57 protein-coding genes, 4 pseudogenes and 2 riboswitches (2 of these 63 running past the window's edge) are annotated in these 57,671 nt (G+C 36.2%); of the genes and pseudogenes, 42 read left to right on the top strand and 19 right to left on the bottom strand.

Annotated features, from left to right (window positions below):
- The 7 genes from ACWNMZ_RS01425 to ACWNMZ_RS01395 all read left to right on the top strand — a co-directional run.
- Positions 1–9 carry the end of an iron-siderophore ABC transporter substrate-binding protein gene (locus tag ACWNMZ_RS01425; RefSeq protein WP_235251575.1) on the top strand. 1,041 nt of this gene lie to the left of the window's left edge, so 9 of the gene's 1,050 nt are visible here — the last part of the coding sequence; the start codon falls outside the window, past its left edge; its stop codon occupies positions 7–9.
- Positions 10–1,044 carry a FecCD family ABC transporter permease gene (locus ACWNMZ_RS01420; RefSeq protein WP_251627923.1) on the top strand — a complete coding sequence of 345 codons (1,035 nt, stop codon included), beginning with the start codon at positions 10–12 and terminating at the stop codon, positions 1,042–1,044.
- Entirely contained in the window at positions 1,041–2,072 is a 1,032-nt protein-coding gene (locus ACWNMZ_RS01415) for a FecCD family ABC transporter permease (protein WP_251627921.1), read from the top strand. The genes ACWNMZ_RS01420 and ACWNMZ_RS01415 overlap by 4 nt, the downstream gene beginning before the upstream one ends.
- Positions 2,072–2,875: an ABC transporter ATP-binding protein gene (locus ACWNMZ_RS01410; RefSeq protein ID WP_109769216.1), complete on the top strand. Its 804-nt coding sequence runs from the start codon at positions 2,072–2,074 to the stop codon at positions 2,873–2,875. Before ACWNMZ_RS01415 ends, ACWNMZ_RS01410 begins: the two co-directional genes overlap by 1 nt.
- Before the next feature lie 209 nt (positions 2,876–3,084).
- Entirely contained in the window at positions 3,085–3,570 is a 486-nt protein-coding gene (locus ACWNMZ_RS01405; RefSeq protein WP_449598259.1) for a hypothetical protein, read from the top strand.
- Complete coding sequence (locus tag ACWNMZ_RS01400) at positions 3,563–4,066, top strand: hypothetical protein (RefSeq protein ID WP_109769218.1); 504 nt, start codon at positions 3,563–3,565, stop codon at positions 4,064–4,066. Before ACWNMZ_RS01405 ends, ACWNMZ_RS01400 begins: the two co-directional genes overlap by 8 nt.
- Before the next feature lie 156 nt (positions 4,067–4,222).
- Positions 4,223–4,376, top strand: a riboswitch (cyclic di-AMP (ydaO/yuaA leader).
- Positions 4,377–4,540: 164 nt separating this feature from the next.
- On the top strand, positions 4,541–5,875 hold the full coding sequence (locus ACWNMZ_RS01395; protein WP_251627917.1) for a TrkH family potassium uptake protein: 1,335 nt from the start codon (positions 4,541–4,543) through the stop codon (positions 5,873–5,875).
- Between the two features lie 39 nt (positions 5,876–5,914).
- Here ACWNMZ_RS01395 and ACWNMZ_RS01390 read toward each other — a convergent pair whose 3' ends face one another.
- Positions 5,915–6,667, bottom strand: coding sequence for a MerR family transcriptional regulator (locus ACWNMZ_RS01390; protein WP_251627915.1), 753 nt, complete (start codon positions 6,665–6,667; stop codon positions 5,915–5,917).
- Between the two features lie 90 nt (positions 6,668–6,757).
- On the opposite strand from ACWNMZ_RS01390, the gene ACWNMZ_RS01385 reads away from it, so the two are divergent.
- The 3 genes from ACWNMZ_RS01385 (at position 6,758) to ACWNMZ_RS01375 (ending at position 10,184) form a co-directional block, all read left to right on the top strand.
- On the top strand, positions 6,758–7,447 hold the full coding sequence (locus ACWNMZ_RS01385; RefSeq protein WP_109769220.1) for a CPBP family intramembrane glutamic endopeptidase: 690 nt from the start codon (positions 6,758–6,760) through the stop codon (positions 7,445–7,447).
- A gap of 172 nt (positions 7,448–7,619) precedes the next feature.
- Positions 7,620–9,194 (top strand): MFS transporter, encoded by a 1,575-nt coding sequence (locus tag ACWNMZ_RS01380; protein ID WP_251627913.1) that lies wholly within the window; start codon positions 7,620–7,622, stop codon positions 9,192–9,194.
- 120 nt (positions 9,195–9,314) lie between these two features.
- Entirely contained in the window at positions 9,315–10,184 is an 870-nt protein-coding gene (locus ACWNMZ_RS01375; protein WP_251627910.1) for an aminoglycoside 6-adenylyltransferase, read from the top strand.
- 61 nt (positions 10,185–10,245) lie between these two features.
- On the opposite strand, the gene ACWNMZ_RS01370 is transcribed toward ACWNMZ_RS01375, so the two are convergent.
- Positions 10,246–10,722 carry a DsrE/DsrF/DrsH-like family protein gene (locus ACWNMZ_RS01370; RefSeq protein ID WP_109769223.1) on the bottom strand — a complete coding sequence of 159 codons (477 nt, stop codon included), beginning with the start codon at positions 10,720–10,722 and terminating at the stop codon, positions 10,246–10,248.
- Between the two features lie 133 nt (positions 10,723–10,855).
- Here ACWNMZ_RS01370 and ACWNMZ_RS01365 point away from each other — a divergent pair, with 133 nt between their 5' ends.
- Both ACWNMZ_RS01365 and brnQ read left to right on the top strand, forming a co-directional pair.
- Entirely contained in the window at positions 10,856–11,329 is a 474-nt protein-coding gene (locus tag ACWNMZ_RS01365) for a GNAT family N-acetyltransferase (protein WP_251627908.1), read from the top strand.
- 115 nt (positions 11,330–11,444) lie between these two features.
- Positions 11,445–12,773, top strand: coding sequence for a branched-chain amino acid transport system II carrier protein (gene brnQ / locus ACWNMZ_RS01360; protein ID WP_251627906.1), 1,329 nt, complete (start codon positions 11,445–11,447; stop codon positions 12,771–12,773).
- 89 nt (positions 12,774–12,862) lie between these two features.
- Here brnQ and ACWNMZ_RS01355 read toward each other — a convergent pair.
- Positions 12,863–13,096: pseudogene (locus ACWNMZ_RS01355) on the bottom strand (helix-turn-helix transcriptional regulator); the annotation flags it as partial.
- A 381-nt stretch (positions 13,097–13,477) separates the two neighbouring features.
- Between ACWNMZ_RS01355 and ACWNMZ_RS01350 the strand changes: the two are divergent.
- Positions 13,478–14,220: pseudogene (locus ACWNMZ_RS01350) on the top strand (SDR family oxidoreductase).
- Positions 14,221–14,272: 52 nt separating this feature from the next.
- On the opposite strand, the gene ACWNMZ_RS01345 reads toward ACWNMZ_RS01350, so the two are convergent.
- Complete coding sequence (locus ACWNMZ_RS01345; RefSeq protein WP_251627904.1) at positions 14,273–15,199, bottom strand: sigma-70 family RNA polymerase sigma factor; 927 nt, start codon at positions 15,197–15,199, stop codon at positions 14,273–14,275.
- Between the two features lie 196 nt (positions 15,200–15,395).
- Between ACWNMZ_RS01345 and ACWNMZ_RS01340 the strand changes: the two genes are divergently transcribed.
- Positions 15,396–15,953, top strand: a complete 558-nt coding sequence (locus ACWNMZ_RS01340) for a DNA-3-methyladenine glycosylase I (RefSeq protein WP_251627902.1) — start codon at positions 15,396–15,398, stop codon at positions 15,951–15,953.
- A gap of 90 nt (positions 15,954–16,043) precedes the next feature.
- On the opposite strand, the gene ACWNMZ_RS01335 is transcribed toward ACWNMZ_RS01340, so the two are convergent.
- Positions 16,044–16,619, bottom strand: coding sequence for an SDR family NAD(P)-dependent oxidoreductase (locus tag ACWNMZ_RS01335; RefSeq protein ID WP_449598258.1), 576 nt, complete (start codon positions 16,617–16,619; stop codon positions 16,044–16,046).
- Between the two features lie 117 nt (positions 16,620–16,736).
- Between ACWNMZ_RS01335 and tnpB the strand changes: the two genes are divergently transcribed.
- Positions 16,737–17,918: an IS200/IS605 family element RNA-guided endonuclease TnpB gene (gene tnpB / locus ACWNMZ_RS01330; RefSeq protein ID WP_251627900.1), complete on the top strand. Its 1,182-nt coding sequence runs from the start codon at positions 16,737–16,739 to the stop codon at positions 17,916–17,918.
- Between the two features lie 445 nt (positions 17,919–18,363).
- On the opposite strand, the gene ACWNMZ_RS01325 is transcribed toward tnpB, so the two are convergent.
- Complete coding sequence (locus ACWNMZ_RS01325) at positions 18,364–19,491, bottom strand: hypothetical protein (RefSeq protein ID WP_251627898.1); 1,128 nt, start codon at positions 19,489–19,491, stop codon at positions 18,364–18,366.
- On the bottom strand, positions 19,475–20,008 hold the full coding sequence (locus ACWNMZ_RS01320; protein WP_109768680.1) for a sigma-70 family RNA polymerase sigma factor: 534 nt from the start codon (positions 20,006–20,008) through the stop codon (positions 19,475–19,477). The genes ACWNMZ_RS01325 and ACWNMZ_RS01320 overlap by 17 nt, the downstream gene beginning before the upstream one ends.
- A 158-nt stretch (positions 20,009–20,166) precedes the next feature.
- On the opposite strand from ACWNMZ_RS01320, the gene ACWNMZ_RS01315 reads away from it, so the two are divergent.
- Positions 20,167–21,075, top strand: coding sequence for an NAD(P)/FAD-dependent oxidoreductase (locus tag ACWNMZ_RS01315; RefSeq protein WP_109768679.1), 909 nt, complete (start codon positions 20,167–20,169; stop codon positions 21,073–21,075).
- A 48-nt stretch (positions 21,076–21,123) separates the two neighbouring features.
- Here the strand turns inward: ACWNMZ_RS01315 and ACWNMZ_RS01310 are convergent, their stop codons facing one another.
- Positions 21,124–22,281: an SAM-dependent methyltransferase gene (locus ACWNMZ_RS01310; RefSeq protein ID WP_235252578.1), complete on the bottom strand. Its 1,158-nt coding sequence runs from the start codon at positions 22,279–22,281 to the stop codon at positions 21,124–21,126.
- Positions 22,282–22,459: 178 nt separating this feature from the next.
- On the opposite strand from ACWNMZ_RS01310, the gene ACWNMZ_RS01305 reads away from it, so the two are divergent.
- The 7 genes from ACWNMZ_RS01305 (at position 22,460) to ACWNMZ_RS01275 (ending at position 26,096) form a co-directional block, all read left to right on the top strand.
- The gene (locus ACWNMZ_RS01305) at positions 22,460–22,966 is read left to right on the top strand and encodes a GNAT family N-acetyltransferase (protein WP_251627895.1); all 507 of its coding nucleotides are present in this window, start codon (positions 22,460–22,462) and stop codon (positions 22,964–22,966) included.
- On the top strand, positions 22,963–23,448 hold the full coding sequence (locus ACWNMZ_RS01300) for a GNAT family N-acetyltransferase (protein ID WP_109768676.1): 486 nt from the start codon (positions 22,963–22,965) through the stop codon (positions 23,446–23,448). The genes ACWNMZ_RS01305 and ACWNMZ_RS01300 overlap by 4 nt, the downstream gene beginning before the upstream one ends.
- Before the next feature lie 19 nt (positions 23,449–23,467).
- Complete coding sequence (locus ACWNMZ_RS01295) at positions 23,468–23,941, top strand: GNAT family N-acetyltransferase (protein WP_109768689.1); 474 nt, start codon at positions 23,468–23,470, stop codon at positions 23,939–23,941.
- A 106-nt stretch (positions 23,942–24,047) separates the two neighbouring features.
- Positions 24,048–24,494, top strand: a complete 447-nt coding sequence (locus ACWNMZ_RS01290; protein WP_251627894.1) for a MarR family winged helix-turn-helix transcriptional regulator — start codon at positions 24,048–24,050, stop codon at positions 24,492–24,494.
- 90 nt (positions 24,495–24,584) lie between these two features.
- Complete coding sequence (locus tag ACWNMZ_RS01285; protein WP_109768674.1) at positions 24,585–25,451, top strand: permease; 867 nt, start codon at positions 24,585–24,587, stop codon at positions 25,449–25,451.
- A 32-nt stretch (positions 25,452–25,483) separates the two neighbouring features.
- Complete coding sequence (locus ACWNMZ_RS01280; RefSeq protein WP_268817950.1) at positions 25,484–25,618, top strand: hypothetical protein; 135 nt, start codon at positions 25,484–25,486, stop codon at positions 25,616–25,618.
- Positions 25,602–26,096: a GNAT family N-acetyltransferase gene (locus tag ACWNMZ_RS01275; RefSeq protein WP_109768673.1), complete on the top strand. Its 495-nt coding sequence runs from the start codon at positions 25,602–25,604 to the stop codon at positions 26,094–26,096. The genes ACWNMZ_RS01280 and ACWNMZ_RS01275 overlap by 17 nt, the downstream gene beginning before the upstream one ends.
- A 47-nt stretch (positions 26,097–26,143) precedes the next feature.
- Here the strand turns inward: ACWNMZ_RS01275 and ACWNMZ_RS01270 are convergent, their stop codons facing one another.
- The gene (locus ACWNMZ_RS01270) at positions 26,144–26,614 is read right to left on the bottom strand and encodes a GNAT family N-acetyltransferase (protein ID WP_109768672.1); all 471 of its coding nucleotides are present in this window, start codon (positions 26,612–26,614) and stop codon (positions 26,144–26,146) included.
- A 194-nt stretch (positions 26,615–26,808) separates the two neighbouring features.
- Here ACWNMZ_RS01270 and ACWNMZ_RS01265 point away from each other — a divergent pair, with 194 nt between their 5' ends.
- From ACWNMZ_RS01265 to ACWNMZ_RS01245, 5 genes are all read left to right on the top strand, one after another.
- The gene (locus ACWNMZ_RS01265; RefSeq protein WP_251627891.1) at positions 26,809–27,450 is read left to right on the top strand and encodes an FMN-dependent NADH-azoreductase; all 642 of its coding nucleotides are present in this window, start codon (positions 26,809–26,811) and stop codon (positions 27,448–27,450) included.
- A 177-nt stretch (positions 27,451–27,627) separates the two neighbouring features.
- Positions 27,628–28,053 carry a DMT family transporter gene (locus ACWNMZ_RS01260; protein WP_109768670.1) on the top strand — a complete coding sequence of 142 codons (426 nt, stop codon included), beginning with the start codon at positions 27,628–27,630 and terminating at the stop codon, positions 28,051–28,053.
- A gap of 12 nt (positions 28,054–28,065) precedes the next feature.
- Positions 28,066–28,779, top strand: coding sequence for a Crp/Fnr family transcriptional regulator (locus ACWNMZ_RS01255; protein ID WP_109768669.1), 714 nt, complete (start codon positions 28,066–28,068; stop codon positions 28,777–28,779).
- Positions 28,780–28,782: 3 nt separating this feature from the next.
- Positions 28,783–29,259 (top strand): DMT family transporter, encoded by a 477-nt coding sequence (locus ACWNMZ_RS01250; RefSeq protein ID WP_109768668.1) that lies wholly within the window; start codon positions 28,783–28,785, stop codon positions 29,257–29,259.
- A 66-nt stretch (positions 29,260–29,325) separates the two neighbouring features.
- Positions 29,326–30,051, top strand: a complete 726-nt coding sequence (locus ACWNMZ_RS01245; RefSeq protein ID WP_251627927.1) for a YjjG family noncanonical pyrimidine nucleotidase — start codon at positions 29,326–29,328, stop codon at positions 30,049–30,051.
- Here ACWNMZ_RS01245 and ACWNMZ_RS01240 read toward each other — a convergent pair.
- The gene (locus ACWNMZ_RS01240) at positions 30,048–30,539 is read right to left on the bottom strand and encodes a CBO0543 family protein (RefSeq protein ID WP_419181477.1); all 492 of its coding nucleotides are present in this window, start codon (positions 30,537–30,539) and stop codon (positions 30,048–30,050) included. The genes ACWNMZ_RS01245 and ACWNMZ_RS01240 overlap by 4 nt on opposite strands.
- 122 nt (positions 30,540–30,661) lie before the next feature.
- Positions 30,662–31,074, bottom strand: a pseudogene (locus ACWNMZ_RS01235) (substrate-binding domain-containing protein); the annotation flags it as partial.
- On the opposite strand from ACWNMZ_RS01235, the gene ACWNMZ_RS01230 reads away from it, so the two are divergent.
- Complete coding sequence (locus ACWNMZ_RS01230; protein ID WP_311297098.1) at positions 31,022–31,861, top strand: beta-galactosidase trimerization domain-containing protein; 840 nt, start codon at positions 31,022–31,024, stop codon at positions 31,859–31,861. The pseudogene ACWNMZ_RS01235 and the gene ACWNMZ_RS01230 sit on opposite strands and share 53 nt — an antisense overlap.
- A 52-nt stretch (positions 31,862–31,913) precedes the next feature.
- Here ACWNMZ_RS01230 and ACWNMZ_RS01225 read toward each other — a convergent pair whose 3' ends face one another.
- The 4 genes from ACWNMZ_RS01225 to ACWNMZ_RS01210 all read right to left on the bottom strand — a co-directional run bounded on the left by ACWNMZ_RS01225 (position 31,914) and on the right by ACWNMZ_RS01210 (position 37,402).
- Positions 31,914–32,825: an SDR family oxidoreductase gene (locus ACWNMZ_RS01225; protein WP_251627887.1), complete on the bottom strand. Its 912-nt coding sequence runs from the start codon at positions 32,823–32,825 to the stop codon at positions 31,914–31,916.
- Between the two features lie 32 nt (positions 32,826–32,857).
- On the bottom strand, positions 32,858–33,478 hold the full coding sequence (locus ACWNMZ_RS01220; RefSeq protein ID WP_031535123.1) for a cupin domain-containing protein: 621 nt from the start codon (positions 33,476–33,478) through the stop codon (positions 32,858–32,860).
- A gap of 343 nt (positions 33,479–33,821) precedes the next feature.
- Complete coding sequence (cysI, locus tag ACWNMZ_RS01215) at positions 33,822–35,546, bottom strand: assimilatory sulfite reductase (NADPH) hemoprotein subunit (protein ID WP_251627885.1); 1,725 nt, start codon at positions 35,544–35,546, stop codon at positions 33,822–33,824.
- A 29-nt stretch (positions 35,547–35,575) separates the two neighbouring features.
- A complete protein-coding gene (locus ACWNMZ_RS01210) occupies positions 35,576–37,402 on the bottom strand; it encodes an assimilatory sulfite reductase (NADPH) flavoprotein subunit (RefSeq protein WP_031535120.1) in 1,827 nt (608 codons plus the stop codon).
- 438 nt (positions 37,403–37,840) lie between these two features.
- On the opposite strand from ACWNMZ_RS01210, the gene ACWNMZ_RS01205 reads away from it, so the two are divergent.
- The 13 genes from ACWNMZ_RS01205 to ACWNMZ_RS01145 all read left to right on the top strand — a co-directional run bounded on the left by ACWNMZ_RS01205 (position 37,841) and on the right by ACWNMZ_RS01145 (position 52,256).
- Complete coding sequence (locus tag ACWNMZ_RS01205; RefSeq protein WP_031535117.1) at positions 37,841–38,734, top strand: LysR family transcriptional regulator; 894 nt, start codon at positions 37,841–37,843, stop codon at positions 38,732–38,734.
- A gap of 300 nt (positions 38,735–39,034) precedes the next feature.
- Positions 39,035–39,622: an ECF transporter S component gene (locus ACWNMZ_RS01200; protein ID WP_031535115.1), complete on the top strand. Its 588-nt coding sequence runs from the start codon at positions 39,035–39,037 to the stop codon at positions 39,620–39,622.
- A 420-nt stretch (positions 39,623–40,042) separates the two neighbouring features.
- Positions 40,043–40,149, top strand: a riboswitch (SAM riboswitch).
- Positions 40,150–40,346: 197 nt separating this feature from the next.
- A complete protein-coding gene (locus tag ACWNMZ_RS01195) occupies positions 40,347–40,475 on the top strand; it encodes a YezD family protein (RefSeq protein ID WP_268817803.1) in 129 nt (42 codons plus the stop codon).
- Positions 40,476–40,662: 187 nt separating this feature from the next.
- The gene (locus ACWNMZ_RS01190) at positions 40,663–41,379 is read left to right on the top strand and encodes a phosphoadenylyl-sulfate reductase (RefSeq protein ID WP_031535113.1); all 717 of its coding nucleotides are present in this window, start codon (positions 40,663–40,665) and stop codon (positions 41,377–41,379) included.
- 19 nt (positions 41,380–41,398) lie between these two features.
- Entirely contained in the window at positions 41,399–42,475 is a 1,077-nt protein-coding gene (locus ACWNMZ_RS01185; protein WP_031535111.1) for an inorganic phosphate transporter, read from the top strand.
- 66 nt (positions 42,476–42,541) lie between these two features.
- On the top strand, positions 42,542–43,690 hold the full coding sequence (gene sat / locus ACWNMZ_RS01180) for a sulfate adenylyltransferase (RefSeq protein ID WP_031535110.1): 1,149 nt from the start codon (positions 42,542–42,544) through the stop codon (positions 43,688–43,690).
- Positions 43,691–43,705: 15 nt separating this feature from the next.
- Positions 43,706–44,311: an adenylyl-sulfate kinase gene (gene cysC, locus ACWNMZ_RS01175; protein WP_031535108.1), complete on the top strand. Its 606-nt coding sequence runs from the start codon at positions 43,706–43,708 to the stop codon at positions 44,309–44,311.
- Positions 44,312–44,424: 113 nt separating this feature from the next.
- On the top strand, positions 44,425–45,198 hold the full coding sequence (gene cobA, locus ACWNMZ_RS01170; RefSeq protein WP_031535105.1) for a uroporphyrinogen-III C-methyltransferase: 774 nt from the start codon (positions 44,425–44,427) through the stop codon (positions 45,196–45,198).
- Positions 45,198–45,965 carry a sirohydrochlorin chelatase gene (locus ACWNMZ_RS01165; RefSeq protein WP_031535104.1) on the top strand — a complete coding sequence of 256 codons (768 nt, stop codon included), beginning with the start codon at positions 45,198–45,200 and terminating at the stop codon, positions 45,963–45,965. Before cobA ends, ACWNMZ_RS01165 begins: the two co-directional genes overlap by 1 nt.
- Entirely contained in the window at positions 45,946–46,551 is a 606-nt protein-coding gene (locus ACWNMZ_RS01160; RefSeq protein WP_235248560.1) for a precorrin-2 dehydrogenase/sirohydrochlorin ferrochelatase family protein, read from the top strand. The genes ACWNMZ_RS01165 and ACWNMZ_RS01160 overlap by 20 nt, the downstream gene beginning before the upstream one ends.
- A gap of 279 nt (positions 46,552–46,830) precedes the next feature.
- The gene (locus ACWNMZ_RS01155; protein WP_251627884.1) at positions 46,831–49,536 is read left to right on the top strand and encodes a hybrid sensor histidine kinase/response regulator; all 2,706 of its coding nucleotides are present in this window, start codon (positions 46,831–46,833) and stop codon (positions 49,534–49,536) included.
- A 70-nt stretch (positions 49,537–49,606) separates the two neighbouring features.
- Positions 49,607–51,664 carry a response regulator gene (locus ACWNMZ_RS01150; RefSeq protein ID WP_251627882.1) on the top strand — a complete coding sequence of 686 codons (2,058 nt, stop codon included), beginning with the start codon at positions 49,607–49,609 and terminating at the stop codon, positions 51,662–51,664.
- Positions 51,665–51,824: 160 nt separating this feature from the next.
- The gene (locus ACWNMZ_RS01145) at positions 51,825–52,256 is read left to right on the top strand and encodes a VOC family protein (protein WP_031535096.1); all 432 of its coding nucleotides are present in this window, start codon (positions 51,825–51,827) and stop codon (positions 52,254–52,256) included.
- Between the two features lie 432 nt (positions 52,257–52,688).
- Here ACWNMZ_RS01145 and ACWNMZ_RS01140 read toward each other — a convergent pair whose 3' ends face one another.
- The 4 genes and pseudogenes from ACWNMZ_RS01140 to ileS all read right to left on the bottom strand — a co-directional run.
- The gene (locus ACWNMZ_RS01140) at positions 52,689–53,468 is read right to left on the bottom strand and encodes a hypothetical protein (RefSeq protein ID WP_192840958.1); all 780 of its coding nucleotides are present in this window, start codon (positions 53,466–53,468) and stop codon (positions 52,689–52,691) included.
- A 67-nt stretch (positions 53,469–53,535) separates the two neighbouring features.
- Complete coding sequence (gene ltrA, locus ACWNMZ_RS01135; RefSeq protein WP_031535091.1) at positions 53,536–55,335, bottom strand: group II intron reverse transcriptase/maturase; 1,800 nt, start codon at positions 55,333–55,335, stop codon at positions 53,536–53,538.
- 712 nt (positions 55,336–56,047) lie between these two features.
- Positions 56,048–56,479 (bottom strand): annotated as a pseudogene (locus tag ACWNMZ_RS01130) (oligoribonuclease); the annotation flags it as partial.
- Between the two features lie 145 nt (positions 56,480–56,624).
- Positions 56,625–57,671, bottom strand: partial view of an isoleucine--tRNA ligase gene (gene ileS, locus ACWNMZ_RS01125; protein ID WP_251627878.1) — the end only. Its footprint extends 2,046 nt past the window's final position; only the last 1,047 of its 3,093 coding nucleotides appear in the window; its start codon lies beyond the right edge, outside the window — the gene reads right to left on this strand; its stop codon occupies positions 56,625–56,627.

Raw genomic sequence — 57,671 nt, 5'->3', positions numbered from 1 at the left:
GTGAACTAAATGGATCATACATCCGTTTTAAAAAATAAGCAGTTAGTAATACCGAGAAAGTTTATGAGCGTATTATTATTTTCTATTATCTTACTCGGTATAAGTATATTGGCGTCTCTTGCTTTTGGCTCTCGTACAGTTGGCTGGAATGAAATAATGGATGGATTATTCCATCCTGACATACAGTCCCATGGGGCAAATGTTGTTCGTCAAAGAATTGCTAGAACTGTATTTAGTTTAATGTGTGGTGCTGCATTAGGAGTTTCTGGGGCTCTTATGCAATCTGTCACACGTAATCCGATTGCAGATCCTAGCATATTAGGAGTAAACACAGGTGCAGCACTATTCGTTGTTTGTGGAATATCCTTATTTCATATTGGCACTGCTGGTCAATACATTTGGTTTGCATTAGCAGGGGCAATCTTAACTGCCATTTTTGTATTCGGAATTGGTTCGATGGGGAGTGGCGGTGCCACCCCCCTTAAGCTCGTTTTAGCGGGGGCGGCGACAAGTGCTGCTTTATCCTCTCTAGTAATGGCCATTATGATTCCGCGATCCAATGTGATGGATCAATTTAGATTTTGGCAGGTGGGCAGTGTTGGGGCTGGAAATTGGGATTCTATCTCTATTTTCGTTCCTTTTCTTCTTGTTGGTATATTAATAGCCTTTTTTTCTGCTCCAGCCTTAAATGCTTTAGCATTAGGGGATGAAGTAGCTACAGGATTGGGTGTACGGACCGGCACACTTAGACTTGTTGCGGCATTTGGAGGAGTATTATTGTGTGGTGCAGCAACAGCGCTAGCAGGTCCAATTGGCTTCATCGGTCTGCTTGCAACACATGTGATTAGACTCCTTATTGGACCTGATTTGCGTTATATTATCCCCATGTCAGCTGTAGCTGGAGCGATTATACTAACCATTTCAGATGTATGTGGCCGACTTCTTGGTAGTCCTGGTGAGCTCGAAGTAGGAGTAGTCACGGCATTTATTGGTGCTCCAATTTTAATCTTAATAACTATGAAAGCGAAAATGCGTGCGTTATGATGAATGAATCAATGAATCTAATTATGGTAGGTAGAATAAAAAGACGTCGTCGTTTTATACTTGTAACTTGGCTTCTTGCAATCATTGCTTTTGCGCTATGCTGTACGATGCTTATGTTAGGAAACACGATTTATCCCGTTACAGATGTAATTAGTGTGTTACTAGGTGAACAGGTAAAAGGAGCCTCCTTTTCGGTCGGAACGATACGATTTCCACGAATGGTTGCCGGTGTTTTCGCAGGATTTGCTTTTGGTATTTCTGGACATGTATTTCAAACAATGCTTCGTAATCCTTTAGCAAACCCAAATGTTATTGGAATAACAGCGGGTTCAAGTGCTGCTGCGGTTTTTTGTATTATTGTTCTTCATGCAAGTAGTACGTTTGTTTCGATTGCTTCTATAATCGGTGGACTAGCTACCGTAATCGTCATTTTTCTATTATCAAAAGGAAGTTCTTTTTCGATTGGTAGGTTAATATTGATAGGAATTGGAATACAGGCAATGTTAAATGCGGTAATATCCTATTTATTGCTTATCGGACAGCATCATGATGTTCCTACAGCGATGAGATGGTTAAGTGGTAGTTTAAATGGAGCTAAAATGGAGAATCTTTATGCCCTTATGGTTACTGTCCTTATCTTTGCACCTATCATTATCTTGCTTGGAAAGCGATTAGATATGTTAGAGCTTGGGGAGCAAACAGCAACGTCTCTTGGAGTTAATACAGATAGAACAAGGGTTACTTTGATTATCAGTTCGGTACTAATCATTGCTTTAGCTACTGCTACAACAGGACCCATTGCATTTGTCGCATTCCTTTCTGGACCTATCGCAAAAAGGTTAGTAGGTATTGGTTTTTCTAGTGTTATACCAGCAGGTCTTGTGGGGATTATTTTAGTTTTAGCATCTGATCTTATTGGGCAATTTGCATTTGTTGCTAGATACCCAGTTGGAGTGATAACAGGTATACTAGGTGCTCCATACTTAATCATGCTATTAATTCGAATGAATCGAAAGGAGGAATTGTAATGGATAAGATACATGAATTTCGAGCGGAAAAGTTAACCTCGGGCTATGAAAATAAAATGATCTTAGAAGATATTGAGCTTGAGATTCCGAGTAATAAAATAAGTGTGATAATCGGAGCGAATGGCTGCGGGAAATCAACTCTTTTAAAAACACTATCTAATCTAATTAAATCTTCGTCTGGTAATATTACCCTTGATGGAAAGTCGATTAGTAAGTTCCCACCAAAGCAATTGGCTCGAATTCTTGGCATTTTACCGCAATCTCCTATTGTGCCTGAAGGAATAACGGTAGCAGATTTAGTTGGGCGAGGGAGATTTCCTCATCAATCTTTCTTGAGTGGTTGGTCAAAAAAGGATTATGAAGCGGTTGCCGATGCAATGGAAATTATGAAGATAACGGAATTTGCCAATCGTGATATTGATGAGCTATCCGGTGGGCAAAGACAGCGTGTTTGGATTGCGATGGCATTAGCCCAGCAAACAGATATTTTATTTCTTGATGAGCCGACAACTTTCTTAGATATCACTTATCAAGTAGAAATTTTAGATCTGTTAACCGATCTAAATCGGAAATACGGGACAACGATTGTAATGGTTCTACATGATATCAACCTTTCTGCACGTTATGCAGATTATATTTTTGCGCTGGAACAAGGGAGACTTGTAGGAGAAGGAAAACCAGCAGATATTATTACGAGTACATTAGTTGAAGATATTTTTGGCCTCAATTGTACAGTTATTAATGATCCAGTCTCTGGTACTCCTTTAGTTGTCCCTAAGGGCAGGTATCACGTCAAAATATAGAGGAAATCAATATAGGCATATTTTTATGGAAAAAAACCCTTCAAGTTTTAAAGCTTGAAGGGTTTTTTCGATTGCTTAAGATGTTATATATGGAGCAAAATGCACTTGTGGAAAGAAAGTCTTTAGAACCATTTCCTTAGAGAAATCTTTATTTTATAAATAACGTTATAATTTTTGGGAATATTATCTGTTATATGCCAATTTAAAGGATGATTATCATGTCCCTCGCTATTCTAGCATTGTTAGCTTGTTTCGTGTTGATTGTATTTGCGATTGTTCCTAAAGGGTTAACACTTACTGAAATGGTTTTTTTGTACTTTATAATCGGAATATCAACGATTACTTTGTTTACTATACTTGATGTTAATTTGCAATGGGTGCCACTTACTCGAAGTGTGGAAGGTTCTTTTGCCATGTATATATGTCGTTTTATTGTAATACCCTTTCAAATTCTTTTGTCTGTATGTGTACTTCAATCTAATTGGAAAGCAAAATGGCGATGGGGAGCTGCGGCAACCATTCTTTTATGCTTATCATTAGAAGACCGAATATATTTGAGAACTGATATCCTTACATTCCTTAAATGGAACGAATATTACTCTGTTCTTATGTATGGGGTGTTTATGCTATCAGTATGGTGGATAGCACGCTGGTTTATTGGTCTAGATAAAGGAGAAATGAAAAAAAATGAATGAAATACGCTACGATAATAGTTTTAATACGAATGAGTGGAGTATTATCATTTCACTCCTTGTTGGATTTTTGGTGGTGTTCATACTTCCAAAACGATTTCCCAAAAAGACAACCAGTGTGTATCTCATGTGTGGCGTTTTTTTTGGTTTCTTGTTTGATCATACTTTAAGTGTATTGCCAGTTCGTTATTATATAATCAATGATAGTTCTTCCTTTGAACTTATGGATTTTTTATCCCATGTGATGTATGCGCCAATCAGTTATCTTTTCTTTTATTTATACGATCTCTTTAACATCAAACCTAATTTTATTATATTGTATATTTTAGGTTGGGCACTTGTAAGTGTTGGAGTTGAGCGGCTTTGCGGTATCATTGGTATTTTCCACTACCAACATGGATATACCATCTATTATTCTTTTGTTATTTATTTATTAGTGATAAGCATTTGGGTGATCTTTTATAGAATGATTCAAGAATATGGAGAGGAACAATATTAGCTATCCTTGATAAGTATAAATAATAGCCTTGATTAGAAAAAGAAAGAATGCGAATGAGAAGAAGATATTACTTCTTGTTTTTGCCTGAATTTTAACCTAAATAGACCTTTACAAACCTCTATTAACAGGAGTAAGATACAAAAAAATAATAAATTTCAAGTAATGTCGCTGAATTCTCCATTGTAGGAGGAGCGGAGGACCCAATTCTTTTGTGAGTAATCACTAGGGGTGAGTCCTTTTTATGAAAGGTAGGGTTATTTCTTAGACCCGAATCCGACTGCTAACTTCGCAAGCGTTGTAAGAAGAGTGAATCGAACTTGTGCTCATTGCGTAATTCATGGACCACAGTAGGATACCTCTGTGGTTTTTTGGCGTGTGAATTTTAGAATGAAAAATGATGGAATCTAAAATTTCGCGCAAGCTATGAAAGAATCATTTTGTAGGACGTTATGTTGGATGGAAGAAGGGGAAAGAATGAGGATTCCTAAGAAAAAGGATATAATTGCATTAAGCCCACCTCAGATTCTTATTTTCGTATTTTTAGCTTTTACAATACTAGGTACAGTCCTTTTAAAAGTACCTTTGGCTACAAATGGAAACATTTCATGGATAGATGCGTTATTCACGTCTACTTCTGCCATGACAGTTACTGGTTTAGCCGTAATTGATACCGGAGCTTCGTTTACCTTATTCGGAGAAATTGTGATATTATGTTTAATCCAGCTTGGTGGATTAGGAATTATGACGTTTGCTGTATTAATTTTTATGACCTTAGGGAGAAAGATTGGATTTAAGGAACGTCTTCTTATCCAGCAAGCCTTAGGGCAAACGTCTATTGGCGGAATTATTAAATTAGCGAAGCAGTTATTTTTATTTTCCATTATTCTTGAGACTGTTGCGGCAGTTCTACTAGCTATCAGGTGGGTTCCAGAAATGGGATGGGGAAAAGGGAGTTATGCAGCAATTTTTCACTCTATTTCTTCCTTTAATAATGCTGGATTTTCTATCTGGCCAGACAATTTAACTAGATATGTAGCAGACCCCGTCGTTAATATCATTATTTCTTTTCTCTTTATTATTGGGGGAATAGGTTTCACTGTTGTGTTTGATTTGTGGAAGAAATCGGAGTTTAAAAAACTTACCCTGCATACAAAGATGATGGTAGTTGGAACATTTGTCATTAATATTATTGCCGTGTTTCTTGTATTCAGCTTTGAATATGATAATCCTCAAACATTAGGAGATTTATCCTTGTCTGGGAAAATCCAAGCTGCTTATTTTCAAGGTGTAGTGCCAAGAACGGCTGGTTTTAATACAATTGATATTGGAGCCTTAAATGAATCAACCTTGTTTTTAATGATTCTACTTATGTTTATAGGGGCAGGAAGTGGTTCTACTGGTGGAGGTATTAAACTAACAACCTTTCTTGCTATCGTATTATCCGTTCTCTCTTTCTTACGAAATAAAGACGAAATCGTTGTTTATAACCGATCTATTGATGATAGAACCGTTGTAAAATCATTGGCAATCACAATAATAAGTCTTTCTGTGATATGTGTAGCTATTTTTATTTTGGATGTAACCGAGAATAATGCAAGATTCTTTGAAATTGTGTTTGAAGTAGTCTCTGCTTTTGGCACCTCAGGCTTATCGATGGGATTAACAGGTGAATTAACGTCGATAGGGAAAATGGTGATTGTTTTTGTTATGTTCGTTGGAAAAATAGGACCGTTAACGTTAGCCTTTTCTTTAGCAAAACCAAATAAATCAAAAATTCGATATCCGAAAGAAGATATTTTAACTGGGTGAGGAGAGTTCATATCTATGGGAAGAGAACTCTCCCACTCCTTAATGCTTTTCTTTTTCAAATATAAGAATAGCTTCTTCTAAAAAATCGATAATTTCCTTTCTGATAGGATAGAGATTTAGACTGGATGAGATTTTTTCTGATTTACGAACCTCCCAGAATTTTTCTTCCAATTCTTTTTCCCCATTAAATGTTTCTGAAGATAATAACAGTATTTCTTCAGCTATCAGTTGTGCATCCCTTGAATGGGGTGCTTTTTGTTCCTCTAAACAATATTCTATTCGTTTAATGAGGTGAATCCATTTCGTTATATCTTTAGGATCATTTTCTAATTTAGGTAGCTTTTCATTAAGTAACCTCTGTTCTTCTTTATTAAATATAAACTTGATTATTTTTTCTTTCTTATTTAATTCTGTTTTTTCTTTTGTAAATAAAGGAATGAGCTCTTTCCATTCGAGTTCTTCTTCTAATTTAAGAATATTAAGTAATGTGTTCGTATAATTAAGGGATTGTTGAAGCTGTTTGAGATGATTCTCTAGTTGTTCTTTATGAATGGTGATTGTTTCGAAAATCGTGATATGGTTGATTATCTGCTTTATATCATGTAAAGAAATAGAGGCTGCCTTTAGTAAAATAATTTTTTCAAGTAAAAAAACATCATTATCGTTATATAATCTTTTTCCGTTATCTTCCTTCTTAGAAGGTACAACTAATCCAATTTCGTCATAGTATCGTAGAGTCCGTATTGAAATAGATAGTTTTTTGGAAACTTCTCCTGTTGTATAAAAATTCATAAAAATGCCCCCTAATAAGTGCTTGCAGGTTACGTAACGTGACCATTTAAGCTAAATGTAACATATCAACTGTATAGGAGGAATAATTAAATGAAGCAGGAAAAATTGATTTGGGGATATAAGGAACTGTTTGCGATACTTTTGCTCATTCTTGTGGCTGTTCCAATTATTATTGAAAATATAGGACAGCGTATATTTCAAGATATCTTCCAAAATAACTTGTATGCAGGAACATTGACCGGATTAATAATGGCGGTGGTGTTTATGTGTGGACTTTATCTAATTGTATTAAAACCAAAACAATTGAAGTGGGTAGCTATCGGGCTAAAGCCATTTCCGAGGAGTGATTGGAAAGTAATAGTAGGTGGATTTCTTCTCTTATTTGTAATGAGCATTATCATTTTATTTATAATGGATGTTATGAAAATAGGGATAGATAATAGTAAAACGGAAGCATTGAAGGATGAAAGTACTTGGTTTACTTTTAGTATAGCTTTTATCTCTGCAGCAATAATATCGCCTATATATGAAGAGATTTTATATCGTGGTTTCTTATACAAGTGGTTTCGGCTGAGGTGGGGAAAAGTCTTGGGCATATTATTAAGTTCCTTGATTTTTATGATTGTTCATATTCCAACCTATAACACGTTACCAGTAAACTTTGTTTCTGGAGTTATATTGGCTTGGACTTATGAAAAGAGTGGGTCTATTATGCCGGGGATTATTATTCATGGTTTGTTTAATGGCATTGCTGTGATTTTGACTACGATGTCTTTCTGATATTAAATGATCTATTCACTAATTAGGATAGAATTTTTTTGTATTTTATTGTATCAAATTGTGATATTACATTTTAATAGTAGAATAATAGCATATTTTGTCAGAAAATATGCTATTATTGTTATATTCGAAAAACAAAGAGAGTGCATTTGAAACAACATGGGGGAATAAGATGAAGACCTGGATGCGAATAAATCTATATTGGATGATACCAGGTGTGCTGATTTTATTAGGACTGTTTTTATTGTTTGTCCAAAACTTTTCCAAAGTGACAGCACAGCCGGAATCAGATTGGAGCAGAGGATTATTAGTTGGCCAATCTGAGGTAAATAAATTACCAGCAATAAAAGAAACAGAGGATGGCCATTACTTGTTCTCCTTTTTTCAGAAAAATAAATTAAATACGGCAGCAATGAATAAGGAGTTTCGTATAGAAAAAGAGAAGGAATATGATATTCCGGTAGATAAATGGACACAAATTTATCAAGGAAATGATCAGCTTATTTATTTTGACTATAAAAATATTTATGACCAAAATAAGACGGAATTAGTTGCTGATGTAGAGAAATTCTACCCGCTGGATTCGTCTATTCTATATGTAAAAGAAAATACGCTATTTCTATTAAATCCTGAAACAAAAAAATCTTCGAAACTGATGGAGATTAATCTAGATAAGGAAAAGATTTCTATTGAAGAGAATGATGAGGGCATACATATTCTCTTGTTTACCAAGGGAAAAAGTAATGTCGAGCTAACTTTATACCGTCTGCAGGATGGAAAAATAAATCATTTATATGAAACAAAGGTAAAGGTTGATCCTGGAAAGATAGTAAATGGGATTTCCTTCACTTTAGAGGAACAGAAACTAGCATTATTACTTCAAGAAGAGCTGGAGTTAACACAAGGTAAACCTGAGTATTTTAACTATTTTGTAGAAATTGATATTGCAAGCACCCAACCGCCTGTACAGTATGAGTTAGCATTTCAGGATCCTGCAATAGAGAACGGGAAATTAACGGAAATTTCGGATGTCGCCTTTACTTATAGGGATGGAAAACCGAGTCTTTTATTTAAAGCGAATGGTTTTACGGAAACGAAATATAATGAGAAGAGTGGATTCAATATTTATGAATCTGAAATAGGAGAAGAGGGAGATACCAAAACGGAACGGCGCAGTAATACAGCGGCGATTTCCACTATTCCTCAATGGTTAGATGAGAATACAATTGTTTGGATGGATCTTGATGGAGATGGCAATAAAGTTTATGTTTCTTCCAATGACCTGTCGGGGATAAACAAGCAAATTAAACATACATCGGAAGATTGGCTGCAGGCGCTTGGAAAAACATTTGGAATGCTTTCTACTTCCTTTTTTGCTTTTGCTCTTTCTTTCATTTGGTTAATATGGCCAATCCTATTTGTAATAGTTATGTATTTGTTTTTCAGTAGAAAAGTAGATTATGATCGACCATGGATTTTTTATACGGGAATCGGTATTTATTTAGTCGCCGCCGTACTATTTAAGGATCGTTTCTTTGTACCTAATATATTATCAAGTGCACCGGGATATTTAACCTTTTCAGGCAGTCCTTATGTCTATCTATTATTATTTGCCGTTATCGCATATCTTTTATCTATGTTAACGAAACATGTGAATGAATGGATAGGGGCACCAAGAATTATCTATTTTGTTGGTGTACATATTATTTTATTAACGATATTTTTTGGACCATATATTATTTATTAAATGAAGTGGGAAGAAGATGAATGATGGAGAGCACTTTATATAACGAGATTTTATTTGGATTCGGGCACCACCAATTATAAATAGAGGAATAGCCGATTTCATATAATTGGAGGGAATAGAATGCGGACAGAGAAGCAGATGCTAGATTTAGTGCTGAAAGTGGCTAATGGGAATCATAGAGTGAGAGCTGTTTGTATGAATGGATCAAGAACCAATCCCAATGTACCAAAAGATCCTTTTCAAGATTTTGATATTGTGTATATCGTGGATAATATGAAATCTTTTTTGAATGAGCCTGATTGGGTTGATATCTTTGGAGAACGGATCATTATGCAAACACCAGAAGATTCTTCTCTATTCCCATCAACGCTTGGTGGAAGATTCTCTTATCTTATGTTATTTGCAGATGGGAACCGGATTGATTTAACGCTTATTCCGATTGAGCAAAAGGAGAGCTACTTCCAAGAGGATGGGCTTACATTGGTTTTATTAGATAAGGATGGTAATTTTCCACATGTCCCGCCTAGTACAGATAAGGAATATTGGGTAAAAAAGCCGACAGCGGAACAATTCGCTGACTGTGTGAATGAATTCTGGTGGGTATCCACTTATGTGGTTAAGGGATTATGGAGGCAAGAAATCCTCTATGCGATTGATCATATGAATATAGTAAGAGCAATGCTTTTAAAAATGCTAGAATGGAAGGTTGGCATCAAAACAGAGTTCTCGCTTAGTGTGGGCAAAAATAGTAAGTACTTAAAGCAATATCTTGATGAGCATTCATGGGAGAAACTGCTGGAGACCTATCCTAATGGAGAGTATGACCAAGTCTGGAGAGCATTATTTTCAATGACGGCATTATTTGAGAGAGTGGCTTTAGAAGTTGGAAAACAGTTAGATTTTTGTTATCCATTGGAAGAGACGGATAAGGTAAAAAGCCATTTAAGGCATATTTATAAGTTACAGCCTGATGCAACGGAAATATATTAAAGTTTTTGGCGGTCATTTGCAAAGCAGATGGACCGCCTTTTTAGAAAAGTGTGTATTTTTTTTAAATAAAAAGCTGGATATCCGACTTTAAGGCATCTTCCAAATACACCTTTGCATCAACAATTTCTACTTCTGGATAAAATTCTTCTTGTTTGAATCCTAGAATATCTACAGATAGTTTACAGGCAAGAAACTTTATTTGTTTTTTTCGAGCCCCTTTTAAGAAAGCTATTAGTGGAGGTGCCTCTTTTTCATCAAGCATCTCTTGCATCATCCTTTTACCGATGCCAGCATAGTTCATTCTTGATAAAGGGAGCTTTTCCACGTCTTCTGGGGTAAGAACGCCAAACATTTTTTCATAAATAGACTTACCTTCCATATCGATTTTTTCTGGATCTCTAAGCAATAAAAGGCCCCAAAATGTGAAAAACATCGTAACTTCGATATTTAAATCACGGGCACTATTTGCAAGAATTAAGCCTGCCATCGCTTTATCATATTCGCCACTAAACATTAATAAATTTAATCTTTTTTCCACTGAATTATCCCTTCTTTGTTTTAGAATATTCTTAGCATCCTATCAAAGGGTGCTTGGTATACAGACTTCACTAGATTGTCATAATTAATGGAGGGAAAAGGGAAATAAAAGATACGGGAGGAGAAGAACTAATATGTTCTATCGAAAGTTTACAGTAAATGATTTTCCATTATATTATCAGCTAGTATCTGATAAAAGTGTGATGGCACTTATTACAGAGCGAGCAATACCAGAAGAAGAGGCCAAAATGAATTTTCAGAAATTACTATATCGCAATGAGACATATAATGTGTTTGGTTCTTATGCTTTTTTTCATCCAGAAGCGGAAGCGTTTATTGGACTTGGTCATTTGACTGTAAATGAACGGAAAAAGGAGGAGGCAGAACTTGGCTATATGCTTTTACCTGATGCATGGGGGAAAGGATATGGAAGTAAAATCGCGGGAATCATTCTATCATTAGCAGAACAAACAAATGTAAAGGTCGTAAAGGCAATTATTGATCCGACTAACATTGCATCGAAGAAAATCTTAATCAAGCTGGGGTTTACTTCTGAATGGATTGGAGACATGGATGGTTTGCCTGGAGAGGTTTTAAGAAAGGAATGAAGAGAATGACCAAAAAAAGGAACTATTATTAGAAAATCCTTTAGAAGTGGTTGAGAACTTTTATATGTTCACGTATTATCTAATTTATATGAATTATTTAAAGGAGTATTAGATCATGCAATCAAGAATTTCTTTTTCTACCTATGCTCTGATTGGTACGATGCTTTTTGGTATGTTTTTTGGAGCAGGCAATTTAATTTTTCCTATCCAGCTCGGACAGCTTGCTGGTACGAACTTTTGGCTAGCACTAGCGGGGTTTCTGGTTACGGCTATTGGACTGCCATTTCTCGGAATATTAGCAATTGGATTATCGGGAAGTAACGGTGTGCGCGAGCTTTCGGATCGTGTTCACCCAGCATTCGGATTTCTCTTTTCTCTCTTTCTTTACTTAACAATTGGACCATTTTTTGCGATTCCTCGTACAGCTACAGTTCCATTTGCAGTTGGGATTGAGCCATATATAGAGAATGGATATATTCCGCTTTTTTTGGCTATTTTTAGTTTTCTTTTCTTTTTGCTCGTTTACTATTTTTCATTAAATCCAGCAAAGATTATGGATGTGATTGGAAGATATTTAACGCCCGCTTTTTTATTGTTTTTATTTTTATTAATTATTGTAAGTCTTGTTCGTCCAATGGGGAGCTTTCAAGAGCCACAAGGAACCTATATAAATAGTGCTTTTATGACTGGATTTAAAGAGGGTTATAATACAATGGATGCCCTTGCATCACTTGCCTTTGGGATTGTTGTGATTAATGCAATCAAAGGGAAGGGGATTAGCGATGTAAAAAGTATTGCCAAAACAACTTGGAAATCAGGGATTTTTGCCATGTTGTTAATGATGCTTATTTATGGATTTATCACCTATATGGGATCCTCAAGTGTACAAGCTGTGGGATCTTTTGAAAATGGCGGGCTTATCTTTGCCGCTGTCGCAAAACATTATTTTGGTTCTTTCGGTGGAATACTGCTTGCAATTATTATTGTACTTGCCTGTTTAAAAACTAGTATCGGATTAATTACATCTTGCAGTGAGTTTTTTCATGAGGCGTTCCCGAAGATTAGCTATAAAGCCTTTGTGCTTATCCTATGTGTTGTTTCTTTCTTATTTGCAAATCTAGGCTTAAACAAAATTATTCAATTTGCTGTGCCTGTGCTTATGTTTTTATATCCTTTAGCGATTGTGCTTATCTTACTTGCACTTTTTTCGCCATTATTTAAAGGAAAGCAGAGTGTGTATTTAACGGCCATTGTCTTAACGTTGTTCGTAAGTATACTGGATGGTTATCAGGCACTTATAGATAGCATTCCAGAAGCTAAGCTCGGCTTTTTTGAGCAAATTGGGAATTTGTATGAAAATATTCTTCCCTTTTATGAAATAGGATTGGGCTGGGTTTTACCCGCATTTATTGGAGCTTTGATTGGGTATTTGGTTCGTAAATAGGACAAGGAAAGATAGTTCTCTTTCTTCCTTTTTAGGGAAGCAAAAGAACTGTCTTTTTATTTACTCTAAATCAGCTTCTAAATTTGAAATTTGTCCTTCGTCGTATAGATAGGGATACCTGATTCAGTAAGTGTTTCAATATCGCGGTAAATTGTTCGAACGGAAACTTCAAACTTCTCGGCTAATTCGTTTGCTGTTATCGATTTTCTTTCTAGTAAGATATAGACAATTTGAAACAATCTACTTATTTTCATATGTAAAAGCTCGCTCCTTATCCTAGATAATGAATCCTTTAAAAAAAGTTGAGGCTGTGACAAAAGCATTTCAACTAATAATAAACACGAACTTTTGTATAGTTAATATACATAAAAGTTCGTGTTTTTCAGTTTGAAAAAAAGTTTAAAAACGAAGTGAAATGGAGCGGAGGACGCTCGACTCCTGCGGGAAATAGAGGAAAGGCTGAGACCCCGCAGCGCATGCGAGGAGGCTTAGCTTCCTCCCCGGCGCATCGTGCGTCTGTAGCGCAATGGAACGACTTAGTTTTTACACTTAACTATATTTAAAAACTTAGATAACCATCATGAGAAAGTAGCTTTATTTAAGAGCTAAATTAGAGATTGTTCGTCTTTAAAGATTGGTTATTTAGTTTTGTCCCAGCCTCCTCCTTATATTAGAAATGTAAGTAAAATATAGGAGTGATAGGAATGGAACAAACAAAAGCGAAAGTTATAATCATAACAGGAGCTTCTAGCGGTATTGTGGAAGCTACAGCAAAATTGCTTGCAAAGAAGGGAGCAAAAATTGTTCTTGCGGCGAGAAGAGAAAATCGTCTCCAAAAGGTATGCAACGAAATAGAAAAAGAGGGAGGAGACTCAATTTTTCTTAAAGTGGATGTCACTTCTACTCAAGATATGCAAGAATTAATAAAGTTCTCTTTAGAACATTATGGGAGAATCGATGTACTAATAAATAATGCAGGAGTTATGCCGTTGTCACAATTGCAGGAATTAAAAGTTGATGAATGGGATCGAATGATTGATATTAATATAAAAGGTGTATTGTATGGTATTGCTGCTGTTTTACCAACCATGCGAAACCAAAAAGGAGGACATATAATCAATATCTCTTCTGTTGCTGGTTATCAAACAAGTCCCACTTCAGCGGTATACAGTGGGACAAAGTATGCTGTCCGAGCAATTACGGAAGGGTTGCGACAAGAGGAATCACCAGAATCAAACATCCGTACTACGATCGTATCACCTGGGATTGTGAAGACAGAATTAACAAATTCAATAAGTTCCAGAGAGGTTAAGGAAATGGTGTCAAAACAGAGGGGATTTCTATTTCACCCATATGTATAGCAAGGTCCATTGCCTTTGCGATTGATGAACCCGAAGATACATCCATCAATGAAATAATTATACGACCGACTGCCCAGTTATCGTAATGGTTTTTAGAGGGACGGTTCCCTTCCTTTTAGGTAGTGAACCGTCCCTCTGTTACCATTTTGGTTTATCTAATTGGGCTTGTATTCCTAGCTCGTGTGCTGCAGCTAAAATAAATTCTTTTCGAAAGAAGTAGCTTTGATGGCTCACGATTTTGCCATTCTCTATTTCTTGTGATTGAATATCATGAATTTTTAATCCGTCGTCGGTTGCGGCTAAAACGATAATAACTGGTTTTCCCCATAGTATTTTTTCTACTGCTGTATGACCAGGTAACCCATAGATTAGGGAGCCGTTACGCATTTCGTCTTTAGAATATTCTTGGAAGCCAAGGAATGCTTCGTATTGAGCTTGATCACTATATAGGCGTAACATCTTATCTAAATTTCCTTCATTGAAAGCTTGCAAGTATGCCTGAATCGTTTCTTTCTGTGCAGAATTAGTTCCAGCATAAATTTCGGATTTAGAAAAGTCTAAAGAAGCGATTTTTTTCCTAGCCCGTTGAACAGCAGAATATACCCCACCCGGAGTACTTTTTACAATTCCAGCAACTTCTTCAGCGCTAAAGTGGAAAACATCGATAAGAAGAAAGGCCGCTGTTTGTTTCGGCGTTAAATTTGATTCCAAGGAAAGTAGAATCTCTTCTAAGAGTAAATGATCAGAAAAAGCAATGGAGGGAGTTTGAATATCATCTAATATTCCAATCTCTCTTTTTCTTTTTCTGCATTGGTCAATCCAAGCGTTTGTTGCAATTCGAAAAAGGTAGTTCTTTTTATCTGTAATCTCATGCCACCTTTGCGGAGCCATTCCAAACGATTTAATGATGGTATCTTGATATAAGTCTTCTCCATCCCATGGAGACCCTGTAATATATTTACAATAGTTCCATAAGGCTTTGGAGTGGGATGCAATCATTTCTTCAAATTCATGTAATAGTTTTCTAGATTCATCGGTAAAAATTTTTGTAAAATGCTTATCCATTGTTTTTTCCCTCCTTAACTTCTTTCACATGTATAACGGTTAGGTAGTGCAGAATTATACGGGATATGTATATTATTTGGTTAATTTTATCATCGAAAGAAAGGAGAAGCGAGGTGATTGAATCTAAATATGACATGATGTTGTCTAGGTAAATGATTTATACTATTAGTAATATTAATGAAAAGAGGATGGTTATATGGAAACTAGATGTGCATGGGCAAATTCTAGTGAAATGATGCGAGATTATCATGATAAAGAATGGTGTGTGCCAAGTCATGATGATCAGTACTTGTTTGAAATGTTGGTGTTAGAAGGAGCACAGGCTGGATTGTCTTGGTCTATCGTGTTAAAAAAGCGAGATGCATATAGACAAGCTTTTCATCATTTTGATTTAGAATACTGTGCAAATTTAACAGAATTAGATATGGAAAAAATCAGAACCAATACGGAAGTTGTGAAACATCCGTTAAAGATTAAATCGGTTAAAAGCAATGCATTAGCAATCATGGAGATACAAAAAGAGTTTGGCAGTTTTGCGGAATTTTTATGGGCTTATGTAGATGGAAGTCCAATCGTATCCAACTGGCAATATGATAGCCAAATTCCTGCAGAAACCAATCTTTCAAAAAAAGTCAGTAAGGATTTGAAAAAAAGAGGCTTCAAATTCGTCGGCCCTGTAACCATTTATTCCTATCTACAAGCCATCGGGATAGTTAACGATCACATTAGTAGCTGTGCCTTTCATGGGAATTAAGAATGCGGGGGAACCAGATAGGCATTTTCCTGATCCCTCGCTTTTTTGTTCATAATATGATAAAGGGAAGCGGGACAACTGTCCTTGTAATTACTTAAATAATAGAGGAGTTTCTTCCCATAATGTATGAGCAGCTTCTTTATCAATAGCCCATGGTTTGACACCGATTCTATCGGTGTCGTCTGTAGCTATGGGAGCAATGTCTCCATTTTCGCAATAAACGCCACCATATCCTGCTAGTTGTTGGCTAACTGCACACCATACGATGGTTGCAGCACCTTCTTTGATGGTTTTGTGTTCATTATTGTAGCTATCGTAGCCTCGTTCTCCGTTCTTATTAATTGCTCCCATTTCCGACAATTCTTCATCTGTTAAATTATGAGAGAGGTTTGTAACAATACTTCCTGGATGTACCGCAAAGGATCGAATATTGTCTTTTTTATATAATTCATCAAGCGCAACACTCAATAAGGAAACTGCTGTTTTTGATTGCCCATAAGCCACCCACTTATCATAGGGGGTGTCGATAAAGTTAGGATCACCAAAATGAAAAGGAGAGAACCAATGAGCTCTTGAGGTTATCTGGACAACTTTTGCACCATTCGCTTTCTTTAGTTCTGGCAGCAATGCTTTCGTCATTTTCCGACAGAAGACTCCTTCTTCCATTGTGTGCAGGGCTTTAGCCTAACAAAAAGAGGGAGATGGATGTCGGTTTGCGATAGCCAAAACACATCCTCTTATAGTAAAATAAGAACATATATTCGTGTTAGGGGAGTGAGCGCATTGATCGTTAATAAAGCATATAAGTTTCGTATCTATCCCAATAAAAAACAAATGGAACTCATCAATAAAACGATTGGTTGTGTGAGGTTCACATACAATTTCTTTCTAGGTAAGCAGAAAGACAAAGACGCTTATTGGTATATTGTTGAAAAAATGGTTCAAAATAGTAAACTTTCAACGAATAATTGGAAAGAAAAATGTTTGAACAAATATGAAACAGTAAAGGCAATTCCAGAATTAAAGAAACACTATTCTTTTCTGAAAGAAGTGGATAGTATTGCTTTGCAGAAATCGGTTGAAAACTTGGCTGATTCTTTTAAACGATACTACAAAAAGCAAAATAAGTACCCACGCTTTAAATCGAAGAAGAATCCTGTGCAATCCTACACGACAAAGCATACAAACGGAAATATTGCGGTTGAAGGTAACTATATGAAGCTGCCTAAACTTGGCCTTGTTCGCTTTGCCAAAAGTCGTGAAGTCGAAGGCAAGATACGGAGTGCTACCATTAGACGCAATCCGTCAGGAAAATACTTCCTTTCCATCTGTGCAGAAGTGGAAGTGATAGAGTTACCTAAAACACATTCCGCTATTGGAGTAGATGTTGGGCTAAAAAATTTTGCTATTCTTTCAGATGGTACAACTTTCTCTAACCCTAAATTCTTTCGCACATTGGAAGAAAAGTTAGCTGAATTTCAACGAATCATGAGCAGACGAACCGTTGGTGGCTCAAACTGGTATAAAGTCAAACGAAAAGTGGCCCGCATTCACGAGAAAATGGCAAACGCAAGAAAGGATTACTTGCACAAAATCTCCACTGATATTGTCAAAAACCACGACATAATCGGGATGGAAGATTTGTCCGTATCAAATATGTTAAAAAATCACAACCTTGCTAAAGCCATTAGTGAAGTATCATGGTCAGCATTCAAAACCATGATGGAATACAAGGCAAAATGGTATGGAAAACAAGTGGTGACAGTGGCAAAGAACTTTCCATCCAGTCAGCTTTGCTCCTGTTGTGGCTACCAAAACAAAGTTGTTAAAAATCTTGGCTTACGTGAATGGGAATGTCCAAAATGCCATACCCATCATGAAAATCGAGATATTAACGCAGCAATCAATCTCAAAAAGGAAGCGTTAAGACTTCTAACCGCAGGAACTGCGGGGGTAGCCTACTAAGATAACTGAAGGATACTTTGGTGTTCGTAGGAATCTCCCCCTTCAATCAGACTGTAAGGTCAATAAGGGGTGAGTAGTTCAAGTAACTAATTTAATAGTACTTAAAGGCTCTGCCTGTGTGTAGAGTAATCGGAATTAGTATGCCTATTTTTAAATAAGCCTTTCATTAGCGGTTATAAATGGGATGGAAAGGGGGAGAATTGTCCTCTCTTTTGTATTTTCTATTTTCTTCCTTCCAGTTATTTCAAAACACAGGCTGCAAAGACCTGTGTTTTTTTATAAGCAGAATGGAGGAATATAAATGGAAGAAAGACAAAAAGCGATAGTAGTAGGAAGAAGACTATAATCGTTATAGGGAATATGTTGTTTAATAGAAAGAGAGCGACAGTTTTATTAATTCTTGGAAAGAGGGGATGGAAGGAACTGTTCCTTCCATCCCCTTGCTTCATTCTACATCCAGTACATACATGGAAAAATCTGCTGATTCTCCATTTACGATTAAGGTTCCATCGTTGGTGAAGCGTGGAACGACTAATCGTTCGTTAATGTTATTAAAAGTTGGTAGTTCTTTTAAGACATCGTCTTGTAATTGATATAATTTTACTGTATCAGAGTTGTTCTTCTTTACACTTAATGCAATGAATTCCTTATATATAGCAAAATTATTAAACGGAGGCGTTTTTATTTGATGAAAATTGCCATCAGAGAGATCAATGTAGCCTAAAATAGTTGGGCTCTCGTCCTCATTTGAAAATGCCGCATATATTTTATTGTTTACTAAGGTAACATATTCTGCTGATTTATAAGGAACTTTATATTTTCCAATCTGTTCAAGAGTTGTAATATCATAGACATAGAATGCTGTTTCATGGCTGTTATTTGTTTTGAATTGTTCAGGAATAACAAGGATGTTCTCATATAAATCAGCCTTGCTATTTCTTCCAATTCCTAAGTTTTCATGTATAATGCCTTCCTCCATGGTTGTTAAGTTTATCCAGTTATATCCATAAGCATCACTATAAATCATCCTATTCTCTTTAAGCTGTAAATCCCCAATAACATTGTTTAGTTGTTTGGGCTGCATTTGTGTTTTTCGATTTAAAATATAAATGTCATCATTTCCTTTTCCCCAAACAAGCCAATTTTCATTCGCGGCCATTTTATAAATATCAATATCTTCCGTAGACTTAACAAGTACTTGCTGTGAGTGAGATGTAAGTGAATAGGAATAGATTATTTTGTTATCGGCAAAAATTAATTCATTCGTACTTCTTATAAAAATAGAACGAATGAAAGAAGAGTAATCTACGTTCGGAATGGTTATCTTTTCTAATGGTGTGTCAAATGTTTCGTATGAAGAAAGCCGATTTAATAGAGAAGGTCCAATTAAAATAATAAGGAGACCTATGATGGCGAGTGTACTGAATATAGGACGGAATAATTTTCTTCTAGGAGGAGTTGATCTTTTCATGTGAGTATTGGCAGTTTGTAAAATTTTTTGTTTATTTTCTTTGGAAAGAGTTATATCACTAGGGATTGTTTCATCTAATAATTGTTTAATATTTTTTGACATGTTTCATCTCCTCCTCGCTAATTGTTAATTGCACTTTTTTTCGTCCTCTTGCTAATCTAGTTTTAACTGTGTTGCTGGAACAATTTAATATATCACTAATTTCTTTTACCGATAATTCTGCATAATAATATAGCCAAATTACTTCCTTATATTTTATTGGAAGTCTATTAAGTATGGCAGCAATATACGATTTGTTTTCTTGCTTTAAATAAGCATCTTCTGGTGATTCTTTATCAATAAGAAATATACTAGCAAGCTTGGAAACTTCTATTTTTCGAAAAGCCCAGCTTTTAAAATAATTTCTGCATTCATTTACAGTTATCCGGTATAAATATGTTTTAATGCTGGATCTACCTTCAAATTGATCGAGATTTAAGTAATAACGGATAAACACCTCCTGCACAATATCCTCGGCTTTTTGTTTGTCTTTCACGAGAGCAAAAGCAAGTCGGGTTAAATAATGACCATAGGTATCCATCGCGTTTGTAAGCAATTTATCTCTTTCTTGCTTCTCCAAATTCCCCTCCCCTTTCTATCTATTGATTTAGACAAAACAAATAGAAAAACGGTTTCTTTATTTAAGGATTTTTGAACCATTTTATATAAATTAATTCTAGCACTATATTTACTAACCTCTTCATATAATTAAAAGAGGAAGAAGAGGGGGTACTTTAGGTGAATATTTTTGATTGCGTTATTATCGGTGCAGGTCCAGCTGGAATGAGTGCTGCGCTCATATTAGGGAGAGCAAGGCGAAATATTGCCATATTCGATGATGGGACAAATAGAAATAGGGTTAGCCATGAATCCCACGGTTTTATTACAAGAGACGGGATAAGCCCTCAGATGTTTAAAGAGTTAGGAATGGATGATTTAATGAAATACACGAATATTTCTTGTTTCAAAGCTAGGGTAACCAACATTGAGAAGGCTAGAGGTGAAAGGGGACTACTGCTAGTTAAAACAAAACATCATGATGAATACTTAACGCAAAAGCTTATTATTGCAACTGGTGTTCAAGAGGTAATCCCAATTCCGAATGCAAGACTATATTATGGAAAAAGTCTGTTCAGTTGCCCTTACTGCGATGGATGGGAATTACGGGATCAAGCGCTAATTGTTATTGCCCATACCGAAGCACAAGTCTTACATATGGGGAAACTGGTTTATAATTGGTCAAAAGATTTAGTCATTGCGACAAATGGAGCGGCAGTTTCAGAGAAAATAACAGAGGATTTTCAGAAAAGAAATATCTCTATCATAACAGAACCGATTAAAAGGCTATTAGGGGAAAATGGCTATCTTCAGCAAGTCGAGTTTAAATCTGGACAAAGGATTACGAGAACAGGTGGTTTTATCGTTCCTTCCTATTATCGATCTAATCAATTTGTGGAGCAGCTTGGGTTAGAGGTTCATCCTAATGGAGTTGTAGCGACGGACGGATTTGGTCGTACCACTTGTAAAAATGTTTATGTGGCAGGAGAAGCAGAAAAAGCAGGCGCATCCACTGTCGTCCTTTCTGCTGCAGACGGTAGTAGGACCGGGGTGGCAGTAAATACAGACTTAGTAATGGAGCAGTTTTAAAAGAAGCGGAGGGAGTAGAATCCTCCTGCTTCCATTAGAAATGATTTCCTATCCTCTTGTCATTGGCAGCTGGTTGCTGCTATTTTTAACGAGTAAATATTGAATAACATCAATATTGCTTGCTTTAAAGGAAGCGGCACATGCTTGCAAATATAAGTCCCACATCCGGATAAAACGTTCATCTTTTATTTTCCGAACTTCCCCTAGATTAGCAATAAAGTTAGCATGCCAAATTTCTAATGTTTTTTGATAATGGCGGCGAAGACTTTCTAAATCAACTAATTGTAGACTTGCTGTCGTCATATGATTAACAAGCTCCGAGACACCAGGAATATATCCGCCAGGGAAAATATATTTATTGATCCAAGCGTTGGTTGCGCCACCTTGCTGTCGTGATATTCCGTGAATCAAGGCTACTCCATCTTCTTTTAGCAAATGGTGAACCTGCTGGAAATATGCTTGTAGATTCTCTTTGCCTACGTGTTCAAACATCCCCACACTAGTGATCCGATCAAATGTCTTATCCTTTAAATCACGATAATCCATTAAATAGACGGTTATGCTTTCTGATAATCCTTTTTCTTTTGCCATTTTCATCACATAGTCATACTGTTCTTGACTTAAGGTGATGCCGGTTGCCTTAACTTGATAGTCTTTTACAGCGGTAAAAATAAGATTTCCCCACCCACAGCCAATATCTAATAAATGTTGGCCAGGAGCTGGATTTAATTTTTTTAAAATATGATCAACCTTATTTTGCTGTGCAGTTTCTAATGTATCTTCAGGAGTTTGGAAATAGGCACAGGAATAAGTCATGGAACGATCTAGCCAAATTTTATAAAAATCATTGCCAATATCGTAATGATTTTGGACATCTTCTTTACTTTTTGTTTTAGTATGGGACTGTTTGGGAAGAAATTTTCTAAATTTATTACTTTGCATAAAGCTGGATGCATTTTCATAGGCAGAGGCAATTAAATCCTCTAAACTGCCTTTTATTTCTATTTTTCCATCCATATACGCTTCTCCTAAAGCTAATGAAGCATTATTGTAAATATCTTTCATACGAATAGGCTTTTTGAAAATAAGTTCTATTGCAGGATCGCCGTTACCATAGACAGCTGATTTACCATCCCAATAAGTAACCTTAACTGGAATGGTGAAGGAATTGCTTAAAATAGATTTATATATGGTTTTCTCGAACACACCATTCACCCCTTAATCCCCATTGTTTATGTATAATTTTACCTCTATTTCATGAAATATGTGGTCAATATGCTCAAATGGAATAATAGGTGGATATTTTGAGGAAAAAATCATTCCTTGCAAGAGGGAGAATGGTAAGATGGAAATAGGCAGTATAAACGAAAAAGAGGTGAATTAAATGGAATTTATAAAGGCAGAAGCCAATAGGTTAGCAGAAATTAATAGGATATATGTAAAGTGCAAAGAAAATCTAATCAAAAAAAATATCTTTCAATGGGACGAACACTATCCAAATGTGGACTATTTTCAAGAATGCATAGAAAATAAAATGCTATTCGTTTTATTAGAAGAAGATAAGATTGTAGGACATGTGGTATTAAATGAATGGCAAACAGAGGAGTGGAAGACCATTCGATGGATTGGAAATAATCCTTTGATTATTCACTCTCTCATGATTGACCCCAGTTACCAAGGTAAAGGAATAGGGGCAATAATGGTCAAGCGTATGGAAGAATACGCTCTTTTAAATGGATATGATAGCATCCGATTAGATACATTTTCCGGAAACCCTCAAGCTCTTAAGTTATATAAAAAGCATGGATATGTAGAAAAGGGGGAGGTTATCTTTGTCTCTAAGCCTGTTGGACATCAAAAATATCTTTGTATGGAGAAGGAATTAATATGAATATTACCGCTATTACCGAAACGAACCGTGAAAATGTACGATCATTTTTCCAATCTCATTGGGGAAGCGCGGAAATGGTACTTTCTACAGGTATTTATGATTGCAGTGCTTTAGATGGATTTATTGCCTGGAATATAGAAGGAGAAATGATTGGTTTAATAACCTATATATTAAGAGATACAGAGTGTGAAATTATCTCTTTAGACAGTATAGAGGAAGGAAAAGGCGTAGGGACAAATCTTTTACGCACGGTTGAACAATCAGCCAAACAAGTTCCATGCAATCAGGTCAAAATAATTACCACAAATGATAATGTACTAGCATTAAAGTTTTACCAAAAAAGAGGCTATTACTTATCGGAATTGTTAGTGGACGCAGTAAAGGAAGCTAGAAAGATCAAACCAGAAATACCTTTGCTTGGGAACCATGGTATTCCTATTAGAGATGAAGTGGTGCTTGTTAAGACGCTTTCTATAAAATAATGACGCTGAGGTGATTAATTTGGCTATAACATTGGAACTTTATCAAGAAAAATATAAGCAGGAACTAGAAGAATATTTTTTATCGGAGGAGCAGTTATACTATACTAGTATGCCGCTTGATGCTTTAGAAAAATGTATAACAGAAGAAAATCGTCATCCTATCGTCATTTTAAAGGATGGTGCGGTTGCTGGTTTCTTTGTCCTACATGGATGGGAGGGAGTAAAGGCATATAGTGAGAATAAAGAGGCTATTCTAATGCGGGCTTATTCTATCCAGCATTCTTTTCAGGGACAAGGGGTAGGAAGGAAATCTGTGGAGCTATTAATCCCTTTTGTGAAAAAATATTATCCAGCAAAAAAAGAAGTAATTTTGGCTGTTAATGTGAAAAACACCAGAGCGCAATATGTTTATCAGAAAGCAGGGTTTGAGGATACTAGAAGAAGAGTGATGGGAAGGAAAGGAGAACTAATTATTTTCAATCGGAAAGTATAGATAGGACTGTTCTTAAAGAACAGTAAAAAATAATAGTTGCAAAATGCAAATAATAACGTATAATGAAAGTAGCTTCAATATTTTAACAAAGGAAGGAGGAGCTAGGATGGAAAATCTCCGTGAGATTTTACAAATTACCATGAGAAGATTCGGTGTGCTTGATAAAAATTGTTGTTCTGTTGGAAAAACAGAAATATCGCTTGTCCAAAGTCATATTTTATATGAAATTGATAAGAGAAGTAATCCGTCAATGCAAGAAATAGCAGAGCTTCTTGGAATGGACATTACAACCTTTAGTAGGCAAATTCAATCTTTAGCAAAAATGGAATTAGTGAATAAGCAGCAATCCATGACAGATAAAAGAGTATATGTACTCCAATTAACAACACAAGGAAAAGCAATTGCGACTTCTATTGATACGCAAATGAATCAATATTTAGAGGAAGTTCTCTCTTTTATGTCAGACTTTGAAAAAGAAACCGTCATTCGTTCGCTAAAGTTATTGAATAGTTCCATGGCAAAAAGCAATATGTGCTGTCATCCAGTTAAGTAATGAGGAAAATAAAGTGGCTGTGTTAGATATATTTCCTAATATAGCCTGTGTATAATGCTTGTATTTTACAAGTAAAAGGAGGGATGTTAGATGTGGTACGAAGTGCTGAAAAACTTCGCATGGTTAGTAATGGAATTAACTGTTCTTTTTGTGGTTGTATCTTTTGTTGTTAACTTGCTACAAGGCTTTGTTCGCTATGACAAAGTGGAGATATGGATGAAAAAGACCCCACCCATTGTTAGTGCGCTTATTGCAGTTGTTTTTGCTTTTATCACCCCTTTTTGTTCCTGTTCTACCATACCGGTTGTGGTGAATTTATTGAAAAATAAAATCCGTTTTAGCACCGTTATGATTTTTCTATTCACTTCCCCAGTTCTAGATCCAACTATCCTTACCGTGATGGTTGTTCTAATGGGATGGGAAGTAGCTCTCTATTATACAGTAATCACGACGATTCTTTCGATTATCCTTGGCTTTGCACTAGAGAGATGGGGGTTCGAAAAAGAAGTGAAAAATGTCATTATAAAAAATGATCTTCAAGCAGAGAAGAGATTTAGCTTAAAAAACACGGTTTCAGAAATTTTAACCTTAATGAAAACTGTTTATCCCTTTTTGTTAATAGGGGCAGGTATTGGAGCGGTGATAGGAGGAATCGTGCCGACAGAGTTTGTTGCAACCTACTTAGGCGGAGAGAATTGGTGGCTGATTCCGATTGCTGCAATTATCGGTATTCCTTTATATATTCGGTTATCTTCAATGATTCCGATTTCTCAAATTCTGATTGCCAAAGGGATGGCACTTGGACCGGTAATGGCAATGATGATTAGCTCAGCAGGAGCAAGTCTCCCGGAGTTAAGCTTATTAAATAGCATTTTTAAGCGAAAATTAGTGTTTGCGTTTGTATTATCCGTTTTCTCGATGTCCACGATTTCAGGCTTTTTGTTTTATTTTATATAAGGGAAACCAATTCGTAGGAGGAATGATTTATCATGAACATTTTGAAAAAAATATTCAAAAAAGAGCAGAAAAATGATTGCTGTAACATTATGATAGAAGAAGTAGGAGAAAAGCAAGAGGGCTGCTGCGAGGGAAAGGAGGAGAGAAAGGATGAGCGTAAAGCTTGAGAAGATTTTGAAAGCGCATTGGACAGAGATAGCAGCTATCTATAGATTGGGTATTCAATCTAGACAAGCCACTTTTGAGACTGATGTTCCAGATTGGGAGAAATGGAGCAGTAGTAAAGATCTGTCTACCAGTTTTGTTTTAATAGATGAAGAGGCGAATAGAGTGATTGGTTGGGCTGCTATCAGTAAAGTATCGAATCGCTGTGTGTATCAAGGAGTTGGGGAGCATAGTGTTTATTTACATCCTGATTATCATCACAAAGGTTATGGGAAATTCTTATTAGATGAATTAATTGAACATTCTGAATCAAATGGCTACTGGACACTGCAATCAGGTATTTTTCCAGAAAATATTGCGAGTATCCAGCTTCATAAAAGCTGCGGATTCAGAAGTGTTGGGATTCGTGAGAAAATTGGAAAGCTAGACGGTGAGTGGAGAGATGTTGTATTGATGGAAAGAAGAAGTACGAAATATTGACTTTTTAAGCCGAGAAGGAGGAAGGTTACCTTCTCGACTCTTTCAGATTATACGGAAGGTTGCTCTAAATTCAACGTCATAAACACACTATTCGGATCTTCCTCATAATCCGAAAATGGCTCGCAATACTCAAATCCTAATCTTTCATATAGTCTTTTGGCAGGCAGGAAAGCATCCATGGAACCTGTCTCTAAACTTAATCGGCTATAGCCGCGATTTTTGGCTTCGGCGATAATATGGAGAAGTAGCTTTTTTGCTACGCCTTTACGCAAATGATGAGGAGATGTCTTCATAGACTTTATTTCGCCGTGCTTGTTATCTAGTTCTTTTAATGCACCGCAGCCGGTTAGCTCCCCGTCCTCCCATGCACTCCAAAAGGTTACTTCTGGTTTTCTCAATCCTTCCACATCTAATGCATGTATGCTTTCAGGAGGGGAGTGGAGGGTCATGCTATGTAAGTGATCTTCCAATAAAGCAATGACTTCTTTTGAGGTAACATGATCGATAATAATTTTCATCCCATCAATCCTTTCTAATTATTTATTCCTATTTTACTTTTTTCCTTATTCGAGTGGAATGGATTATGCATAATTTAACTGGAAATATTTAATGAAATATCTTTATTTAAAAATATTTGCCTTAGAGGTATTTTGTTTGTTATGATATTCACATTAGTTTTAAATTTGTAAGAGGGAAAGGAAAATGCAATAAAATGAATGTATTAGTAGTAAAAGCAAACAATCGCCCAGCTTCTGAAGCTGTATCAAGCAAAATGTATGAAACGTTTATGGAGTCTATTAAAGGTGCTGAAAACCTTAATGTAAATGTATATGATGTATATGCAGAAGATACTCCTTACTTTGGTCAAGAATTATTCGATGCTTTCGGTAAAGTACAAAGCGGAACAGAATTAACAGATATAGAGCAACGTTTATTAGCTGCAAAACAAAAAGCAATGGATGCTTTAACTGCTGCTGATTTAGTAGTATTCGCATTCCCGCTTTGGAACTTAACTATTCCAGCTAAATTACAAACGTTTATTGATTATGTATATGCTGCAGGTTTTGCATTTAAATTTGATGCAGCAGGTAACATGATTCAACTAATGACAGATAAAAAAGCAATTATTTTAAACGCTCGTGGTGGTATTTACTCTACTCCAGAAGCTGCTTCATCTGAAATGGCTGTTAATTATATGCGTGCAGTATTTGGTGGCGTATTTGGAATGGAAATTATGGATGAGGTTATTATCGAAGGACATAACGCAATGCCTGATAAAGCTGCTTCTATCATTGAAGAAGGTTTACAAAAAGTTGCTGCTGTTGCAAATAAATTAGTAGCACAAACTGTTTAATAGAAATTAACTAGATTAAATAGAGTAACTCCGTCTGAAAATAATTTTTCAAACGGAGTTTTTTTATGGGAAAAAGTTTATACTAGGAAAAGGGCAAATTTAGGACATATGTCCTTTTCCTATTTTTAGAATTCGATTATCTTTATAAAGGAAATTAAATAGCAAGGAGTCGAACAAATGAGAGGTATATTATTTGCGTTTATGGGTGGTGCCTTTATTACCTTGCAAGGAGTGGCGAATGCAAGGATTAGCCAGGATATTGGTTCGTGGCAAGCCGCTACTATTACTCAGTTTACGGGATTTGTGTTAGCCCTTATCATTTTATTAGTAGTGAAAGAAGAAGCATTTTCAAAATATAAACAAGTTAAGCCATTATATTTAGCGGGAGGTTCCTTTGCATCGGTCGTTATTTTTAGCACTATTACAGCGATGCATTTAGTAGGGGCCACACTAACGATTTCCACTGCTTTAATTGCCCAGCTGTTTATGACCTTTATTATAGATAGCAATGGTTGGTTCGGTTTGGAGAAGCAGCAGATGAAGATGCCGCAGTTTATAGGAATTGGCATGATGATATTAGGTGTTCTTTTATTAAAAATGTAAGGAGACCCATCCGTGAAAGAGATTGGAAATGTAGAGCAAGTAGAAGAATATATGCGTAAATTTCAATTAGAAGCTATTTTTCCGGAAAAGTTGAAAGTGCATTTACATCTTTATGCTTTTAACCAAGGAGAATTTATTTGTACGCAAGGACAGGCATCTGAATATCTTTACATTTTGGTAGATGGAAAGATGAAAATATATACAACGACAGCAGAAGGAAAAACGTTAATTCTTTCTTTTAAAACACCAATAGAAATGGTTGGGGACGTTGAATATGTACGAAATACTGATATTCTTAATACAGTTGAAGCGATAACAGATGTAGTGGTAATAGGTGTCCATAAGCGGCATTTAAAGCAATATGCGAGTGACTATGCACCATTCCTACAGTTTTTGCTGGATATCATAACAAAGAAATTCTATATCAAATCGAGCTCAATGCGATTCAATTTGTTCTATCCCGTAGAAGTAAGATTGGCTAGTTATTTATTGTCTGTTTCTTTTGATAAAGAGGATCCTTTATACAATCAGGAACGAAATGAAATTAATTTAAAGGATACAGCGAATTTAATTGGCACTAGTTATCGCCACTTAAATAGAGTGATACAGCAATTTTGTCAGGCTGGTCTGATTGAACGGAAAAAGGGATTTATTGTGGTGAAAAATCGGGATGGTTTAACCAGCTTAGCTGGAAAAAGTATTTATGAAGAAGGATTGGGTGAATAAAACATGATATATGGCTTACTTATTGCGTTTATTAGCGGTAGTCTTGTTGGGGTACAAAACATCTTTAATAATCGTGTCAATCAGAAGGCGGGTCTTTGGGCTACGACTACTTTAGTATTAGCGCTAGGATTTATTGCTTCTTTTATTCTGGGCTTTATTACAGAAGGAATGGGTCTTTTTCATCTAGAAAATATGCAGACATGGTACTGGTTCAGCGGGATTATCGGTGTTGGTGTTGTTGTTTGTATGACAAAAGGAATCAGGCATTTGGGAGCAACGTATGCCGTTTCGATTTCCCTGTCCTCTCAACTTGTTTTTGCCTTATTATTCGATTCTTTTGGCTTATTGGGATTAGAGAAGGTTCCATTTACTCCACAGCAGTTAATAGGGGTCCTAGTCATTATCGGTGGAATTCTTGTTTTCAAAATGGGAGGAGCTTCAGAAAAGAAACAGCCTGTGAAAGAACTGGCGAAACGATAGGAGAGTATTTGTATGCAGGGGATAAGGAAAGATGATGGCAAAGCAATCGCGAAGAATAATCAAGTAATGGAGGAAGTAAGGAGCGTAAAGAAGTATCAAACTTTGCTTTTCGATGTAGACGATACACTGCTGGACTTTGCGGCTGCGGAAGACCAAGCTTTTCGGTTATTGCTGGAGGAGCAAGGAGTCTCTTATAAGGAAGAATGGAAAAGACAGTACCAGCAGCTAAATCAAGGCTTGTGGAAATCGTTTGAAGCAGGGGGAATTACGCGTGATGAGGTTGTTAATACAAGGTTTACTTTATTCTTTGAGAAGATGGGCAAGAAAGTAGATGGAGCTTTATTAGAACAAAGCTATCGTGAATATTTAGGAGAGGGAAACCAGCTGCTAGATGGAGCGATGGATTTAATCGTAAAGATTTCAAATCATTTTGATTTATATATTGTGACGAATGGCATGTCGGCAACACAAGAGAAACGATTAAAATCATCTGGTCTATATCCATTCTTTAAAGCTATTTTTGTCTCAGAGGATACGGGCTATCAAAAACCAATGAAGGAGTTCTTTGATTATTGTTTCGACCGAATTCCTTCCTTTAACAAGGAAACGGCTTTAATTATTGGCGATTCATTAAGCGCAGATATTCAAGGCGGGCATAATGCGGGAATCGATACTTGCTGGATTAACCCACTAAAGATGGATAATAGCTTGGATATTCAGCCAACCTACGAAATCGCAAAATTAGAAGAGCTATTCCTTCTTTTAAAGAGAGAAAAACAATCGAACCATTAAAGGAACGATTGTTTTTTATTATCCTTGTCTAATTTTCGAACAAAACCAATGCAGGTTCTTGAAAGGAGAAAAGTGCATGTTTCTGTCAATAAAGTATCATACCAATGCCAGCCTTTATTATATTTTATTAAATTTGTGTATTTTTCTAATAGAACCTCTATAAATGTCATTGGAATACTAAAGTAAAATGATTTGAGTATAATTCCAGGCAATTTGGAATGTTGGCTTATTTGATTATAAGCAACGCAAGTGATTGGGAATAATAAATAATCAAATAAAATATTAATTTGAAAATGCTTTGGCAGAAACCGCACAGGGAAATTGAGCCATTTTTTTGAAGTGACAATGCTATCCACAAAACTGGATAAATATCCTTTAAAAAAGAAGACGAGAAACCAGTCCTTTGCTGGTTTTTTTCTAAAGATAACTGGTAAAAGTCCAATTCCCAAAAGGAAAAGGAATCTTAATATTTTCCGTTCCACTTTCATCACCTGTCTTATTAGCAATATATCCGTCCATATGGTAGGGATAGTTTTTTCATAGTTTATCCAAAGGGAGAGAAAATATGAAAAAAGCATCTGTTCTGATGCTTTTAAGAAAATCTTCTTTTTTATAATGCGCTTTTTCGTTTAATTAATTCCGACTGAAGTAAAACAGTCTTTGGAATCTTTCGTTGATCCAGAATCTGTTCGAGGAGTAAAGAAACACCTGTTTTACATAGTTCCGGTATATCAATATGAAAGGTAGTCAATGGAGGTGAGACATACTTTGCGACACTAATATTATTCACGCTTATGATACTAACTCTGTTTGGAATGGATATATTATATTCATTAAAAGCCTGAAGACTGCCAACTGCAATCGGGTCAGAAGCAATAAAGAAGGCTGTGGGCAATTCCTCTTTTAAGTCGTCTATTACTTTTTTGTAACTGTGTAGCCATCATTTACGGAAAAATGTCTTTCGCCAAAAATATACCTTTCGTCAAGTATTCCCAAATCCTTCATATGCATTCGAAACGCCTTAAATGATGCACAAGGGTTCTCCAATGCAACCAAGCAATATCCACAGACACTTCAAAAACATTATCATAGTTTCTGGAAGAAGGATATTAGTGTTGATATTGTAACCCTAAATCAAGATATTACTTCTTATGATCTCGTGATGGCACCAATGCTTTATATGATGTCTAATGAAACCATTTCAAAGTTAGAAAACTATGTTGCAAATGGTGGAACGCTCGTAAGTTCTTATATTAGTGGGCTTGTTAATGAGACAGACCTTGCCCATCTATCAGGGTGGCCAACGTCCTTAAAACGTATATTTGGGATGGGAGTAAAAGAAACAGATACACTTTATCCAAAAGATCGAAATGTGCTTGCTTATAATGGAAAGCAATATGAAATAAAGGATTACTGTACTATTTTGGAAGCGAAAGAAGCAGAAGTGTTAGGCACTTATATGGAAGACTTTTATCAAGGAAATCCTGCGGTTGTAAAAAATAGCTATGGGAAGGGAAAAGCTTATTTTATAGGTGCTAGAACGGAACAAGCATTTTTAGATGATTTATATGGGGATATCCAAAAGGAAATGAATCTCCAAGTGGAAAACGAAATTGTCCATGAAGATGGTGTATCGGTCCAAAGAAGGGAATCGGATGAGCATTGCTATTTATTTGTCATGAATTTTACAGAACAAAAGCAATCGATTACGGTAAAAGAGCCTTTATACGACCTGCTTACAGAGGAGATAAAGCAAGAGCATATAGAACTTTTACCTTATGAAGTAATGGTATTGAAAAAAGAAAAGTAATATAGGCAATAACCAAAAAGGACGACAGATATTGTCGTCTTTTTGGTGCGTGCTAGGTTGTGACCATAGCACCGCCATTTACATGAATCGTTTGTCCCGTCATATATGAGCCGTCGTCTGAGGCAAGCAGTACGTATACTGGGGCAATTTCGTATGGTTGGCCAGCACGTTTCATCGGCACATCCGAACCTAATGTAGCAATATTTTCAGCTGGTTGCGATGCGGGTTGGATAGGTGTCCAAAATGGGCCAGGTGCGACAGCGTTCACTCGGATGCCTTTACCGACGAGACTATTAGCTAATGCTCTTGTATAACTAACAATTGCCCCTTTTGTAGTTGTATAGTCAATCAATTGGCTTACGCCGATATAGGCAACTAGTGATGTTGTATTCACAATACTAGCTCCTTTTTTCAAGTAAGGCAAGGTTGCCTTTGTTAAGTGAAAATAAGCGTGAATATTAACATCGAAGGTTAGGTCCCATTGTTCATCAGATATCGCTGTTAAGTCATTCTGAAAAAATTGAACAGCTGCATTATTAACCAAAATATCAATTTCGCCAAATGTTTCCAGCGTTTTCTGGACAATAGATTCACAATGTTCTTTTCTTCTCAGATCTCCTGGAATAAGCAAGCAAGAGCTTCCATAATGCTCGATAGCCTGTTTGGTTGTTTCGGCATCTGTATGTTCATCATAATAAGCGATAACAATATTTGCCCCCTCTTTTGCAAAAGCCACTGCCACCGCTCTACCGATTCCACTATCCCCACCAGTGATAATGGCAATACGTCCTTTTAATTTACCTGTTCCGATATATTTAGGATTATCAAAAATGGGCAAGGGATCCATTAGGTATTCAAAACCGGGCTGCCTTGATTGCTGTTGCGGCGGAAAAGACCATTCGATTTCTTCACATTTTGTTTCAGATCCATAATGCTTCTTATTTGTCACAGAATTAACCTCCATATGCTTTTTTAGGTTACTTAGTAACCTGGGTTTTAATATGGGTAAGGTGGAGAGGAAAGATTGAGATAAGGATGGGTAGTAGGTGAAGGCTGCGTGGAATGATAAGTTGGGTTCATGGTTCCTCCGTTTTGGTCACACCCCGGTGGTGGTCCAAGAATAGTAGATTGATTAATTGGTGCTATTGTATTTGCATAGGCTGATTCATTTACGCAATAAGCTCTGTTAACAATCTCTTTTGGCAAAAAGCGTAAAAAATCAGAACCAAACACAATATCCGGTTTGGGCTGATCAAAGATAGTAAGGAAATGCGTATTATTTCGCAATGCTACTATCCAATGAAACCAACCTTTTGGAAATTGGGATGCTTGCCCTGGCATTAGATGGTAAGTCATAATGCTTTGAGTAAAGGGATTGAAGACAGACGTCATAGCTTCTCCACTAATGACGAATACAAGTTCATTTACATTTGTGTGCCAGTGCGGCTGAACAATGATTCCCTGATTAAGATGCACATTGAATAATCCAGTATGTATAGCCGGCATTTGATCAGAAAATAACTGTGTAATGTAATTATAAGAATCCCTTCTATAATTAACAGACTGGGTCGAATCACCAAAGAGCTGGAAGGAAGGAGAAGCTGGATTAACAGACATATACAAGCCTCCTATTTTTTAAGTAGAAAATTAATATGGATTACTAGCTTAAATATATACAAAACGAGGTTGCCCTATGAGTGGAAAATTGGTTTTGATTTGCAATGGAGATGATTTAGAGTTGTGGAGTTGAGTAAAAGTTTGAAAGGATTAGGGGAAGCTATAATATATGCTCCGAATTAAAGGGATACAATCTAACTTCGCAGAAATAGTCCGAAAAAAGAAGATATGATCCAAACGATGAAAATATGAACCAAACGCCAAAATATAATTCCAAACCTAAACAAAAAACACCACCCAATCAAAAATGATTAAAGTGGTGCAATATATTCATAACCTAATCTCAATCGTGGAAATTCATACCATCTGTTACTTCTTTAACAATGCCAGCACGAATGACAAAATCGCCAAAGTGTTCATTTTCTATGCGTTCTTTTGCAAAACGTGGGAGCAAGACGCGAAGTTCAGACAAGATTTCTTCCTCGCCGACATTTTCGCGATATAGTTTGCTTAAACGGCTTCCGTTGAAGGCAGCGCCTAAGTACATATTGTATTTTCCAGGACCTTTCCCAATAAAGCCGATTTCTCCTAAAGCATGGCGAGCACAGCCATTTGGACAGCCTGTCATACGAATCGTAATTTCTTCTTCTCTCAACCCGTTTTCATCGACAATTTCTTCAATCTTATCAATTAAGACTGGTAAGTATCGTTCTGCTTCTGCCATCGCAAGCCCACACGTTGGTAGGGACACACAGGCAATAGAATTGCGACGAAGTGCGGAGAAACGTTTGCCATCCATTATGCCGTATTGCTCTATTAAATGAGCAATCTGCTTTTTATTGCGGCTTGATACATTGGCGATTACTAAATTTTGATTAGCTGTTAATCGAAAATCGCCAGTATGTACTTTAGCAATTTCGCGTAAACCGGTCATTAAAGGATAGCTTTCATAGTCTTTAATGCGACCGCCTTCGACAAATAAAGTGAAATGCCATTTTCCTTTGATTCCTTTTTCCCAGCCATAGCGGTCGCCAGTATGATTGAAGTGGAATTCTCTCGCATCTTGCAGCTTCCAGCCTAAACGATTCTCTAATTCTTCCACAACATTCTCTAAGCCGAGGCGATCTACGGTATACTTAAACCGAGCATTTTTACGAACAGAGCGATTTCCGTAATCACGTTGAATGGTAATAACTTTTTCAGCAAGTTCTAAAATTTGTTCTGGTGTACAGAATCCAATTACTTTTGCGAGCTGAGGATAAGTTGCTTTATCTCCATGGGTCATTCCCATTCCGCCGCCAATGGCAACGTTGAAGCCAACTAATTCTTCCTTCTCCGTAATAGCGATAAACCCAAGATCTTGGGAGAATACATCGATATCATTAGAAGGAGGAACTGCAATGGCAATTTTAAATTTTCTCGGAAGATATAATTTTCCATACATTGGCTCTACTTCTGTTTCCTCCACAGTTGGAGTGAAAGCTACTTTTTCCTTATCTAACCACAGCTCATGATAAGCTTGTGTACGAGGCAATAAATGATCACTTAATTTTTGAGACCATTGATAAACCTCACTATGCAATGCTGATTGGTAAGGGTTTGGATTACACATTACATTACGGTTTACGTCTCCGCAAGCTGCAATCGTATCTAGTAGAGATTGATGGATATCTTGGATCGTTTGTTTCATATTCCATTTTAAAATACCGTGCATTTGGAATGCTTGGCGTGTTGTCAATTTCAATGTATTATTTCCATACTTCTGTGCCAATTCATCCATTGTTAACCATTGTGCTGGTGTAGCTACCCCACCAGGAGTTCGGACGCGAAGCATAAATTGATAGGCAGGCTCCAATTTTTGTTTTGCGCGTTCATTTCGAATATCACGATCATCCTGTAAATAGCTTCCGTGGAATTTCATTAAGCGGTTATCATCCTCTGAAATACCTGAGCTTATTTCTTCCTCCATGGATTCCTTTAAAGTTCCACGTAAGTAATTGCTTTCTTCTTTTATGCGCTCCACATCACTTGGTGGTCCTTCTGGGGCTTTTAATACTTGTTTTGCCATTTTAGAAAAACTCCTTTCCTGCAATATTATTAGTAAACATCTCGTTGGTAACGTTTGTTTTGTTTCATGGCTGCTACATATTCCTCAGCTTGTTCTAATGCCATTTGACCTTCTTTTTGAATAATAGCAAGAAGAGTTTGATGAACATCATGCGCCATATGCTTTTCATCTCCACAAATATAAAGAACAGCTCCTTCTTCCAGCCATTCAAATAGCTCTTTACTATGCTCAAGCATACGATGCTGAACATATACCTTTTCTGCTTTATCACGAGAAAAAGCAATATTCATTTTCGTTAACACACCATCTTTAAGCCAATTTTGCCATTCTGTTTGATAAAGGAAGTCTGTGACAAAATGCTGGTCTCCAAAGAATAGCCATGACTTTCCTTCTGCTCCAATTTCTTCTCTTTCTTGCAAGAAAGAGCGGAATGGTGCAACTCCTGTCCCAGGACCAACCATAATAATAGGTGTGTCTGGATTTTCTGGAAGCTTGAAATTTTCATTGTTTTGTATATAGATAGGCAGCTTATCTCCTGGCTGGATACGCTCAGCAATTTGAACAGAGCAGACACCGTTGCGATCTCGTCCGTTTGCATGGTAACGCACGGCTCCGATGGTTAGATGTGCTTCATCTGGATTTGCCTTATAGCTGCTGGCAATGGAATAAAGACGAGTCGGCAGTTTACGAAGCAAGGATGCGAATGTTTGCGCATTTGTCTCTAACGGCCCGAAATCTCGGATAAGGTCTAATATGTCACGACCATTTATATATGCTTTTAGTTTTTCTTCATTTCCTTTAGCTAGTAGCTCATCTAAAGATGGATTTGCCGCTATTTTTGCAAATTTTTCTAATAGTGGCTTTGTTAAAACAGTAATTTCATAGTATGTTAATAAAGCTTCGCGAAATGCTAGAACTTCCCCTTGTTTATTTATCGTTACACTTTCTGTAGGAGAGAATCCTAGTTCTTTTACTAAAAGATCTACTAGCTCTGGATCATTATTAGGAAATATCCCGAGGCTGTCGCCAGGCTCAAAGCTAATACCAGAATCCTCAAGAGAAAGTTCTACATGCAATGTTTCTTTATTGGAACCTTGACCATTTAAATTAATGACGTCAAGTATCTCTGCATAATACGGATTGCTGCGGGAATAGCCAGAATCTCGAATAGATTGTGGTATTGTGCTTATTGGATTAGGGGCTGTTGACTCTGCTTGAAGGTTCAAGCCGTTAACAACACCTGAGAACCATTCGCTTGCTGGCTCCTCATAATCGAGATCACAATCCACACGTGGGTAAAGTCTCGTTCCGCCTAATTCTTCTAAACGGGAATCAAATTGTTTTCCTGTTTCACAAAAGAACTCATAAGAGCTATCGCCAAGCGCCAACACCGAGTATTGGAAATCCTCAAGCTTTGGAGCTCTTTTTCCATGCAGGAATTCATGGAAAGCTATTGCGGTATCTGGTGGATCACCTTCTCCATGTGTGCTAACAATAATAAGAAGATTTCGTATTTTTTTAAGATTATTAGGCTTAAAATCAGCCATTGATTGTACTGTTACATTAAATCCCAATTCCTTTAAGCGACTGCCGTGATCCTTGGCAAGGCTTTGTGCATTCCCAGTTTGCGATCCAAAAAGAATGGTAATGTCTTTTGTAATGGGAGTAGCTACCTGTTGTTCCGTTAATGAAGTAGTTAGGCTAGGTTCTCCTGCTGTTGTTGCGATTGCTGCTGTGGAAGCAGATAAATAACCATTTAGCCAAATTTTCTGTGATTCAGTTAAAGTTGGTAAAAGACGGTTTAATAATTCGGTTTGTTCTTGATTAAAGGGACTGTTTATTACTTGAAGCTGCAACACTTTCACCTCGCATAGATAATAGCATTTCTTTTTATAGTTTGATTAGTAAGATAATTCTTGAGATTTATTTTATAATGAAAAGAGAGGATTGTCACTGTGAATTTATTAATCCTATCAGACAAATCGGATTAGAAAATATAAAAGTAGCCTGTTACTTTTTTGAACAAGCAGGGGGATAATATTTTTTCTAAAGATTAGTCTTTATAATTTTAATTGCACTACAAAAGCTATCTGATAAGGATTCACCTAATAAATGACTGTGTTAGGCGTCATAATGGCATACAATTCAACCATGAAAGTGGTCTGCCTAAACTTTCCTCGTATTACACGTACTCTAATTGTACTTTACTGTAAATAAAAGAATGAGTAAAATACATATAATTAATTGCAACTATTAGTAATTCTAATAACTGAAAGCTAAGATGGAGGAAAAACATGCAATATGATGCGTTAAAGACATTTGTGACACTTGTTGAAGTGAAGAATTTTACAAAGACAGCAGAAATGCTCCTTATGAGTCAGCCTAGTGTTAGTCTGCATATAAAAAACCTTGAAAAAGAATTCCAGACAAAATTATTGGAACGCTCACCAAAGTATTTAAAAGTAACGCCAACAGGCCAGATGCTATATGATTGTGCCGTTCAGATGATTCGCTTATATGAACAGACGAGACAGCATATCTTGGAGCACCATCATGCAATAAAAGGGGAACTGAAAATAGGCGCAAGTTTTACGATTGGCGAATATATTTTGCCTTCCGTACTGCTTGATTTGCAAAAGCAGCATCCTGAATTGCAAATACAAGTAACGATTGGAAACACAGAAGAAATTGTCCAAGCAGTAAGATTATATGAAGTAGACATTGGTTTAATTGAAGGGCAGACAAATGATAAGGAATTGCAGGTTATTCCTTTTATGGAAGATGAGCTATATATTGTCGCATCTATGAATCACCCTTTAGCACACCGGGAAGAAATTTCGATTTCAGAACTACATGATCAAGCGTGGATTACAAGAGAGGTTGGATCAGGGACGAGAGAATACTTAAATCATGTCATTCGCTCCAATGGCTTAAGAGCCCAATCCTTCTTAACCATTAGTAGTAATCAAGGCATCAAGGAGACACTGATTAATGGAAATGGTTTATCGCTTTTATCAAAAAGTGTCATTGAAAGGGATGTAAACAACGGGAATCTGTGTATTATTTCAGTGATAAATACTCGCTTTACAAGAAGGCTATCCTATTTATTTGCACCAATTATGAAGGAGAAACAAAATGTTCTTACCTTTATTGAGACATTAAAGGAGACATTTCCCTATAATGATTAATCATTGGCTGTTCCTATAGGAGTCAAGTGGTCACCTCTCCAAACCAACTTAATATTCGCTTTCAAATAAATTAATTCTAATTTAATTTGGAAAAACTATACTTTTTCAGTGTCCTCATCATTTAAGGTGGGACATATGTATAACAGCAAGTAATTAATCTCATTCTAAAGGAAAAAGCAGAAAATCCTTCTTATATCATAGAAAAATAACTAGTGTTTGTAGTATGATAACAAAGGAATTTTATTAAAAGAAGGAAAAGCAAACGAACTGCTTTTTCTAAATAAGGAGAACTACTTGCCTATGAAAAAAAGAAACAAAACAACTCGTTTGGTTCTACTAGGTCTGCTTACCGCAATTATTATCATTCAAACCATTGTTCCGATATTAGGATATATTCCGACTCCTATACTGAGTTTAACGATTATTCAGGTTACAGTTATTATTGCAGCTATCGTGTTAGGGCCAGTAGATGGTGCAATTATTGGAGGCGTTTGGGGAGTCATTACGTTCGTTCGAGCGTTCACCTATCCAACAAGTCCCCTTGCGCCGATTATTTTTACAAACCCATTAATATCTGTTTTTCCAAGAGTGATGATTGGAGTAGTGGCAGGGCTGTTATTTTACAAAGTGCTGAAGGATAGAATGAATGAGACGATTGCGATGAGTATTTCTGGTGTGATTGGTTCACTAACCAATACGATTCTTGTGTTAGGATTTGTCTACTTATTTGTAAGAGAGAGCTATGCAAATGCAATAGGCGTGAATGTTGAAGATCTTCTGCCAGCGATACTAGCGATAGTTGGCACAAATGGTGTACCAGAAGCAATTCTATCAGGGATTCTTACACCAATCATAGCTAAGCCGTTGTTAAAGATAAGAAAAAAATAAGGAACGGAAAATGAGGCTGGGACATAAGCATTTCAATCAATAATAAACACGACTTAATATAATTAATTCGCATTAATGTTCGTATTTATTATTTCAGACAAAGGTTTAAAACGACTTAGTTTTTACACGTGACTATAGTTAAAAACATAGATAACCATCATGAGAAAGTAGAAGGCTTTATTTAGGAGATAAATTAGAGATTTAGTTGTTACAGATTGGTTATTTAGTTTTGTCCCAGCCTTATTTTTGCAACAAGGTTCTTTTTTTATTATCGGTCATGCACCAGTAAAATGTTTTTTTATATAATGATAACAATTATTCCTCCTTAAATACTAGGAAATAAAAATATAATTCCGACTAAACAACTAGAAAAACTTATTGACAATAATAGCAATTATGATAAAATTTAGAAAATAACGATGCTTATCAAGAGTGACTGAGGGAATTGGCCCAAAGAAGTCCGGCAACCTGCTAAAGTGCAAGGTGCCAAATCCACCAAAATGGATAGCCATTTTGAAAGATAAGGTAAGAATAATTACCTGCTATCTTTCCGAATGGAAGGATTTTTTTAGCTTTTATGCGTGATTTCTACATGGATAAATCCAAGCGGTCATTTGGTAAGAGTATTCGGTACAATAAATGTCTGGCGCAAGCGCTATGCAAATGGTTAATAAGGATTTCACCTTTTTTAAGGAGGGATTTGTTGGTGGGGGAAACAAATCAGCTGGACAAAGTGAAGACTCAATTAGAAGAAATTTTAAAAACAATGCAATTTGGATCTGTCACGTTAGTGGTACAGGATGGGAAAATTATTCAAATTGAAAAAAATGAAAAAATACGCTTAGGAAAATAATTTAGGCGTTTTATAAAGAAGCTGACTAGACAAACTAGAGGCAACTTTAACTGAGAAAGTGGTTAAAGCTGCCTTTTTGCATAAAGTGGCATTTAATCAACGGGATAGTCGATTAAAGAAAATAATGGTTGGTTATACGCAGATAACCAGATGCTTACGCTTTTCTAATAGGGATGGAGGATTGTTTATGAGTGAGTTATTAACCTATGAAACAATTGATACGTATCCTCCTGTTGACTTTTCGAGCGAAACGGAGACAAAGGGAGCTTTAGAGGTTTTAAAGTGGGCCTATGATACGTATAAAGATGATATTGTTTATGCTTGTAGCTTTGGAATTGAAGGGATTGTGCTAATCGATTTAATCTCGAAAATAAAGAAAGATGCTCATATTGTCTTTTTAGATACAGATGTACATTTTGATGAAACCTACGAATTAATTGATAAAGTGAAAAAACGGTATCCTGATTTGCAAATAGAAATGAAAAAGCCGGCTATTACATTAGAGGAACAGGCAGCTCAATATGGAGAGGAGCTTTGGCTATCTAATCCAAATAAGTGCTGTGAAATTAGGAAGGTGATTCCTTTAAATGAAGTACTATCTGAGCCGATTGCTTGGATATCTGGGCTTAGAAGAGAACAGTCGGAAACAAGAAAAAACACACAATATCTTAATAAAGATAATAAATTTAAGTCGATTAAAGTTTGTCCACTTATTCATTGGACATGGAAGGATGTTTGGAGATACGCCCATAAGAATTCTTTAGATTACAATATTCTTCATGATAAAGGCTATCCTAGCATTGGTTGCAGAACATGTACACAGGCAGCTATTAATATGGATGATTTACGTTCTGGAAGATGGTCAGGAAAAGGAAAAACAGAATGCGGGTTACACTTACAATAATGAGTAGAGGTACACGGGTATGATCGTTGTTCTAGCAGGTATTATGTCATTGTTTTTTGCAATGAACATTGGCGCAAGTGGTGCAGCAGCAAGTCTTGGTGTTGCATATGGATCAGGCGCTATTCCCAAAAAGAGAGTAGCTTTGCTCATATGTGCAGTTGCAATCTTACTAGGGGCAGTTATTGGCGGAAGTGAAGTAGTAAAAACAGTTGGGGAAGGGTTAATTCCAAGCAATATCCTTGATGCCAAAATCGTTTTAATCATATTATCATCAGCTGCTCTTTCCTTATTTATTGCGAATATAATGGGGATTCCCCTTTCGACAAGTGAAATTACAGTTGGTAGTGTAGTAGGAGTAGGTGTAGCTTTTAAAAGCTTATATATTGCGAATATATTATGGATTGTCTTTTTTTGGATTTTAGTTCCTATCGTTTCTTTTTTTATTGCTTTAGGGGCTGGAAAATATATAAGAAAGCTTGAAAGTCAAAATGAATGGATACGTAATCCAAGTAATGAAAAATATTTATCTATTTTCGTCATTATCGTTGGCTGCTTTGAAGCTTTCTCTGCAGGGATGAACAATGTCGCAAACTCTATTGGACCATTAGTTGGTGCAAACATGATATCTATGCAAACAGGAGTAGTTGTAGGTGGTTTTTTCATTGCAATTGGAGCCTTTTTGTTAGGCGGAAGAGTACTTCAGACCAATGGAAAGAAAATTGTCCAATTTAGCAAGCTTGAAGGAGGACTCATTTCAGGAACAGGTGCAACACTTGTTATGATTGCTTCTATATTTGGATTGCCAGTGCCATTAACACAGGTCACAAGTTCAGCAATTATTGGCATTGGAGTATCAAAGAATGGATATGGAATGCTGAAAAAGAAATTAGTGCTCAGAATATTTAAGGTATGGATTGTTTCGCCAGTCTTATCATTAGTTATTTCTTATAGTCTAATTCAAGTATTCATAAAAGCAGATATCTATAATGTACTTATAATTCTTAGTGTTTGTATTGCAACACTTGGAATTATAAGCTTGATGAAAACCATTCGAGAAGATAATAGCACTATTTATGAAGACGGTGGCGGGATTTAATAGAACGAACTGGAAAAAGGACTTTTATACCTAAAAAAACAATCAAAAACGAAAGGTGTGCTAAAAATGGCTTTAAGTCAACCACACGGTGGAAAATTAATTAATTTATACGATCCTAAATATGATGTATCTGAACTAAAGGTAGAACTAGAAATTGACACGGTTGCACTTAGTGATCTGGAGCTAATTGGAAACGGAGCATATAGCCCGCTAACAGGATTTCTATCACAAAAAGATTATGAAGCAGTTGTGGAAAATATGCACTTATCTACTGGAGAAGTGTGGAGTATTCCTATTACATTACCTATTTCACAGGAACAATCAGAATCTATTAATCTTCACGATACAGTTAAATTAGTATATCAAGGAGAAGTGTATGGTGTACTGACAGTAGAGGATATTTACATTCCAGATAAAGATAAAGAGGCAGTATCTGTTTACCGTACAGATGATTTAGCACATCCGGGTGTTAAGAAAATGTTTGACCGAGGAAATATTTATCTTGGCGGACCAATTAAACTAGTAAAGAAAGTAGATAAAACAGATTTTAGTAGTTTTTACTTAGATCCAGCAGAAACAAGAGCTGTGTTTGCGGAAAAGGGCTGGAAGACAGTAGTAGGGTTCCAAACAAGAAATCCAGTTCACCGTGCTCATGAATATATTCAAAAATCAGCGCTTGAAATTGTCGATGGTCTATTTTTAAACCCATTGGTAGGAGAAACAAAGTCTGATGATATTCCCGCAGATGTTCGTATGGAAAGCTATCAAGTCCTATTGAAAAACTACTATCCAGAAGATCGTGTTTTCTTAGCTGTATTTCCAGCTGCTATGCGCTATGCAGGCCCAAGAGAAGCGGTGTTCCATGCGATGGTAAGAAAGAACTATGGCTGTACTCATTTTATTGTAGGTCGTGATCATGCAGGAGTTGGAAGCTACTATGGAACGTATGATGCACAAAGAATCTTTGCTCAATTTACCCAAGATGAGCTAGGCATTAATCTTTTATTCTTTGAACATAGTTTCTATTGTAAGAAATGTGAAAACATGGCTTCTACAAAGACTTGCCCACACGGTAGTGAACATCATGAAATTTTATCTGGTACAAAGGTTCGTGAACTTTTAAGAAACGGAGAAATTCCACCAAGTACATTTAGCCGTAAAGAAGTAGTGGAAGTGCTAATCAAAGGGTTACAAAAACAAGAAATCCATTCTTAAAGGAGAGAGAACGTTTTGAGCCAAAGTACAAATATCACATGGCATGATCATGCTGTAACAAAAAAGGATAGAAGAGAAAAAAATAAGCATCATAGCTATGTCCTATGGTTTACAGGGTTATCTGGCTCTGGAAAATCGACGGTTGCAAATGCTGTCGCCAAAAGATTATTTGACGATCAGACAAATAGCTATGTCCTAGATGGAGACAATATTCGTTTTGGAATTAATAAAGACTTAGGATTTTCTGATGAGGATCGAAAAGAAAACATCAGAAGGATTGGAGAAGTAAGTAAGCTTTTTGTAGATAGTGGGCATGTAGTACTAACTGCCTTCATTTCTCCATTTCGTGAAGATCGTGATAGGGTTAGAGCTTTATTAGAAGAAAACGAGTTTATTGAAGTATATATAAAGTGTTCTTTAGAGGCTTGTGAAGCAAGGGATCCGAAAGGCTTGTACGAGAAGGCAAGGAAAGGCATCATTAAAGATTTTACAGGGATTAGTTCTCCATATGAGGAGCCCGTTCATCCCGAAATAGTAGTGGATACAGAAAAATATTCTATTGATGAGTGTGTGGAACAAATCGTACAATATTTAAAAGAAAAAGAATATTACATCTCTTAATGTAGGGAAAAGGAGAAACCTGGGCGTGGTCTGTGGAATAACTATCCGTTCATCGGTATTTCCTTTCCCCTCTTTTCATTAACCTAAGAGAAACAACGAGAAGGGTGGATAAAATGGGGAAAGTATATCTAGTTGGTGCAGGACCAGGAGATCCAGATTTAATAACGGTAAAAGGACTAAAATGTATCAAAAATGCAGATGTTATCTTATATGATCGCTTAGTAAATCGAGAGTTATTAGAATATGCAAGACCTAAGGCAGAACTGATTTATTGTGGCAAGCTTCCCCATCACCACGCTATGAAGCAGGAATTGATTAATCAAACGCTAATTAAGCATGCCAAAAAAGGAAAGACAGTGACAAGGCTAAAAGGTGGAGATCCATTTGTATTTGGACGGGGAGGAGAAGAAGCGGAAGAATTAGCCAAAAATCAGATTCCCTTTGAAATTGTGCCAGGAATTACAGCAGGCATTGCTGCACCAAGCTATGCTGGTATTCCGGTGACGCACCGTAATTATGGATCCTCCTTTGCCTTTGTAACAGGGCATATGAAAAATGGGGAGGAAGACCATATAAAATGGGAAGCACTTTCGCAAATTGATACCCTTGCTATCTATATGGGAGTAAAAAATCTTCCATCTATTCAGTCAAAGCTGCTCTCTTTTGGAAAAAATAGCACAACCCCTGTAGCTTTAATAAATTGGGGGACAACTCTAAAGCAAAAGACGATTGTAACGGATTTGCAGCATATGATAGAAGATGCGGTAAAAGGGAAAATTGAAAATCCATGTATGATTGTCATTGGAGAGGTAGTAAAAATGCGAGAGAAAATCCAATGGTTTGAAGAAAGCTTCGGAGAGGACATGCCAAAAGAGGTGGTTTTATAGTGGAGGCAATATTATATATCTGTCATGGAAGCAGGGTAAAGGAAGCCAGTGAGCAGGCTATCTCCTTTGTAAAGAAGTGTATGGAGAGCAATGAATTTAAAGGGATACAAGAATACTCCTTTTTAGAATTGTCGGAGCCTTCCATAGAAGAGGGGTTTCGAAATTGTATTGAAAAAGGAGCCACTACTGTTTATATCATCCCTGTGTTGCTTCTCACGGCAGCACATGCTAAAAAAGATATTCCGGAAATATTAGAAAAACTTTCGATAGAATATCCCGATGTTCACATAAAATATGGCAAACCAATCGGTGTTCATCCTCAAATGGTTGAAATTGTTGCAGATAAGATTAAACGTACATCTATTTATAAGAAAACAAAGGAGGAAGTACTTGTTATTCTTGTTGGGCGTGGCAGCAGTGACCCAGATGTAAAACGGGATCTATGCAAAATCGCTTCCCTAATTGAAACGGAAGTAGACCGAATCGTTGTACAGGATTGCTATTTAACTGCTGCACAGCCTAGCTTTGAAGAAGCGCTTCAAATGGCTGACCAATCTTCCTATCGCCATGTGTTAGTTATTCCATATCTTTTGTTTACCGGAGTTTTAATGAAATCGATGGAAAAAACAATAAATAAAATAAAGAGTATCGATAAAGAATACGTCCTCGCTCCTTATTTAGGCTATGACCCATTAATAGCAGGGATATTAAAAGAGAGAATAGATGAAATGATGGTAGGTAATGAATATGATCTCATTACTAGTTGAGCTAAAAGATAGGCATTGTGTGGTAGTTGGTGGCGGCAAGATTGCCTATCGAAAGGTAATGATGCTTTTAGAGGAAGAAGCCAAGGTGACGGTAATCAGTCCTAAAGCATGCAGCGAAATAGAAGAGCTTTCAAAAGGTGAGAAAATAAAGCTGATTCAAAGAAAAGCAGTTGAAGAAGATTTTTCCCATGCTTTTCTAACCATTGCTGCAACAAATGAGGTGGAAGAAAATCGCCGTATCACGCAAAGACTTAAATCGATCAGCTTAGTAAATGATGCATCTGCCTATGAAGAGGGAAATTGCCAAATCCCAGCTAGCTTTAAAAAAGGGCGATTACATTTAAGTGTTTCTACGAATGGTGCCAGTCCAAAATTGGCTAAAAGAATGAAGGAAGTATGGCAAGAGAAGTATGATGATAACTATATTGCGTATATTGACTTTTTATATGAGGTTCGAAACCTTTTAAAGCAAAAATCACTTCCTCCTGAAGTTTCCCATGCAATCTTAGAAGAAATATTAGATAATGCCTATAAAGATTCAGGTGAATTAAGACATATTTACTATGAAAAGCTCTTGAACCTCTAACCAAATGAGATGGTTTAGGGGTTTTTATATATGCATTTATTGGACAGGCAGTTATATTGTTTGAATCACTGCCCCCATTCTAGGAAGTAGACTTTACTGCGCTCTTAACATTTGATCGTTCTTCTAATGGCTTCAAGTTTCATCCAATTATCATATTGTATCCTTGTCCCGTTTAACATATAATTTTTGTATAATGGTATTATTTTCATAACTTTTAAAAAAATCCCGACCAGTTTAAACATGGCGCTCATTTAAATTGGTAGATTAATAGGAGGATACATGAGATTTAGTACAAAGCTTTATTTTGGTTTAGGAATTATCTTTGTTTTAATTACCATTCTAATTATTGTACTTATGGGTATGCTTCGGCAGCAAAATGACAACATGCATGTACTTGTTACTGATAAGACAGAAAGAATAGATGCTGCATATATTTTAAAAAATGAAATTAATAACTTAAGTAGAGAAATCTATGAATTGTCCTCGCAATCGTCTATAGATTTAAATGATAGAACAATTAGTCAAATGGAAGAAACACGTAAGGAAATAAATAAAGCGTATAATTTCTTGATAGATCAAGACAAAAGAGAAGAAACGCAGGAATTATTAGTACAGTTTTCGACCATTTATGATGTCTTTGAAGAAAAGGGACAGCAAATAGTGGAAGCAGAAGACAAAAAAATGGATTCGGATTTTTGGATTAGAGAAAATGATGAAAAAAATAGGCTGTTAGAAATTGCTAACTCCTTATATTCGATACAGCTTAAAGATATGCAAGATGATCTAGAAAGTTCAAAGAAAACCTACGATATCGTTGTAGTGATGACATATATTTATATAATTGTCGGAGTTGTTAGCAGTATTGCTATTGCCATTTATTTAATAAGAGGGTTAACAAGAAACTTAAATAAAGTCACAACTGTCATGTCTGGTGTCTCTTATAAAAAGGGAATAAAATTTCCTCGATTAGAAATTGATTCAAAGGATGAAGTAGGAGAAATTGCGCGTGCTTTTAATGAAATGGTAACGACTTTAGAAAAGTATTCCAAAGATGAAATAGAAAGCAGGGCAAAAGCAGAAGAAAAAAGCTGGTTAGATTCACGTTTGGCAGAAATTACAACAGGTTTTTCAATGGTAGAAACAATGGAGTCGCTTGCTGATTATTTTATTAGTCAGATTACACCAGTAGTTGGAGCACAATATGGAATCTTTTATCAAATAAATAAACAGGAACAAGCGCACTATCTAGAAGAAATAGCTCAATATGCCTTCCATGACCAAGGAAGGTCCCCGATTATACAGCTAGGAGAAGGATTAGTAGGACAAGCAGCGAAGGAAAATAAAAGTATCAGTTTAATAGACATTCCGAAAGAATACATAAAGATTAAATCTGGTTCAGGAGAAGCAGAACCAAAACAAGTTCTTATTCATCCGATCTCCTATGAAGGAAAAGTATTAGCCATTGTGGAACTTGCCTCTTTACAATATTTTAGACCTGTTCAACAACGCTTACTTAAAGAGGTGGTGGAATATTTAGGTATATCCATTCATGGGATTATCAATCGACTGGAAGTTAAGCGATTATTAGAGGATGAGCAACGTTTAACAGAGGAGCTGCAAAGTCAATCAGAAGAGTTACAGGCTCAACAGCAGGAATTAATGGCGATTAATGAGGAGCTACAGACACAATATCGAGTTTCAGAGGAGAAAAATGCAGACCTTGAGCAAATAGGGAAAGAGTTAGAGGAAAAAGCGGAACAGTTAGTCTATAGCTCCCAATATAAATCTGAGTTTTTGGCAAATATGTCTCATGAGCTTAGAACCCCTTTAAATAGCATGCTAATTTTATCACAAATGTTAGTGGAAAAAGAAAATGAAAATTTAAATGCGAAACAAATTCAATATTTGCAGACCATTTATTTTTCTGGAAATGAATTATTAAGATTGATCAATGAAATATTGGATTTAGAAAAAATTGAGACAGGCATGATGGAAATAATAGTAGAACCAGTAAAAATGGAGGAGTTTCAAAGTTGTCTGAAAAACCAATTTGCTCCTATTGCCAATAAGAAAAAACTTGATTTTTCAATAAAAATGGCGAAAGAGGTTCCAACTTTTATTGAAACAGATGCCCATCGTCTGAACCAAGTATTAAAAAATTTATTGTCAAACGCTTTTAAATTTACGGAAAAGGGAAGGGTAGAATTGTCTATTCGATTGGAGAATTCTACTAAGTTAGCTAAAGCTAATGAAGAGGTAGTATCTTTCACCGTAAAGGATACTGGGATTGGAATTCCTAAGGAGAAAATGGATATAATATTTGAGCCTTTTAAACAGGCAGATGGAACAATTAGCAGAAGATATGGGGGAACAGGTCTGGGGTTGTCAATCTGTAAGGAAATCACTCATTTGCTAGGAGGGAGATTGGAGGCAACCAGTATGGAAGGGATGGGAAGTTCTTTTTCTATCTATTTACCTACAATGGGCCAAAAACAGAAGGATGCGGTATTAGTAAATGAGAGATTGCTAAAGGAAGAGAGCTATCAACAGACTGCTGTAGCCAATGAAGAAGTAATCGATATAATCCATTCTAATGAGAATGCTAATTTGAAAGGAAAAAAGGTATTAATTATAGATGATGATATCCGTAATATTTTTTCCATCCATGCTGCATTGGAAGAGTACAATATTGATATCCTTTATGCGGAAAATGGCAGGGATGGCATAAGTCTTTTAGAAGCAAATCCAGACGTTAATCTTGTATTAATGGATATTATGATGCCTGAAATGAGCGGCTTAGAAGCTATTTCCATCATAAGAAAAAAGGAGGATTTTAAAACATTGCCCATTATTGCAATAACTGCAAAAGCGATGAAACATAATCGAGAACAATGTATAGAAGCAGGTGCATCTGATTATATTAGTAAACCAGTAAATTTGGAACAGTTATATTCGCTAATTCAAGTTTGGCTTTATAAAGAATAGAAGGACGATACTGATATTCAAGTAATGTTAGTAAATGGCTTGTTAATAGATAGGAGGCTCAAATATAATTATGCAATATTCGGCTCAATCTATAGAACAAAAGAAAAATCTATCTGCTTCAGTATCGGAACCAATCTATATTTTAATGGTAGATGACTTACAAGAAAACCTCTTAGCGTTAGAAGCAGTGTTAAACAATTCTCAGTATCATTTAGTTTTTGCAAAATCAGGGGAAGAAGCTTTAAAATTCATTTTGACATATGATTTTGCCGTTATTTTGTTAGATGTCCAAATGCCAGGGCTAAATGGGTTTGAAACAGCAAAATTGATTAAAGAACGAAAAAAGTCCCGTCATATACCTATTATTTTTATTACCGCTATCAGTCAAGATATGCAACATATTCTGCAAGGATATCAAGTAGGTGCCATTGATTATATTGTAAAGCCATTTAATCCAGAAGCGTTGAAAAGCAAAGTGGCTCAGTTTGTTCAAATCTATGAAAGCCATACGAAAAGCCTCCATGAGATGAACTGGCAAACAACATCTGAATTGGACAAAATGAATAAGGAACTAAGAATAACCAAAATGGATTTAACTAAAAATGCAGTCTTTTCTTCAATCTTACAGAAAGCATTGCAGGATACGATTGTTACTTTTGATGAAGAAGGAACAATTATTAGTGTAAATCCAAGTGTAAGAAGAATGTTTGGCTATGTAGAAGAAGATTTAATCGGTTCTTCTATTGAAGTGCTTTTACATTCGATTGAATCAGAGGTTTCTATAGAGACACCTATTACCTTTGATATGTTAGTTCCAAATTTTATTGGTAGAATGATAGAGGCAAAAGCTAAGCGAAAGAATAATATTGTTTTTCCTGTTGATCTATATATTGGGGACGCAATGGTTGAAGAATACCAACTATTTGTGTGTACGATTCGTGATATTTCCGAAAGAAAAGAGGTAGAACGCTTAAGAAAGCAACAAGTGGATCAACTAGAACATGCCGTGGAAGAAAGGACGCTAGAACTGCTATCCATGAATCATAAGCTACATAGAGAACGTGAAGAAAAATCGAAGGTAACAGATGATCTAATGCTTTCGGAAGGACGTTTTCGGCAAATATTTGAAGCAAGTCCATGCTTGATGGCAATACGCTCCATGGAAGAGCCTGCATTTATTGCTGTAAATAAAAATTGGGTAAAGAGTACAGGTTATACGATGGAGGAGCTAAAGCAAGACGGCTATCATTGGAAGATTTTCAAAGATGTAAATGGAATAGAAGAGAACTTTCATGAGGAAGATTGGCATTTCCCTTTAAAAAATCAAAGAGTCATTTTCACGATAAAGAATGGAGAACAAAAGCAGGGGTTATTATCCACCGAAATAATAACAATTAAGAATAATAATTGTGTATTAATTGTATTAAATGATATAACAGAAAGATTGGCTTTAGAAAAAGAAATGGCAAGGCTAGATCAATTAAATCTAGTCGGAGAAATGGCCGCGGGCATCGCACATGAAATTAGAAATCCAATGACAACAGTTCATGGATTTTTACAAATTGGAAAATCTAATCCATCTAATCTGTCATTAGAACATATGGAATTAATGATTGATGAATTGGATCGAGCTAATAAGATAATCAAGGAATTCCTTACGTTAGCTAAAAACAAGACGAGTGATAAGAGGCGATATTCGTTAAATAGAATTATTGAAATCATATATCCATTAATTAATGCAGAGGCCTTATTGACAGGAAAAAAGGTTAATCTTCAATTAGGAGTTTGTCCAGAACTCTATTTGGATGAGAAAGAAATACGGCAGCTTTTACTTAACCTTGCATTAAATGGATTAGAGGCAATGGAGACAGAAGGAATTCTTACAATAAGAACATTCTGTAAAGGAAAGCATTTTGTGTTGGAAATTATCGATAGCGGTAATGGGATTGATGAGGAAATATTAAAGAAGCTAGGAACGCCTTTTTTTACAACCAAGGACAATGGTACAGGACTGGGACTTGCAGTATGTTATCGAATAGCAGAACGTCATATGGCAAGAATAAATGTTCAGACAAGCGAGAAGGGCACGAAATTCTCCGTATACTTTGAAATAGAGCAAGGAAAATAGAGATTGGCTTAGTCAGCAGTCTTCTATTCTTCTTTATTGGGATGATTTTCGCTCTGTTTAGTAATAAGAAGCCTGTTTTAATAGCGAAATATTTTTAAAGGAAAATCTTGCAGAACCAGCGAACTTATAAATAAAAAATAGGAAGAAGGTGGGGATTTGTATGGTTCCACAGAGGGTTTCATTGCTAACATTAGGAGCTTTGAGATTACCAGAATTGCGTAAGTTTTATCAACTTCTAGGATGGGAGGAAACGGAAGCTAGCTCAGATGAATATGCTGTTTTTAAGACCGCTGGTGTTTTCTTAACATTGTTTCCTTTAGAGGAATTGGCGAAGGATGCTGGGGTGGAGCTTCAAAGTCCGATCGAAGGCTTTAGGGGAGTTACTTTTGCAATCAATGTAAATGCAGCAGAGGAAGTAGATAGTGTTATGGAAAAGGTGAGAATGGCAGGCGGGAAAATTCTTAGAGAGCCAAGTGATGCTTTTTGGGGCGGCAGAACCTCTTATTTCGCAGATCCAGAAAATAATCTTTGGGAAGTAGCTTGGAATCCGAGTTCCGTTTTTGATGAAAGAGGAGCAATGATTGATTTTTAAAAAGAAATGCAGAGGGCAGCAGTTTAGGATTAGCCCCTGGATGCTAGGAGTAGTTGTTAAATGGACTTGAGAAATTTAATTAACAAGAGGCTGGGCCAAAACTAAATAACTAATCTTTAAAGACGAACAATCTCTAATTTAGCTCTTAAATAAAGCTTCTCATGATGGTTATCTATGTTTTTAAATATAGTCAAGTGTAAAAACTAGGTCGTTCCATTGCGCTACAGACGCACGATGCGCCGAGGAGGAAGCTGATCCTGCGGGGTCTAAAGCGTCTCTATTTCCCGCAGGAGTCGAGCCGTCCTCTGCTCCATTTCACTTCGTTTTTAAACCTTTTCTAAAACGATAAAAACGATTATTTATGAGTATAAATTGTACAATTGTTCGTACATATTGTTAGTTAAATTGCTTACGTCCCAACCTCTTTACCTATTATTTATGCTTTACAAAGTCCATCACATAGCGAATATATTTATCATCTCTTGCCAGCCATACTCCATAATTTCTGCGTAGGAAAATTTCTCCTTGCATGAAGGTAGAAAAAGTTTGTTGGAGCTTTGTTTTTTTCTGGTTAATGGCCCACTGGTTTCTACTCACCTGATAAAGGAAGAACACTTCGTCCTGCTTGTTTTCAAATAGAGTACCAAGTGGAGAATCCTTTTTATTGTATTCATTCTTTTTCGGATCTTCACGTAGTGGTTCTAATGCAAAGGTATCTAAGCAGTAATTTTGGTAAGCCTTATCGGTTAAGTTGCAGCCAGAAGCCTTCACATGACCGCCACCTCCATAGGTGCCAGCTACTTTTGATACATCAACATGGTCATGAATTGTACGGAAACCAAGTTTTTTTCCGCCAATATTAACAATTGCTATGTAATCTAAATGAGGATATTCCTTTCCAAGCTCATTCCCTAATTCAGAATGATATTGTTCGGCATAAACCACGCCAGCATATAAACCATCAATTTCTTTTTGGACAAGTTCCCGTCTTTTGCGGCGAATATAACGGTCAATTTTTTTCTCTTCCATATCTAGTATTTGTACTTCTAACTCATCAAAAAAGAAGTGATCATTTGCCTTTAAGCGTGTTACCATTTTTTCAACGAATTCGTCAAAAGAAATAAGATAAAAAAGTGCGTTTAAACGTTGTGCTGCTAGATTATTGTTTTTTTCCCAATATAGCAATAGGTGGGATTTTGAGGTTATCTCCATCCTTTCCCCTGCTCCACACCGTACGTGCGATTTTCACCGCATACGGCGTTCCATCTTTCTTGTTAGATTAAATCATCTCTAAGTTACAAACCTTGCGATATGAGTTTAACTTGTTCAATTGGTTTGTGTTTAAGTTTAGTCCATTTTTCAATCGCTGAATTGTATTGCTATCCGTTGCATGTACTAATTTGTGTACATCAACATGAATAATTCTTAGATTTTTGTACTCATCCGTACCACCGATATCTGAAGGAATAAAATGATGGCAATGTACTAAATCGGCTTCTAAGAATTCTCCAGTAATTTCACATTTGCCCTGTACCATACTGTATCTTGAAATTCTATTGTCCATAAATTCAAGACTATATCCTACAAATTGATGTTTAGCGAGTATCGTTATTTGATACCCAATATCCGCTTGTAGTTTACTATGAATCAACTGTCTTCCCCGTTCGGTGAAAACCGTAAGATTTTGGTTAAAGTTCATAGCTGGACTGAATTTAATATCCGTTATTGGGTATAAAAACCTTCCACTGATTTTCCAAGTCTTTGCATTATTTTTACCATAGAACTTTTTATACGAAGGCGGTGCATTTGCGGTTGACACAAACTTTCCAATCGGACGAAAACGATTGTATTGCAGTCGAGATAGGTCGTAGGCAATTCTTGCAAATACTATGGATACCAACGAACTATGCTTGAAGTATCCATGAACTCCTAAAACAAAACTATTCCATTTCTGAATATTTCCTGCTGTTGGAGAGTTTCGTATTTCTAAAATTATTTCTCTGCCTCGTGCCTTTATTCTCTTGATACTTTTATCTCTGACATCACTACGAGTGACAAAACCACTTTTATGTTTAACTGCCCTAATTCGATAACCCAAGAACTCTGTCCCTTGTTTCCTAAGATTTATTACTTTGGACTTTTCAGGTGAAATATCCAAATTCAATCTATCTTTCAGATAAAGTCTAACTGCATGATACCATTTGTATGCTGTCTTAACATCTGTAGTTAAGATTTTGAAGTCATCCGCATATCTTACAAGATAACCTTGTTTGAGTTTGGTTTTCTTCAACGCATGGTTTCTGTGACTGTTAGTTGAGTAATCGAAATGTGAGGGATGGTCTTCCCATTGACTTGCTATCCACATATCTAAATCATGTAAAACTATGTTGGATAGTAGTGGTGAAAGAACTCCTCCCTGAGGAGTACCCTTTGTTGGTATTCCTACATTTCTGATTGGCGCTTTTAGAATTTTTCCAATTATCACAAGAACTCTTCTGTCTTGAATTCCCATATTCCATAATTGCTTGATGAGAACCCTATGGTTTACATTATCAAAGAATCCTTTGATGTCCATATCTACTGCATACTGCAATTTTGCAGTTTTGACTAGAAAGTTACATCTTGATATTGCATGATGTGCACTTCTTAGTGGTCTAAAACCATAACTATGTTTGAAGAATTTTGCCTCGGCAATTGGTTCTAAAATTTGCTTAATCATTTGTTGGATTAATCTATCCAACATTGTAGGTATCCCTAAAGGTCTTGTATCACCATTTTCTTTGGGAATCAAAACTCTTTTAACTGGTTTCGGCTTGTAGTTGTTTAGAGATTTACGAATTGTTCTTATAAAATCATCTTTACCGATGTTTTTATATTCTTCAATCGTGTAAGTATCCGTCCCAGGTGTCCCAGAACCCTTGTTTTTCTTGATTTTCCTGTAAGCCAGAAGGATATTTTCTTCAGATATTATTAGTTCATAAAGTCTGTTGAATTTCTTATCTTTTTGACTTTCTTTGTACAAGGTAGAGAATGTTTCCGTCATTGAATAGTATTCCCATTGACGTAAAGTCGTCTTCATTGTGGCTAATCACCAAATTCCTGTGCTTAGTTCCCACATTCCTACTCGACCGATGAAGTTCACTTTTAGATAATTTAACTAACTATATTCAGAAAGACTTGGGGCTATCCCTCCACGTTCATTACACGTTTCATTGGTACTGTGCCCCTACTCTCACAAGGATTAAACATGTTGCCATGTAACACTCCACTGATAGGTGTTTAATAAGTGTTCCTTGCTTTCTACGTTCCGATTCCTTTAGCTGTTACCATACGGACTTAGGTGGTTACTATAAGCCTGTGCACATTATAGTGTCATTGTTCACTATCCCGAATTTCGTCCCATGGGAAACCTACTTTTCGGTATTGCACGCCACAATAGTGGCAGTGGACTTTCGTACCACTTCGACATCTAGACCCTTACATTCGCAACTTCGTCAGATTCTTATGAATCATTCTCACCATATCCGTTTTATAGCCCTCCGACCTATCTGTAACCATATAATCCATTTATAGACTACTTAGGTTACATTCAGCCGACTTCACCAAGCTTCACACCCATGACTTCTATCAGAGCCATACGCATGTTGGAGTATTAAGGAAAGTGCTTCGGTTCGACATGATAAACCTCATTCCACTTTTCAAGGAATCAGTTGTTGCTAACATTGTCTTTAAGACTTGTTAGCCCCTCCATTTCCAGCTTTTTATGCTGTTATAGGAGAACGCATCGCACCCCATGTATCATATTGTCTTACTAACTCAACAAATTCTGCAATGGCTGGAGAGGGACTCATATATTCATTTTTGACAAGGTATTCATATAATAAAGAAGTGGCACTTGTTAGTGTTCCTTCATCATCTTGAACAGACACAAAGCCCCATTCAAAATCATTTAAATGAAGAGCTGTCTTATGATGGTCAATAAGTTGTACTTTTCCACCCTTTTTATAATAGTCATCTAGTCGAATCGTATTTTCTTCATTGACAGAAAGGTCGGTAATAAAGAGAAAGGTATCTTCTGTTTTTTGATCTAAGAACTTTTCTACTTCTTGGTTCAGAAAAGAAACGGAGTTATAACGAACCTCTACGTCCTCTCCGAAAGCAAGTTTTGCAATAATGCCGCAGCCGACCCCATCAAGGTCATTATGCGATAATAGTTTGTACATTTTTTTCACCCCTGCCCAATAGTATAATCTAATATGGAAAAAATAGAACAGCTAACAGCCAATTTCTTTTAGAAAAACTTCTAATGAAAAGAAAAAAGGTGTCTCAAATAGGTTTTCACCTAGCTTTGAGACAGCCTTGATATGGTTATTTCATGCCAATGTATACATTTTCGCCGTCTATTTGAATTTCTTTCATATTCTCTATTCTTTCAAAGAAAAGCTGATGAATAATAACTCCTTTATGGATAAGAAAATCATATTCTTTCATTGTTTTGATAAAAGTGGTAGACCCATCAATAAATAAATCGATTTTTTTATCAATAGGCAGATTTTTATCTTTTCGCAAATCCTGAATAGACCGAATGAGTTCCCTGATATTTCCCTCCTTTTTTAATGCTTCCGATATAGTAGTATCGAGCATCACGGTGAAATGTTTATTGGAGGCCTCTTCATAACCAGGCAAATTCGTCTTTCTTTGGAGTATTACTTCTTCTTCTGTTAAGGTAATGCTTTCTTTACTTTCTAGTTTAACAGTTAAATATCCTTTATTTAGAAAGAAATTTATTTGTTCTTCTGTAGCATTCTGTAATATATCTTTTGCACTCTTTACGTTTTTCCCTAACTTAGGTCCTGCCTTTTTAAAATCAAGCTTTAGGGAATAATGAACGTAATCATCGGCAGAATCTACCCAGTTGATGTGTTTCACATTCAGTTCATCTTTTATAATCGACTCAAACTGTAAAAATTCGATAGCTTCGTTATTGTTTGCGGACACAATCAGTAAAGTTGCTAACGGTTGTTTTGTTTTTATTTGATAACGGTGACGAAGGCTTCTCCCTAGCTCCACCACTTCTTTCACTTTTTCCATTTGCTCCTCTAATTGCTTATCTCTCCATTTTGAAATAGTAGAAGGAAAGCTAGTTAAGTGGACACTTTTCCCTGTTAAAGCAAGATGAATGCTTTCAGAAGTAAAAGGAATAAATGGAGCCAATAATTGTGATAAACGAATTAATACTGTATAAAGGGTTTGAAAAGCAGAAACTTTATCTTCTGGCATTCCTGCTATCCAAAATCGTTCTCGATTTCTGCGAATATACCAATTGCTCACGTCATCCATTAATTCCCCGATTTTTCTGGCTGCATTTGTAAGCTGATAATTTTCCATCTCGTTTTTTACCACAACCGTTGTTGT

Source organism: Niallia sp. Marseille-Q9988 (assembly GCF_976954375.1).
This window is presented reverse-complemented; position numbering and strand designations above follow the sequence as displayed.

Bases quoted from the DNA above. Each gene is read 5' to 3' on its own strand.
- ACWNMZ_RS01420 (WP_251627923.1), top strand. From the start codon at position 10: ATGGATCATACATCCGTTTTAAAAAATAAGCAGTTAGTAATACCGAGA.
- ACWNMZ_RS01415 (WP_251627921.1), top strand. From the start codon at position 1,041: ATGATGAATGAATCAATGAATCTAATTATGGTAGGTAGAATAAAAAGA.
- ACWNMZ_RS01410 (WP_109769216.1), top strand. From the start codon at position 2,072: ATGGATAAGATACATGAATTTCGAGCGGAAAAGTTAACCTCGGGCTAT.
- ACWNMZ_RS01405 (WP_449598259.1), top strand. From the start codon at position 3,085: ATGATTATCATGTCCCTCGCTATTCTAGCATTGTTAGCTTGTTTCGTG.
- ACWNMZ_RS01400 (WP_109769218.1), top strand. From the start codon at position 3,563: ATGAATGAAATACGCTACGATAATAGTTTTAATACGAATGAGTGGAGT.
- ACWNMZ_RS01395 (WP_251627917.1), top strand. From the start codon at position 4,541: ATGAGGATTCCTAAGAAAAAGGATATAATTGCATTAAGCCCACCTCAG.
- ACWNMZ_RS01390 (WP_251627915.1), bottom strand. From the start codon at position 6,667: ATGAATTTTTATACAACAGGAGAAGTTTCCAAAAAACTATCTATTTCA.
- ACWNMZ_RS01385 (WP_109769220.1), top strand. From the start codon at position 6,758: ATGAAGCAGGAAAAATTGATTTGGGGATATAAGGAACTGTTTGCGATA.
- ACWNMZ_RS01380 (WP_251627913.1), top strand. From the start codon at position 7,620: ATGAAGACCTGGATGCGAATAAATCTATATTGGATGATACCAGGTGTG.
- ACWNMZ_RS01375 (WP_251627910.1), top strand. From the start codon at position 9,315: ATGCGGACAGAGAAGCAGATGCTAGATTTAGTGCTGAAAGTGGCTAAT.
- ACWNMZ_RS01365 (WP_251627908.1), top strand. From the start codon at position 10,856: ATGTTCTATCGAAAGTTTACAGTAAATGATTTTCCATTATATTATCAG.
- brnQ (WP_251627906.1), top strand. From the start codon at position 11,445: ATGCAATCAAGAATTTCTTTTTCTACCTATGCTCTGATTGGTACGATG.
- ACWNMZ_RS01345 (WP_251627904.1), bottom strand. From the start codon at position 15,199: ATGGATAAGCATTTTACAAAAATTTTTACCGATGAATCTAGAAAACTA.
- ACWNMZ_RS01340 (WP_251627902.1), top strand. From the start codon at position 15,396: ATGGAAACTAGATGTGCATGGGCAAATTCTAGTGAAATGATGCGAGAT.
- ACWNMZ_RS01335 (WP_449598258.1), bottom strand. From the start codon at position 16,619: ATGGAAGAAGGAGTCTTCTGTCGGAAAATGACGAAAGCATTGCTGCCA.
- ACWNMZ_RS01325 (WP_251627898.1), bottom strand. From the start codon at position 19,491: ATGTCAAAAAATATTAAACAATTATTAGATGAAACAATCCCTAGTGAT.
- ACWNMZ_RS01305 (WP_251627895.1), top strand. From the start codon at position 22,460: ATGGAATTTATAAAGGCAGAAGCCAATAGGTTAGCAGAAATTAATAGG.
- ACWNMZ_RS01300 (WP_109768676.1), top strand. From the start codon at position 22,963: ATGAATATTACCGCTATTACCGAAACGAACCGTGAAAATGTACGATCA.
- ACWNMZ_RS01290 (WP_251627894.1), top strand. From the start codon at position 24,048: ATGGAAAATCTCCGTGAGATTTTACAAATTACCATGAGAAGATTCGGT.
- ACWNMZ_RS01285 (WP_109768674.1), top strand. From the start codon at position 24,585: ATGTGGTACGAAGTGCTGAAAAACTTCGCATGGTTAGTAATGGAATTA.
- ACWNMZ_RS01280 (WP_268817950.1), top strand. From the start codon at position 25,484: ATGAACATTTTGAAAAAAATATTCAAAAAAGAGCAGAAAAATGATTGC.
- ACWNMZ_RS01275 (WP_109768673.1), top strand. From the start codon at position 25,602: ATGAGCGTAAAGCTTGAGAAGATTTTGAAAGCGCATTGGACAGAGATA.
- ACWNMZ_RS01270 (WP_109768672.1), bottom strand. From the start codon at position 26,614: ATGAAAATTATTATCGATCATGTTACCTCAAAAGAAGTCATTGCTTTA.
- ACWNMZ_RS01265 (WP_251627891.1), top strand. From the start codon at position 26,809: ATGAATGTATTAGTAGTAAAAGCAAACAATCGCCCAGCTTCTGAAGCT.
- ACWNMZ_RS01260 (WP_109768670.1), top strand. From the start codon at position 27,628: ATGAGAGGTATATTATTTGCGTTTATGGGTGGTGCCTTTATTACCTTG.
- ACWNMZ_RS01250 (WP_109768668.1), top strand. From the start codon at position 28,783: ATGATATATGGCTTACTTATTGCGTTTATTAGCGGTAGTCTTGTTGGG.
- ACWNMZ_RS01245 (WP_251627927.1), top strand. From the start codon at position 29,326: ATGGAGGAAGTAAGGAGCGTAAAGAAGTATCAAACTTTGCTTTTCGAT.
- ACWNMZ_RS01240 (WP_419181477.1), bottom strand. From the start codon at position 30,539: ATGAAAGTGGAACGGAAAATATTAAGATTCCTTTTCCTTTTGGGAATT.
- ACWNMZ_RS01225 (WP_251627887.1), bottom strand. From the start codon at position 32,825: ATGGAGGTTAATTCTGTGACAAATAAGAAGCATTATGGATCTGAAACA.
- ACWNMZ_RS01220 (WP_031535123.1), bottom strand. From the start codon at position 33,478: ATGTCTGTTAATCCAGCTTCTCCTTCCTTCCAGCTCTTTGGTGATTCG.
- cysI (WP_251627885.1), bottom strand. From the start codon at position 35,546: ATGGCAAAACAAGTATTAAAAGCCCCAGAAGGACCACCAAGTGATGTG.
- ACWNMZ_RS01205 (WP_031535117.1), top strand. From the start codon at position 37,841: ATGCAATATGATGCGTTAAAGACATTTGTGACACTTGTTGAAGTGAAG.
- ACWNMZ_RS01200 (WP_031535115.1), top strand. From the start codon at position 39,035: ATGAAAAAAAGAAACAAAACAACTCGTTTGGTTCTACTAGGTCTGCTT.
- ACWNMZ_RS01190 (WP_031535113.1), top strand. From the start codon at position 40,663: ATGAGTGAGTTATTAACCTATGAAACAATTGATACGTATCCTCCTGTT.
- ACWNMZ_RS01185 (WP_031535111.1), top strand. From the start codon at position 41,399: ATGATCGTTGTTCTAGCAGGTATTATGTCATTGTTTTTTGCAATGAAC.
- sat (WP_031535110.1), top strand. From the start codon at position 42,542: ATGGCTTTAAGTCAACCACACGGTGGAAAATTAATTAATTTATACGAT.
- cobA (WP_031535105.1), top strand. From the start codon at position 44,425: ATGGGGAAAGTATATCTAGTTGGTGCAGGACCAGGAGATCCAGATTTA.
- ACWNMZ_RS01160 (WP_235248560.1), top strand. From the start codon at position 45,946: ATGATCTCATTACTAGTTGAGCTAAAAGATAGGCATTGTGTGGTAGTT.
- ACWNMZ_RS01155 (WP_251627884.1), top strand. From the start codon at position 46,831: ATGAGATTTAGTACAAAGCTTTATTTTGGTTTAGGAATTATCTTTGTT.
- ACWNMZ_RS01150 (WP_251627882.1), top strand. From the start codon at position 49,607: ATGCAATATTCGGCTCAATCTATAGAACAAAAGAAAAATCTATCTGCT.
- ACWNMZ_RS01145 (WP_031535096.1), top strand. From the start codon at position 51,825: ATGGTTCCACAGAGGGTTTCATTGCTAACATTAGGAGCTTTGAGATTA.
- ACWNMZ_RS01140 (WP_192840958.1), bottom strand. From the start codon at position 53,468: ATGGAGATAACCTCAAAATCCCACCTATTGCTATATTGGGAAAAAAAC.
- ltrA (WP_031535091.1), bottom strand. From the start codon at position 55,335: ATGAAGACGACTTTACGTCAATGGGAATACTATTCAATGACGGAAACA.